This window comes from Roseibium sp. HPY-6, from assembly GCF_040530035.1.
GTDB lineage: Bacteria > Pseudomonadota > Alphaproteobacteria > Rhizobiales > Stappiaceae > Roseibium.
In genome coordinates this window covers 346029-403518 of record NZ_JBEWCD010000002.1, presented here as the reverse complement: position 1 = coordinate 403518, position 57490 = coordinate 346029, and the positions used below count along the sequence as shown (strand labels likewise).

Sequence of the window (57490 nt, the reverse complement as noted above, 5' to 3'; positions counted from 1 at the left end):
TTTTTCGGCGAACTCGAAGATCGTTCCACCGCGCGGGTCGATTTCCCCGGTCGAGTAGAGGTCGACAACAGTCTTGATGCGCGGGCTGCGCAGGAGTTTCGTCAAAGCCGTGGGAGCAAGCGCTATCCGAAGACCTTCGGCGTCCATATCCGCGGGCACGCGGGATCCGTCCCAAAGTTCGAAACCGAACTGCAGGTCAAGCACCTGATGAAGATGTGTCAAAACCGAACGTGCTGCAGAGATCGTCCGCTCACCGGAATGGCTCGTCATACTATTTCCCAAGATCTGCGGTGCGTGACCCGTGTTTCGATAGTTTCAAGCGACCGTAGATCGCACGTTCTCAGGTACATGAAAGGTCCGTTGCCGGACAGTCAATCCGTTTCGCCAAATCCGCTTTCAACAAGATCCGAGATTGCATCAAGCGCCGCCTCGGCATCCTCACCGCTGACGCAGACCCTGATGCAACATCCCGGGCTGGCGGCGAGCATCATCAATCCCATGATCGAGGTTCCGCCGACCGTCTGCCCGTCCTTCGAAACGTTCACGTCGGCTTCGAAAGTCTCGACGAGCTTTACCAGTTTTGCGGAGGCGCGCGCGTGAAGACCGCGGCGGTTTACAATTGTAAGGTCTTTTTCGAACAAATTCTGTGCTGTCATATTGGTTGTTAGTTTTGTCCCGACAGCACCTGGCTCGCAACCGAAATGTATTTCTGACCGGCTTGACGGGCTTCGTCGACCGCGTCGGCCAGTACCCTGTCCGCACGAACGCTGGCGAGCTTGATAAGCATCGGCAGGTTAACGCCTGCCACAACTTCAACAGACTTGCCGTCCATGACGGATATCGCGAGATTTGACGGCGTTCCGCCAAACATGTCGGTCAGCAGCACAACCCCATTTCCGGAATTCGCTGCTTCCACCGCGGACAGGATGTCCTGCCGTCTCTGCTCCATGTCATCATCTGGACCGATAGAGATTGTCTCGATCTGTTCCTGGGGACCGACAACATGCTCCAGCGCCGCCTTGAATTCCTCGGCGAGACGCCCATGGGTAACGAGTACTAGTCCGATCATTCGGTCTTCAGCCTGACTTTCATGTGCAAGTGGCTCTTTGCGGGAGCCGGGCTTTAGCAGTCTGATGCACTCTCTTCAACCGCTTAAGCAGTTGCAAGCAAAAAACGCCGTTTGTGTACTAAATGTAATCCGGCACTTTCGGGAACAGCGACCGCAGTCCCCAACGGATGAGCCTCACGGCAACGCCCGGGTTGTTGGCGGGGCAGACCAGCAACGGCACCTCAATGCTCTTCAGAACCTGCGATCCAAGTGCGTCTTGCGGCAAACGCTCCATTGTATCGAGTGGTTGTAGGTCGACAATCAGGTCTACTTTTGCGGCTGACAAGGCGGTCTGACGCACAATGCCGGAACCCCGGATTTCCATCAGGCCTTCGATTTGTTCCGGCGCGCGTGCGATGAGGAAACCTTGGTTCGCAGACAGAAAAACCCGATCGTCTGCAACCAGCACACCGAGGTTTCCCTTTGCCCTGGCAGCTTCTATCAGCGTGTCGGTCAGTTCAGACTTTCCACTTCCGGAAACGCCCCGGATGAGAATGCCGCGTGTTCCGACGAGGACGCAATTGCCGTGAAGCGTCTGCTCCGTCACTTCCCGCTCCCTGCGGGAAGATAGATCGTGAAGCGCGCGCCGCCAATCCGCGTGACGCCATCTTCACCTTGTTCCTGCCGGTTCGTGGCAGAGATCGTGCCGCCATGGGCCTCAATGATCTGTCTGGATATGGAAAGGCCCAGCCCGGAATTGTTGCCAAAACCCTCGCCGTCAGGGCGGTCCGTATAGAACCGCTCAAAAATGCGTTCCGTGTTCTCTGCCCGGATACCCTGTCCGTCGTCATCGACGATTATTCTTATGCTCCGGCCCTCTCGGGCGAGATCGATCCGCACGTTGCCTCCCGGGGGTGAAAAGGAGCGTGCATTATCGAGCAAATTGCTGATCACCTGACCAAGGCGGATATCGTGGCCCTGAACCCGATAGGGTTTTGGCCCCTGCGCATCCGCGACCGTCAGCTTCACTTTGGCTTCGTCGGCGCCCGTTCTCTGGTTCACCGCATCCGCCATGTTGCGGAGCAGTTCGGCAATATCAATCGTTTCGGACTGAATGCGCGCCAATTCAGCGTCCAGACGCGAGGCGTCGGATATGTCGCTGATCAGGCGATCCAGCCGGCGCACGTCGTGCTGGATCACTTCCATGAGCCGGTCCTGAGACGCTTTTGTCTTTGCAAGCGGCAAGGTTTCGACAGCACTTCTGAGCGATGTCAGCGGGTTCTTGAGCTCGTGTGCGACGTCCGCGGCGAATTTCTCGATGGCATCAATCTTGTTGTAGAGCGCGTTGGTCATTTCGCGGAACGCACGGGCGAGGTGGCCGATTTCGTCCTGGCGGTCCGAAAAGTCCGGAATTTCCTCGCGCGAATTCGATCCGCGTCGCACGCGATCGGCTGCCGCTGCCAGACGCCGGACAGGCCCGGCAATGGTTCCCGCCAAGAGAATGGACAGTAAGATCGTGACGGTCGCCGCGAACAGAAAGACGCGAATGATCGCAATCCTTTCAGCGCGCACAATCGCATCAATATCGCCGCCCTGTGTCGACAGCAGCAATGAGCCCAAAACGGCGCGGAACCGTTGGATCGGCACAGCGACCGAAACAATGAGCTCGCCGCGCTGCGAAATCCGGGTCACGCTGGCAGGCGATCCGGCAAGCGCTGCCTCGACTTCGGGATAGGCACGTCCATCGCCGCCGCCAACCTCCTGGTACAGCGGCAAATCCCCCTGCTGCAACCAACGTTTCGTCCATTGCCAGGCCGAATCCCAAAATCCGGTTTCCTGAGCTGTCGGTGGCGGCAGGTCGAAACGCAGGATCTGCGCGCTGGAATAAAGGTGTCGGGAATCGAGGATGAGGATCCCCTCGGGATCGTAAATCCGTGCCCTGGTTTTGGTTGGCGAAATCAGGCGCCTTAAAACAGGTCCGACGCGCTCCGGGTTGATTGGAAAGTCGAGGCTGTCCAGATCCTCGACCGTCGGCGTGATGCTCTCTCCGGCCTGGAGTTGCAGCAGTCTTTCAGGATCGACCGTAATGGTACCGGTGTCGACGGTTGCTGACGCGGCGATGGCGCCAGCGATAATCTCGCCCTGGGTCAGAAGGCTCTGCACACGCGCATCAATCAGACCGGCACGGAACTGATTGAGGTAGAGAATGCCGATCACAAGCGCGAGCAGGCCGACTAGGTTGATCGCAATAATCCGGCGCGTCAGGGAGGAAAGGACGTAGGTCCCGAAGATGCGCCCGAGCTGATTGACCAGACGGCGGCGAATTCGCTTGTTGCCGAGCCGGCGCAAACGGGAGCGGTCCGACCCGTTTACCGGATCAGCTTCGGCAATTCCCCCAGCACTTTCGGTTTCAACCGCCATCTAAACTTTGTCTCAATGGCTACGTCAGACTTCCCGGAAACGGTATCCTACTCCATACAGTGTTTCGATCATGTCGAAGTCGTCGTCAACAACCTTGAACTTTTTCCGAAGACGTTTGATGTGACTGTCGATCGTCCGGTCGTCGACATAGACCTGATCGTCATAGGCTGCATCCATAAGCGCGTTCCGGCTTTTGACCACCCCGGGACGTTGCGCCAGTGCCGAGAGGATCAGAAACTCGGTCACAGTCAACGTAACCGGTTTGTTGTTCCAGGTGCAGGTATGCCGTTCCTGATCCATGACGAGCTGGCCACGCTCAAGCAGCTTGTCCGCATCTTCGCGCGGTGCGCTTGCGTCCTTGGGCTGCGCACGACGCAAAACCGCGCGAACCCGTTCAACCAGCAGCCGCTGCGAAAACGGTTTGCGGATGAAATCGTCGGCGCCCATCTTCAGACCGAAGAGCTCGTCGATCTCGTCATCCTTTGACGTGAGGAAAATGACGGGAAGGTCGGAATTCTGGCGCAGCCTGCGCAACAGCTCCATCCCGTCCATACGCGGCATTTTGATATCGAAGATTGCCAGCTGGGGCGGGTCGCTCTGCAACCCGTCAAGGGCGGATGTCCCGTCCGTGTAAGTCTGGACGCGATATCCTTCCGTTTCCAATGCAATAGACACCGACGTCAAAATGTTGCGGTCATCATCAACCAGAGCAATTGTTGGCATACTTCAATTTTCCAATTCGGTCAGTACGAACGGTGCGCGTCAGTAATACTGTAGCACACAGCGTTTGGCCTTCTAAATGCGCATAAATTAAGGCAAACCACATAATCCAGCGCCTTGAAGACTTAAAGATGGCTTGGCAACAAGCGGAACGAAGTCGGATTGAACCCCGTGATCTGTTGTGATTTCGACTCCCTTGCGCAAACCATGCCGGGCCCACAATCGCACCGGAACGCGCACTTGAAACGCGAATTCTTTCGCTTTGATCTTCAAATCGAACATTTCGAAGGTTTCGTTTTTTTCTTTGCTTATCGAATTAATCATCAGAAAATTTGAGCGGTATTTTAATCGATTAAACAAAGACATAGCCCCTTTAGTAGTCTTGCTGCCCCTTGGTCATTCAACTACGTTCGCAGCCCTCATAACCGGATCTGGTCTTCCTGGACTTTCTCCGGCGGCTAAAAATGCACCTCACGAGGATCGCGGAAAATGCAAGAAACAGGCGTCAGGAACCTTTCCAATGGCAGCGAAACTTTCGGCTTCAAGAATCTGAAAGCGCTCTATTGGAACCAGAACGAGCCGGCCCTTTACGAGCATTCCCTCACGCGCAATGAAACTTGTCTTGCCGCCGGCGGTGCCTTGGTCGCCGAAACCGGCAGCCACACGGGACGGTCGCCGAAAGACAAGTTTGTTGTTCTGGATGACGAGACCCGCGATACCGTCTGGTGGGACAACAACGCCAAGATGACCAAAGGCCAGTTCGACCTTCTGCTGGGGGATTTCCTGGCACACGCGGAAGGTCGTGAACTCTTCGCGCAGGACCTTTTCGGCGGCGCTGATCCGGTCCACCGCCTTCCTGTTCGCGTCTACACTGAATATGCTTGGCACTCATTGTTCATTCGCAATCTGCTGCTTCGGCCGGAAGTGGCCGACCTTGCTGGTTTCGTTCCGGAAATGACCATTGTTGACCTGCCGAGTTTCCGTGCAGACCCGGCCCGGCACGGATGTCGCAGCGAAACCGTCATTGCCTGTGACCTGACACGAAAGATCGTGCTTATCGGCGGAACCTCCTATGCCGGTGAAATGAAGAAGTCCGTCTTCACGATGCTTAATCATCTGCTGCCAGCCAAGGGCATCATGTCGATGCATTGTTCGGCCAATGTTGGAGACAAGGGTGATACTGCTGTCTTCTTCGGCCTTTCGGGAACCGGCAAGACGACACTTTCCGCAGATCCCGAGCGCACCCTGATCGGCGACGACGAGCACGGGTGGAGCGAAACGGGCGTCTTCAACTTCGAAGGCGGCTGTTACGCGAAAACGATCAAACTGTCGGCCGAAGCGGAACCGGAAATCTATTCAACCACTCAGCGTTTCGGCACGGTTCTGGAAAACGTCGTTTTGGACCAAAACAGGGTTCCTGACTTTGACGACGGCTCGAAGACGGAAAACACGAGAGCCGCCTATCCGATCCACTTCATTTCCAATGCGAGCGCATCGGGATGTGCTCCCATACCTAAAACCATCATCATGCTGACCGCCGACGCATTCGGCGTGATGCCACCGCTGGCCCGCCTGACACCGGCTCAGGCGATGTATCACTTTCTTTCCGGATACACGGCAAAGGTCGCCGGCACGGAAAAGGGTGTCACGGAACCGCAGGCGACATTCTCCACCTGTTTCGGCGCCCCGTTCCTGCCGCGCCATCCGTCCGAATATGGCAACCTTCTGAAAAAGCTCATCGCCGAGCACAATGTCGATTGCTGGCTGGTCAATACCGGCTGGACAGGTGGCGCTTATGGCACAGGTGAGCGCATGCCCATCAAGGCCACGCGAACACTTCTTCAAGCCGCCTTGTCCGGCGCTTTGGAAGGGTCGGAATTCCGCACGGATCCCAATTTCGGATTTGAGGTTCCGGTGAACGTGCCAGGTGTCGACCCGGTCATTCTCACCCCGCGCGAAACATGGGACGACAAAACTGCCTACGACCTTCAGGCTTCCAAACTCGTCCAGATGTTCGTCGACAATTTCGAAGATTTCGAAAGGCATGTCGACACGACCGTCTTGAGCGCCGCCCCTTCGTTACGAACCGCGGCCGAGTAACATATTCCCGCATGTCTCGGCATTACGGACGGCACCTGAGCAATCAGGTGCCGTTTGTACTTTTGAAGAGCTTTCATCTCATTGAGAAAATTCTATATTTGAGATGAGCCACACGCGTTGTTTGCAGGGGCAGTGAAACAATGACAACCGAAGACACTCAGATCGCAGACGTTCTCAAGACCGCGGAAAACTGGAGCAAATCCGGCCGCCAGGTGGCACTCGCCACCGTGATTGAAACCTGGGGTTCCGCTCCGCGTCCGGTCGGGTCGCACCTGGTAATCGACGCAGAGGGCAACTTCGAGGGATCCGTTTCAGGCGGCTGTGTCGAAGGCGCCGTTGTCGCAGAAGCCGTTGACGTGATCGACACGCGGAAACCGACAACCCTTGAGTTTGGCGTTGCCGACGAAACCGCGTGGCGCGTCGGGCTCTCCTGTGGGGGCCGTATCCGTGTCTATGTCGAACCCGTCAACTGATTGAGATCCAGCCTTGCCTTCCGTCGAAACGCTACTCGCATTCTTTGCCGCAACTGCGCTGTTCGCCTACATGCCAGGTCCAGCCGTGCTTTATACGGCTGCTCAAACAATTTCACGAGGTCGAAAGGCGGGCTTCATGGCAGCTGCCGGCATTCATCTGGGATGCTATGCACACGTGTTTGCTGCGGCCTTCGGATTGTCTGCGATTTTCACGGTCGTCCCATCACTCTATTTCGCCCTGAAACTGGCGGGCGGTGCCTATCTGGTGTTTCTCGGCATTCAGATGATCCGTACCCGCGCCGGCGACGGTACGATCCCGAGTTTGCCGGAAAAATCCGCGCGCAGGGCTTTTGCCGACAGCATTCTTGTCGAGGTTCTCAACCCCAAGGCAGCGATCTTCTTCATTGCCTTTCTGCCACAATTCGTTAGCCCGGAGGCTGGTCTTCCAATCTGGCTGCAGTTCCTGATACTTGGAACCATCGTCAATTTCGCTTTTGCTTCCGCCGATATCGCGACAGTGTTCTTCGCATCGGAAGTCAAGAAACGGCTTGTGTCGACGTCGAGGTTCCAGGATTTCACAAGGTGGATCGGCGGCACTTTGCTGGTCGGGCTTGGCCTCAAACTGGCAACAGACCGGACATAACGCCATGGATCGATCGCTGCTCGAAGCCCTGAATGCAGAACGGGACGCCCGCCGGGCTGCGATCCTCGTCACCCTACTCGCAGACGGCTCGCAAAAGCTGGTGCGCAGGGAAGACGATTATTCTTCTGATCCTTTGGAACAGGAGTTCCGGAAACGGTTTCTGTCCGGCAAATCCGGGACGGTCGAAACGGAAGCAGGTGACGCGTTCCTGACCGTATCTGTCCCTGCTCCAAGGCTGGTTATCATCGGCGCCGTTCATATCAGCCAGGCACTTGTACCCATGGCGGAAATTGCGGGCCTTGACGTGACGGTGATCGATCCGCGTACCGCGTTTGCGACCGAAGAGCGGTTTCCCGGCGCTGCCCTGAAGGCGGAATGGCCGGAGGACGTCCTGAAGGAAACGCCTCTGGACGCCTATACGGCTGTTGCCGCAGTTACCCATGACCCGAAGATCGACGATTTTCCGCTGATGGAAGCGCTGCGGACCCAGTGCTTTTATGTTGGCGCCCTCGGCAGCCGCAAGACGCATGGCAAGCGCCTTGAAAGGTTTGCCGCATCCGGCCTGGATCCCGCGCTTTTTGAACGCATCGATGCACCGATCGGTTTGGATATCGGAGCTGCCTCTCCTGAGGAAATCGCCGTCGCCGTTCTCGGTTCCATCATCCTGGCCCTTCGAAAGGCCCCGGAGCCTGCTGCATGAAGTTCGGCCCTGTTTCCCTGGAAGACGCTGCCGGCTCTATTCTTGCGCACAAAACGAACCTGCCCGGCAAGGTCCTGAAAAAGGGGCATGTGTTGAGCGTCGAGGATTGCAGAGATCTTGCATCACTTGGTATGGCAAGCGTGGTTGCCGCACGTTTGGAAGAAGGCGACGTCGGCGAAAATGAAGCTGCAACCCGGCTGGGACTGGCCGCCAAAGGAAGCGGTGTCAGTGAAGACACAGCCTTTACCGGCCGCATGAACCTTTATGCTGACGGACCGGGCGTTCTGATGGTTGACACCGAAGCGGTCACTGCAGCGAACCGTATCGATCCCGCCATCACATTCGCGACACTTCCGGACCGCAGCAAGGTTTCGCGGGACCGGATGATTGCGACAGCCAAGATCATTTCCTTTGCGGTCTCCGGAGCTGCGCTTGAAAAGGCTGCAACGGTCGTCAGAGGTGCTGTTCGGATTGCGGAATTCCAGACCAGAAAGGTCGGTTTGGTCGCGACCAAGCTGCCGCACCTGAAGCAGGTGACCATGGACAAGACGCGGCGTGTTCTGGAAGACAGGCTGCGGCCGAGCGGCAGCGCAATCCTTGCCGAAGCGCGGGTTTCCCACACAAGTGAAGACGTTGCCGCCGCCATGAAGTCACTCGTCGACAAGGGGGCTGACTTCCTCGTTCTTTTTGGCGCTTCTGCTGTCGTGGACCGACACGACGTCTTGCCGGCAGCGGTTGATCTTGCCGGTGGCAGGGTCGCGCATTTGGGCATGCCGGTCGATCCTGGCAACCTGCTCATGCTGGCTGAACTTGACGACATTCCCGTTCTGGGCGCACCGGGTTGTGCGAGAAGTCCGAAGGAAAACGGCTTTGACTGGGTTCTGGACCGGCTGCTTGCCGGCATTGAGACGGGGCCGGAAGATGTTACGGCGATGGGTGTTGGAGGCCTCCTGATGGAAATCGGTACGAGACCGCAGCCACGCGAAGCCAAGCGGCAGACGACCGCGCCAAAAATTTCGGCGATTATCCTGGGAGCCGGTAAATCCACCCGCATGGGCGGACCCAACAAGTTGCTGGCAACACTTGACGGCAAGGCGCTTGTGCGCCACGCCGGAGAAGCGGCGATCGGTGCCGGTCTCTCTCAGACAATCCTCGTCACCGGTCATCTGGCGGACGAGGTGCGCAAGCAGGTCGAGGATCTCGACATCGAGACTGTCTTCAATCCTGACTATGCCGATGGCATGGCGACTTCAATCCGAGCGGGAATGAAGGCTCTTGCGGCAGACACTGAAGCCGTCATCGTTTTGCTTGGCGATATGCCACGTGTCAGTGAAGCGGCACTGAAGAAACTGATTGCCGCCTACAAGGAAAACGAAACCAGTCTTATTGTCGCGGCGACAGCCAACGGGAAACGGGGCAATCCGGTGCTTTGGGACAAACGTTTTTTCGACGACCTGAATGCTTTGACCGGCGATATCGGTGCCAGACATCTGATAGCGAGAAACCCCGGTTTCGTTGCCGAAGTTGAGATCGGCTCGGCTGCGCGGCTCGATCTTGACACGCCGCAGGCGCTGCAAGAGGCCGGTGGCGCCCTTCCCGGGAAAGAGGGTTAAACCTTTGCATCGCCGCAGTCATTCAACAGCATACGGTACGCAACTAACGTCCTGTTAACCTGCTATGCGCTCAACGCAGGCCGGAATTGCGGGGTCTTCTATTGCAATTTTGTGACGTGCCGCTTATTTAACCCTTGCGCTTGCTGAAGGGCACTCCTTGTGGGTTGGACAACGTATGACGTCCCGGGCGCCGATTATATCCGATTTCTATCGAAAGCTGTTCGGATCCTCTCTTCCCGAGGATGCTCGAGCGCTTTTGTTGCTTGTAAGAGAAGGAAGAACAAAATGGCTGACATGTCCCTCCCGCGTCCGGGCTGCTGCAAGTGGGCAGAAGGCGATGCAGGAAGTTATGTATTCCCGTGCAACACGCGCATCGAACCGGGTGAATCCTATTGCGCCGAACACCGCGCTATCGTCTACATCCCGCCAGAAGAACGCCGTCGCAACCGCTCAGGTGGTGGCATGAGCCTTTCTTTCCGGCGTGCTGCATAATAAGCAAAACTGCCTTTGAATTAAGCAGATGATACGTGGTGCATGCCACGTTTCCTTGAACCCGGCCATTCGGCCGGGTTTTTTGTTTTGCGCCTCTTACAATCCGATTGAACGAAAAATACTTTAGTGACAACAATTTATGTATAGATTTCGTATTACAAATGCTCGCGACATCCCGTTTTTTGACATTCTTGAAATTCTCAAGTGTTCTTTTTGCAGAAACAATAGTAGGGTTCATTTCTTAGCAGATTTCTGCGACTACTTGTAATTATTACCTATATCTAATTCAATTCTGAGTTTATTGCGGAACACTTGAAATTAAATCGATACTGTTTACTAGGCTGGTATGCGGCGCTCTAACAACGGAGTTGGTGTCGACCATGACGCTCGCGCAGGTTCAAGTTGAAGAAGAAAGGCTGGAAGCTCTTCACAGACTTTCCATTCTTCACACAGAACGACTGCCCGAATTCGATGCCGTTGTCGCAAACGCTTCCAAGCTGTTCGGCTGCCCCGTCTCGGTCATTTCCGTCGTCGATCAGGATGAAATCTGGTTTAAAGCCGCTGTAGGCCTCAACGTAAATGAAGTCCCGCGCGAAAATTCGTTTTGCGGTCAGACAATTTTGTCCGACGACGTCGTGATTGTTCCAGATGCAACAAAGGACGAGAAATTCCGGGACATTCCGCTCGTAACAGGGGACTTCGGCGCACGGTTTTATCTGGGATGCCCGGTCAAGTTGGACGGCAAGCACCGGGTCGCAACCATCTGTGTCATGGACACGAAACCACATTCGGTCACCCAAGCCGATGTCGAGCACATCAAGAACGCCGCTCAGGTGGTCGAGGGTCTCTTCAAAGCCCACAAAGCCGGCAACGAAACACAAGCGGCGCTGCATCAGGCAGCCAGCGAGCGCGACAAAGCGCGACAAAACCAGGCACTGCTCGACAAGATTACACAGGTTTCCGGTGTCGGCGGCTGGGAATATGAAATTGCTTCCGATCGCCTTGTGTGGACGTCCCGGACACATGACATTCACGCAGCGCGCGAAGACTTTGACCCTGACCTTCGTGCAATGCTGTCCTTTTACGCCGAGGAAAGCCGCAAGGCTTTTGAGAAGGCCATGAATTCGGCCGTTCGCGCCGGCCGCGAGTTTGACCTTGAAATGCGTCTGCTGACGGCTGACCATGCAGACACCTGGGTCCATATGACCGGTCGTCCGGTTTTCGAGAACGGTATCGTGAACCGGGTTGTCGGTGCGGTTCAGCCTATTGCCGACGATAAGCCCAAACAAAGGGAAATCGTCGCATCCGAATATTTGCGACGGACGACTTTCGAAGCCTTGCGGGAAGGTGTTCTACTGCTGAGCAAGGCAGGTAAAATACTGTCGGTGAACCCGGCTGCCTGCGAGCTTCTGGGGTGCGAGCAATCCGCGTTGGATGGCGCAAACGTCAATGACCTTGATATTGGCCTGCAAGATTTTTTCAGTTCCAGCGGCGATCGAACCAGTCCGCTCCAGCTTGCGACATTGGAACCTGACAGGGTTCTCGACCTCGAAGTTCAGCTGACGAAACCGCATTCCGGGACCATGAAGTGGCTGCGCATAAGCGCGAAACCACTTGAAGAGGCAAATGAAAAGGGTCTCAACAACGTGGTGGTGTCGCTCACTGACATCACAAACGTCAAACAACAGGCCGCCACACTTCAGATCTTCTTCGACAACTTTCCAGGAGGCCTGGTCCATTACGACAGCCAGCTGCGGCTGACATTCTGGAACGAAGAGTTTTCACGTTTGCTGGACATTCCCCAGAGCTTCCTCGAAACGGGACCCGACCTGCCCGAAGTCATCCAGTACTTCGCCAATCGTGGAGACTACGGTCCCGGCGACCCGGCGCAGATTGCATCAGACCGTCTGGTGAAATTCGGTACCGGTGGTCTCAACGCGTATGAGCGCAAAACGCGCAATGGCAAAATTCTGGAAGTTCGGGGAACGTCGCTCCCCGACGGGGGCAATGTCTCGAGTTTTCTGGATATCACGGCGCGCAAGAATATGGAGGTTCAGCTCGTCGAGAAGGAGAAACTCGCCAGCGACCGGCTGCACAAACTGGAGGCGGTTATCGCCAACATGCGCCAGGGTGTGAGCGTATTCGATAACCACGGGTGCATCACGCTCTGGAACAGTCATTTTCTGGAACTCTTCGGCAAATCCGAAACAGAGATCAAGAAAGGCATGAGCCTGATTGACGTTTTGGAACGTGAAAAAGAACGCGGTGAATTCAAGGGCGACCCTTCCACCTTCTATGCGGAACTCAAGGCCAAGCTCGATGCTGGCGATGTTGTGAAGACCACGTTCAAGCACCCGAACGGCACCATCATCAGCATTGTCCGCACCCCCCTGCCCGACGGTGGCTGGGTTGGAACCCACGAAGACATCACGTCGCGCGAAAAGGCGACCGAAAAGATTACATATGCCGCCCACCACGACACTCTCACAGGCCTGGCAAACCGGACGCTGTTCAACGCAAGACTTGACGAAGCGATCGACAGGGCCGAACGGTATGACGAAGCGAGCGATCTGTTGATGATCGATCTGGACCGGTTCAAACCGGTCAACGATACCTACGGCCATGATGTCGGCGACAAGCTGCTCATCCAGGCAGCGAAACGACTAAAGGAATGCGTTCGGTCAAATGACACTGTCGCCCGGCTCGGCGGAGACGAATTTGCGATCATTGTTCAACACCCTGACGGTGAACGAAGCCTTGCCACCAAGATTGCCCGGCGCGTCGTGGAAAAACTGAAGGCCCCTTACACCATCGACGGACACATTATCGAGATAAGCGGCAGTGTCGGTATTGCATCCATCGCCGAGAACGAGCGCGGGGCCAATACAGCGCTCAAAAGAGCCGATCTTGCGCTTTACGAGGTGAAAAACGAAGGCCGTGACGGGTTCAAGTACTTCGTCGAGCGATGATATCCGTCAGGGCGATGGCAGAACCAGGTTTCGGGAAATCAGAAACCTGGAATGCAACTAATGGCTTTCTCTCATTCATCTTCCATCTAAAGTTTTGGTTCGCAACTTATCTTCAAATTTATTTTGACCTTCAAAAAAATGTGGGTAGAAAACAAATAATAGTGAAAAGCAAAAACGGCTTTCGTCGCTGACTTTCATGCCGGCTTGCTTGGCCGAAAAGTAGGCAAACTTAATCATTTGTTGCGCTTCTCCTCTCATAATGAGGCCGTGGAAATGACCGACGGGCGTCGAAAGATGCCCTTAGGAGGCGAATCGCAGAATGAAAATCCTTCGGCCGGACAACGAAGAGGAGCGTTTGAAAGCCCTGCACGGACTTCAGATTATCGGATCTGAAAGCCTGCCGGAATTCGACGCCGTTGTCGAAACACTCGCTGCGATATTCGACTGTCCGATTGCACTGGTTTCGCTCGTTTCCGAAGATGAACAATGGTTCAAGGCCAAGTGTGGATTGACCGTTGACGGCACGGCCCGCGACGTCTCTTTCTGCCAGCATGCGATCTTGTCTGGCAATCTGTTTGTCGTCCCCGATACCCTCGAGGATGCGCGCTTCAAGGACAACCCACTGGTCACGGGTGAACCGCATATCCGGTTTTATGCCGGTTGCCCCGTTTCAATCGACGGGACACATCGTCTTGGTACGTTGTGTGTCATCGACCGCATTCCGCATGCGCCTTCGAAACAGCAACTCGATCAACTGCGCAGGCTGGGAACAGTGGTGGAAGGCCTTTTGAAGGCACACAAATTACGTCTCGACAAAGAAGCCGCGCTCAGTGAAGCTGCTCAAAAACACGAACTTGCTGCGCTTGAAGGCGAGCTTCTGGAAGAGGTCACAAACGTCTCCGGCGTTGGCGGATGGGAACTGTGCATCCGTACCAATACGCTCACGTGGACCGAGAAAACCAAAGAAATTCACGAGGTTCCGGCGGACTTCAAACCAACGGTGGACTTTGCGCTGTCATTTTATCCGCCAGACAGCCGGGACACGATCTCCAAAGCCGTTCAGGGTGCAATCGAACACGGCATTGGCTGGGATATAGAGTTGCCCTTCGTTACTGCAAAAGGGCGCGACATCTGGGTTCGAGCGGTAGGCAGGCCGGTTTTCAAAGACGGTGAGGTCATTCGGCTCGTTGGTGCTTTTCAGGACGTTACCGACCGCAAGAGAACCGAACAATCCGTCAGATATTCCGAAGCCCTGCAAAGAGCCGTTGTGCATACACTGTCAGAAGGAGTTCTGTTCCTCACCAGATCCGGACGTATTCAATCAATTAACGTTGCCGGTGCCGACCTTCTGGGATACGCGCAAGACGAAATAGCCGGATCGAAATTTCAGGATCTTGATCTTGCTTTTCAGTCCGAAGACGGACAAAGCCTTGATCCAAAGGACCTGCTGCGACAAGCTGTTACGACGCCGGACGAAGTCAGCGGCACCGTCGTTCAGGTTCAACGGAATGCCGACGCCAAGAGAATCTGGCTTCGGATCAATGCTGCACCGATCGACAACGCAAATGAATTCGGCCTCGATGGTGTCGTCTTTTCACTGACTGATATCACTGAGACCAAACGCAACGGCGATACGTTACGGGCAATTTTCGACAATTTCCCTGGCGGAATGGTTTACTTCGACGAAGCCATGCGGCTTGAAAGCTGCAATGACGCATTCAAGAAGTCCTTCAAATTGCCCAGTGCCTTGCTTGCTGAAAAACCCAATCTGAAAGACGTGATGACGCATGTCGCGCGCAGGGAAAATCATGAGCCCGGTGACGTCGACACTGTTGTTGAACACAGGTATGCGCCGTTCATGAGCGGAAAACCCGTCCAGATGGAACGTGTGACAGGAGACGGAACCGTTTTGGACATCCGGTCAACTCCTCTGCCAAACGGGGGTCTTGTCTTCAGCTTGTTCGATATCTCGGATCGCAAGCGAAAGGAGCTGGCAGCCCGGCAAGCGGAAGCAATTCAACGAACAACGCTCGATGCGCTGAGTGAGGGTATCCTCCTCCTGTCCCGATCGGGAAAAATCGAGTCAGCCAACCCGATGGCGGAAAAGCTCCTGGGGAGCATGAGCCGTTCGCTGACAGGCGCCAGCATCAACGACCTCGATCTCTCGCTCACATGCGCATCGCTGGACGGTCTGGAAATCAGCGATCCCTTTGAACTCGCAATTCGAGATCCCGAAGCCGTCACCGACCTTGTCGCCAGCCTGCAGTCACCCGCTCGCGGCGGTCTGACATGGGTCCGCCTCAATGCGCGCCCGATAGATCCCCTGGGCGAGAACGGACTGGACGGGATTGTTGTCTCGGTTGCAGATATCACAGAGACGAAAGAGCAGGCTGACACGCTGCAGGCCATTTTCGACAATTTTCCTGGCGGGTTTGCATATTACGATCAGAACTTTCAGCTCGGATCCGCAAACACGGAGTTCGCGCGCCTCCTCGACTACCCGCAGGATTTCGTGGATCAGAAACTTCACTTGCTGGACTACCTGAAGTTCAATGCCGAACGCGGAGACTATGGCGAAGGGGATCCGGAGCACCTTGCGCTTAAGAAATTCCATTCCTATGACCGGAACAAACCACACAGTTATGTGCGAAGCGCTGCGAACGGAGCGTTTTTGGAGATCCGCGGAACGCCGTTGCCGTCCGGTGGGTTCGTCTACAATTTCTTTGATGTAACCGACCGAAAACAGCTTGAAGAGCAGCTGGCGGAAAACGAACGCACTGCACGATTGCGTTCTGAAGAACTCGAGGCAATCCTTGCCAATATGCGCCAAGGCGTCAGCGTTTTCGACAAGGATGGACGCTTGAAGCTTTGGAACAAGCAATACATCGATATCTTTGAGAAACCGGAAGCAGACGTCAGGGTCGGTGCCACCCTTGTTGAGCTGATTGACGCCGAAAAGGAGCGCGGCGAATTCGAGGGCGATGTACGCGAGCATGTCCGGGACCTGCTCATTCGCCTGTCTTCCGGCGAAGTCGTTCGCTCCAAGTTCAGACATCCCGGCGGCAAATTTATCAGTGCCGTTCACGCGCCCCTTCCCGGCGGTGGCTGGATCGGAACGCATGAAGACGTGACGCAGTCCGAGCTCGCCGTCCAGAAAATCGAGTACGCCGCGCATCATGACACGCTCACCGGGCTCGCCAACCGAACCCTGTTCAATGGCAGGTTGGAAGATGTTCTCCAAAGGCTGGATACGGATACTGAAAGCGCGCTGATGCTGCTTGATCTGGACAAGTTCAAACCGGTCAACGACACCTATGGTCACGATGCAGGTGATGACCTTCTCATGCAGGTCAGTGAAAGGCTGAAGGCTTGTGTTCGGTCCTCCGATCTTGTCGCGCGGCTTGGCGGCGACGAGTTCGGCATCATTCTGGACCGCTCGACCCGAACGGTCGCCGAAGTCATTGCAAGCCGTATCGTGCGCAAGATACAGATGCCTTTTTCCATCCAGGACAAGTCGATTTCAATTGGGGTGAGCATTGGCATTTCGCCGATATGCACCGCTGTCACCGACGCGAGCGCGATCATCAAAAATGCCGACATCGCGCTCTATGACGTTAAAAATAAAGGCAGAAACGACTTCAGGTTTAGGGATTTCGACGACGAGCGCCCCGCTTTGAAGGCTTGAATGCGCTCTGCTGCTTTGGCGTCAAGCCAAACAAAAACGCGGCCCGGAAGCCGGACCGCGTTTTGAAACTCTGATTTGGTTTGGCGTCAGACCTGCTTCAAAGCCTCGGCGACGTCCTTCAAGCGGCGAAGCGTGCGATCCGCTTTTTGTTTGGCTGAGTCGTCCTTTGCGTCGGCAGCATCTTCTTCAGCGTTTTTGATTGCCTGATCAAGCTGCTCGCGGCTGATTTCGGCAACCGGAACAGCCTGCTCTGCCAGAACGGTCAAGCCTCCAGACGCGACATCGGCAAACCCGCCGCGCACGAAATACTCGTCCCAGGCGTCGCCGTCCTTGCGCACCTTCAGGATACCCGGCGCAATGCTGGACATGAACGGGCTGTGGTCTTTCAGAACGCCGAATTCGCCTTCAGCACCGGGAACAACAACCTCGGCCACCTGTTCTGAGATGAGCTGGCGCTCCGGGGAGACCAACTCGAACTGGAAAAGTTCAGCCATTTGGCGTCTTCCTTGTCAGTCTTCGTTTCGATGGCGCGGCCATCATACATAGAAAATACCGGACGCCCCTTCAGGCGTCCGGTCAATCCTGAGATCAGGCAGCCTCGGCAGCCAGTTTCTGAGCTTTCTCGACAGCTTCCTCGATGGAACCAACCATATAGAAGGCAGCTTCCGGAAGGTGGTCGTATTCACCGTCGACAAGACCCTTAAAGCCCTTGATCGTGTCTTCCAGGGAAACCAGCTTGCCCGGAGAACCTGTGAAGACTTCAGCAACGAAGAACGGCTGAGACAGGAAGCGCTCGATCTTACGGGCGCGTGCCACGGTCAGCTTGTCTTCTTCCGAGAGCTCGTCCATGCCGAGGATGGCGATGATGTCCTGCAGGGCCTTGTAGCGCTGCAGCGTACCCTGAACGGCACGTGCCGTATTGTAGTGCTCTTCGCCGATGATGCGGGCATCCAGCATGCGGGAGGTGGAATCCAACGGATCCACTGCCGGGTAGATGCCTTTTTCCGCAATCGCGCGGTTCAGAACCGTCGTAGCGTCCAAGTGGGCGAAGGTCGATGCCGGCGCCGGGTCAGTCAAGTCATCGGCCGGAACGTAAACGGCCTGAACGGACGTGATCGAGCCCTTGTTCGTTGTCGTGATGCGTTCCTGCATCGAGCCCATGTCGGTCGCGAGCGTCGGCTGATATCCCACAGCAGACGGGATACGGCCAAGAAGCGCGGACACTTCGGAGCCGGCCTGGGTGAAGCGGAAAATGTTGTCGACGAAGAACAGAACGTCCTGGCCTGCGTCACGGAAATGCTCGGCAACCGTCAGACCGGTCAGCGCAACACGTGCACGCGCTCCGGGAGGTTCGTTCATCTGACCGTAAACGAGGGCCGCTTTGGAGCCCTCTCCGCCGCCTTCCTTGTTCACGCCGGATTCGATCATTTCCCAGTAGAGGTCGTTGCCTTCACGGGTCCGCTCGCCGACGCCAGCGAACACGGAGTAACCGCCGTGCGCCTTAGCGACGTTGTTGATCAGTTCCATGATGAGAACGGTCTTGCCGACGCCTGCGCCGCCGAACAGGCCGATCTTACCACCCTTCGCGTAAGGCGCGAGAAGGTCGACGACCTTGATGCCGGTCACCAGAATTTCGGCTTCCGTGGACTGTTCGATGAACGTCGGAGCTTCCTGGTGAATGCCGCGCTTGTCGGAGTGCGGAATGTCACCGGCTTCGTCAACCGGCTCGCCGATCACGTTCATGATGCGGCCCAGAGTGCCGTCGCCTACCGGCACGGCAATCGGTGCACCAGTGTCGACAACGTCCTGTCCGCGCACCAGGCCCTCGGTGGAGTCCATCGCGATGGTACGAACCGTGTTCTCGCCAAGGTGCTGTGCAACTTCGAGCACCAGTCTTACACCCTGGTTGTCAGCTTCTAGAGCGTTCAGGATCAACGGCAGATGGTCATCGAACTTGACGTCGACAACGGCGCCGATGACCTGGGTGACTCGTCCGACCTGTTTGTCAGCCATATCCCTAATCCTCGTCTCGATCCCGTTAGATCAACTTGCTTCCCATGCCTTTGCATTTGTCCGGAAGAGTCGATCGACAATGTTGTTAGTCCGGCACGTGCGCCCTGATCGGGCGCAAATGCGCTAGAGCGCCTCGGCGCCCGAAATAATTTCAATCAGTTCCGTCGTGATCTGCGCCTGACGCTGACGGTTGTAGTTGATCGTCAGCTTGTCGATCATCTCACCGGCGTTGCGGGTCGCGTTGTCCATAGCAGACATGCGTGCGCCCTGCTCGGATGCAGCGTTTTCCAGAAGCGCCCGGAAAATCTGAACGGAGATGTTGCGCGGCAGAAGATCCTCAAGGATCTCCGTCTCGTCCGGTTCATACTCATAAACCGCCTGCGCACCGCTCCGATCCTCAGCTTCGTCTTTTTCGAAGCTGGCCGGGATCAGCTGCTGTGCCGTCGGCTCCTGCGCGATAACCGACTTGAAGGTCGAATAGAACAATGTACAGACGTCAAACTCACCGTCCGCGAACATGGCCAGTACCTTCTTGCCGATAGCATCGGCGTCGGCATAGCCCACGTTCTTGACGCTGCGTAGATCCACCGTCTCGATCACGTGCTGGCCGAGTTCACGCTTCAGGGCATCAAAACCCTTCTTGCCGACACACACGATCTTGACCGTTTTTCCGTCCGCGAGCAGGCTGCGTGCCTTTTCGCGGGCCAGCTTGGCGATATTGGTGTTGAAGCCACCGCAAAGCCCGCGTTCGGCTGTGGCGACGAGCAGGAGATGAACCTGATCGTTGCCCGTACCGGACATCAGCTTCGGAGCGTCGTCGCGACCCTCGAATGCTTCCGCGAGGTTGGCCAGAACGGCACCCATGCGTTCCGCATAGGGGCGCGCGGCCTCCGCAGCTTCCTGTGCACGACGCAGTTTCGCCGCGGCCACCATTTGCATGGCCTTGGTGATTTTCTGCGTCGCCTTCACGGAAGCGATGCGGTTTCGTAAGTCCTTCAGGCTCGGCATGGCCGCCCCTGCTCCTTATCCCGGCGTGTCGTCTTAAGCGAAGTTCTTGGCGAACGCGTCGATGGCAGCCTTCAGCTTGCCGGTCAGCTCGTCGTCAAGGGCTTTCTTTTCCCAGATGGCATCCAGCAGATCCGCATGCTCACCACGGAGGAAAAGAAGAAGACCTTCTTCGAAGTCCTTCACGCGATCGACACCATAGCTGTCGAGATAACCGTTCACGCCGGCATAGATTACCGCGACCTGTTCCTGCGTCTTCAACGGCGAGAACTGAGGTTGCTTCAGGAGCTCGGTCAGGCGCGCACCACGGTTCAGGAGGCGCTGCGTCGTCGCGTCGAGGTCGGACCCGAACTGCGCGAAGGCAGCCATTTCACGGTACTGCGCAAGTTCACCCTTAATCGGGCCGGCAACCTGCTTCATGGCCTTGATCTGAGCGGAGGAGCCCACACGGGAGACCGACAGACCGACATTCACCGCCGGACGGATACCCTGGTAAAACAGGTCCGTTTCAAGGAAGATCTGACCGTCGGTGATCGAAATCACGTTGGTCGGAATAAACGCGGACACGTCGTTGCCCTGGGTTTCAATGACCGGCAGTGCGGTCAGGGAGCCCTTGCCATGATCTTCGTTCAGCTTCGCTGCACGTTCCAGCAGACGGGAGTGCAGGTAGAAGACGTCACCCGGGAACGCTTCACGTCCCGGCGGGCGGCGCAGAAGCAGGGACATCTGACGATAGGCAACAGCCTGTTTGGTCAGATCGTCGTAGCCGATCACGGCGTGCATGGAGTTGTCGCGGAAGTACTCACCCATCGCGCAGCCGGCAAACGGTGCCAGGAACTGCAGCGGAGCTGCATCGGACGCGGTTGCGGCAATGACGATGGAGTATTCCAGGGCGCCGTTGTCTTCCAGCACTTTAACGAACTGGGCAACGGTGGAGCGCTTCTGGCCGACAGCGACGTAGATGCAGTAAAGCTTCGCGTCTTCATCGTCGCCGGCATGGAGCGGCTTCTGGTTCAGGAAGGTGTCGAGGATGATCGCTGTCTTGCCGGTCTGGCGGTCGCCGATCACGAGCTCGCGCTGACCGCGGCCAACCGGGATCAGGGCGTCGATGGCCTTCAGGCCAGTGGACATCGGCTCATGCACGGACTTGCGCGGCAGGATGCCCGGCGCCTTAACGTCCACACGCCGCTTTTCAGCTGCCTCGATCGGGCCTTTGCCGTCGATCGGGTTGCCAAGCGGGTCAACGACGCGGCCAAGAAGGCCCTTGCCGACCGGGACTTCCACGATGGCGCCGGTCCGCTTGACGGTGTCGCCTTCTTTAATGTCACGGTCGGAGCCGAAGATAACGACACCGACGTTGTCTGATTCCAGGTTCAGGGCCATGCCCTTGATGCCGCCCGGAAACTCGACCATTTCACCGGCCTGAACCTTGTCCAGACCATAAACACGGGCGATACCGTCACCGACGGAGAGCACTTGACCAACTTCAGAAACTTCGGCTTCCTGGCCGAAGCTCTTGATCTGGTCCTTGAGGATTGCGGAAATTTCCGCGGCCCGAATATCCATCAGCCGACCTCTTTCATCGCGAACTTGAGTGAATTGAGTTTGGTCCGCAGGGACGTATCGATCATGCGGGATCCGACCTTGACGACAAGGCCTCCGATCAGAGCAGGATCAACTTTCGCTGCGAGATTTACGGTTTTGCCCGTGGAAGCAGACAAGGCTTCTTTCAGGGCAGCGACATGCTCGTCTGACAGAGGTGCGGCAGAAGTGACTTCAGCCGTTTCCTCGCCACGCTTTTCGGCAAGGAGCGCGCGAAAGGCCTTGATCATGTCGGGAAGAACGAAGAGGCGCCTGTTGCGGGCCGCCAGCTTCACGAAATTTGCGGCGAGGCCCGAGATGCCTGCCTTTTCAACAAGTGCAGTGAGCGCGGCAAGCTGCTCTTCTGCACTGAACGCCGGGCTCTTTACAAGACGGTCGAGATCCTCGCTTTCGGCAAGCATGCCTTCGAAAGCGGTCAGATCCCGTTCCACGTCGGCCGTAGTGCCGTCACCCTCTGCCAGGTCGAGAAGGGCGGACGCATAACGCTGTGCCACGCCGGATACGAGAGATACGTTGTCAGTCACCAGGTCCGTGCTCTCTGACGTTTTTCAAGCCCGCAAAACGGCAAGCGCTCGCAAGGCATTGAAAATAATGAATGATTTCTAGGTCAGAAGGTATGACGGTTAAACCGTTCCCCCAAAGCCGCGCCTCAATTAGCACAGGGTTTCTCAGTGTGCAACTTCGCCAAAAGACTGTTCTGAAGGAATCTTAGGTGTTTTTTGCTGCAGGACGAAAAAAAGACCTTCCGGACAAAGGTTTCGCAGCCATGGCGACAAAGCCAAGGGTGTCCATTTCCAGTCCAGGAAATTGCGCAGGCTCACGAGCCTTGTGGGGGCAGAAACTGGCTTACAGTCGGCCATTCTTCCGTCGTTTCCGCCTGCACAGGACGTTCGAGAAATGTCGACAGAACCACATAGCTTTTCGTGCCTGTGACACCGGGCAAATCATAGATCTGCGCCAAGAGCTGTTCGAGGGCGTGGGAATCACGCGTTCTCACCTTGATGATGAGCCCCGTGTCCCCCGCGACGGAATGCATCTCTTCGACTTCGGGGAAATCCGCAAGCTTGAGCATCTTCTGCTCCTTGCCCCATCCCGCGACATCGACATGGACAAAGGCCAAAAAGGGCCTGTCAACGGACGGTCCATGAAGAAGTGCACACACCGCACGTATCGCACCGGATTTCTTCAAACGCTTGACCCGTTCGAAAACCGCAGGTGCGGAGAGACCGACAATGCGTCCGAGTTCGGCGAAACTCGTTTCGGCGTTGGTCACCAGGACACTTAATATCTTTCGGTCAAACCCGTCCGGGGACCGCTCGGAGACGACAGACCGCTTAAAATTTTTCGTTTCTCTGCTCATGCCGAATTTTATTCTTGCTCTTTGCGGTTTTTCAATCTCTTTGTTCGGCAAAAGGAGCTAGAAAATGAACTTTGTTCCAATTAATCCAACGAGCGACATTTATCAGGCAACGCCAGACTATATTCATGCCATCGCTATCGACGCACCGCACAGGCTTTTGTTCGTGAGTGGTACAATGGGTCTGGATACTGACCGCAGGCCTGCTGATACTATCGACGGTCAGCTACGGCTGATCTGGCGCAATATCTCGACAATCCTGCAAGAGGCCGGAGGTGACATTGACAGCGTGGTCCGCGTGACCAGTTATCTCCGCGACCGTGACTATATGCAGGCCAATCAGGACGCGCGTGTCCGTGCGCTTGGAGGGCGTGTCGTGCCCTGTACGACAATCGTTGCCGAGACGCTGAGCGAAGACTGGCTGGTCGAAGTCGAGATCATTGCCGCGCTCTGAGCCTTCTAGTCATGAACCTGGCATTGGCGGCTTTGCGCCCGTTAGTCGGGAACGTCCTGAAAGATTGGTTCAAAGCCGCCGAAAATCATCCGTTTCATGTTGAAGACTTCGTTCGCATTCGGCATAGCCTCTTCCCAGCGCGGGTCCCCCTGCATTTTTAAAAAGGCCGCGTCATACGTCTCCTTGTCAGGCCAGACGATCCAAGAGAATACTACCGTCTCGTCGGCCTCCTTTTTAACGGCCATCGGAAAGGAAGTAACTTCACCATCTGGAACCGAGTCGCCCCAGGCCTCACACGTACTTAACGCGCCGTATTCCTTAAAGAGCGCCCACGAACGTTGGGCTATTTCCACATAGTCAGCCTTCTTCGACGTCTTTACCGGTGCCAAAAATCCCTGAACATAGGTCATCGATCTTCCTCCGATTATGCAATGCGCGACACCTACTCTACAGGAAATGCAGCGGATCGATATCGACCTGCACACGCAGACCCTTGGTGGGTTTCGGTCCCTTGCCGAGCCACTGGCGCAAATAGGATTGGAGATCGTACTGGCGCGGTGCCATCGTCAGTAGGCGGTAGCGATGCCGCCCGCGCACCATGGCAAGCGCTGCTTCCGCGGGCCCCAGCAACGTGACGGCCTCATCAGACGGAGCGGCGCGGGCAAGCGCACGGGCGTAGCCTTCTGCAAAGACCTTGTCCGGACCGGAGACGACGACAGCGGCCAGCCTGCCGAACGGCGGCAGACCCGCAACCCGCCGCGACTCGATCTCCGCCTTGTAGAACGCATCCTTGTCGCCGCGATAAAGCGCTTTGATCACAGGATGGTCCGCATTGTAGGTCTGAAGAAATCCCTGGCCGCCGCCGGTTACGCGACCGGCACGACCGGTCACCTGCGCAAGAAGCTGAAAGGTTTTTTCCGCAGCGCGCGGGTCGCCATGCGCAAGGCCGAGATCGGCGTCGACGACGCCAACCAGCTTCATCTTTGGGAAGTTGTGCCCTTTTGCGACCAGCTGGGTTCCGATGACGATATCAGCGCCACCCTCCTCGACGATCTTCATTTCCCGTTTCAACCGCTCCGGTCCACCCGGCAGGTCGGATGACAGGATCAAGGTGCGTGCCTGCGGAAACAGGTCGGACACCTCTTCAGCAACACGTTCAACGCCCGGGCCGCAGGCCACCAGGCTGTTGGTGCTCTGACAGGAGGGGCAGGTTTCAGGGATAGGCTCGGTATGGCCGCAGTGATGGCAGACGAGTTTTTTCTGAAACCGGTGTTCGACAAGCCAGGCGCTGCAATGCGCGCATTGAAACCGGTGACCGCACGTGCGGCAGAGCGTCAAAGGCGCATATCCGCGCCGGTTCAGAAACAGAAGAGACTGATCGCCGGCCGCGAAGGTGTCCTTGATCGCATGCACCAGCTGAGGTGCAAGCCACTTGCCCCGTTCCGGTCCATCGCTGCGCATGTCGATGGCTTTAAGGTCCGGCAAGGCAGCGCCCGACGCGCGTTCGGGCAGCTGATAAAGCGTATAGCGTCCAACGTCTGCATTCACATGGCTCTCGACAGACGGCGTCGCGGAGGCGAGAACGACAGGAAAGCCTGAGATGTGGCCCCGCACGACCGCCATGTCCCGCGCACTGTAGGGGACCCGGTCATCCTGCTTGAAGGCCGCATCGTGTTCCTCGTCGACGATGATCAGGCCCAATTCCTTGAACGGAAGAAAGAGGGACGACCTTGCGCCGATGACGACACGCACGTCGCCAGACGCCACACCGCGCCAGACCCTTGCGCGGTTTTTCGGCGTGATCTCCGAGTGCCACTCCGCCGGATAAACGCCGAAGCGCTGTTCAAAGCGACGCAGAAACTGCTCGGTGAGCGCGATCTCCGGCAACAGCACCAGTGCCTGCTGCTCGCGCCTCAACGCTTCCGCAATGGCCTCAAAATAGACCTCCGTCTTGCCTGACCCGGTGACACCGTCAATCAGCGAGACACCGGCGCCCCTGTCGAAACTATCAACCAGACCCTCGGCCGCAGCGGACTGTGCCGGCGTTAGATCCTTTTGCGCAAAGTCCAGCTGAGGTCGCGGAGGAGGAGGCGCCGCCGGCATGGAAACAACTTCCAGCACGCTTTGCTGGATCAGACCGTCAATCACGGACGGCGATACACCGGCGGCATGGGCAAGACCGCTTTTGGTCCAGGCAAACCCGTCTTCCATCGTTGCAAGAACCCGGCTTCTTGCCGCGGTTTGCCGGTCGGGCTGAGCGCCCTCGATCCGTCGCACTCCCGGCACGGGAGGTTCAGGTTCCAGGGCTTCTTCCGAACGCAAGACCATGCGCAACACCATTCCGGGCGCGCCGAGCGTCCAGTTCGCGACCCAGTCGACAAAGCGGCGCAAGTCCTTGTCGAGCGGCTTTGTTGTCTCGTACACCCTCGAAATGGTTTTCAGTTTTTTCGGATTGATCGCCGCGTCCGGTTCGATATCCCAGACTGCACCGATAACTTCCCGCGGTCCCAAAGGCACTTTGACGATCGTCCCGGGAACAACGCTCTGCCCCGCCGGAACCTTGTATGTATAGGCGCCAGGCACAGCGACCGGCACCAGCACGCTGGCAATGGTTTCCTCAGTTTCGGGATCGTCAAACAGCACGAGGGTTCACATTCCTGGCGTCTTGTGGTGATTGCTCGCTGGAACGCCAGCACAGGTCAAAGCAGCGCAAACGTTGCCTGCTCCAGGTCCCGGATCAAGAGTTACTCGTTTTGAGGTACGTACCACAAAAATTTTCTCCACCGGAGAATCAGGGGTTCTTCTTGTCATCATCCTAGGGTAAAGAGAGCGCGAGTGACCACGCAATCGTTCTTCGCCACAGGCAAACGCCTGCATCTGGCGACCAAACGGCGCTTCACAGGGAGCAAACACATATGAAATTTTTTGTCGACACAGCCGACACCGCTGTCATCAAGGAACTGGAATCCACCGGGCTCCTGGACGGCGTAACCACAAATCCCTCGCTCATTGCCAAATCCGGTCGCGACTTCAAGGAAGTGATTGCCGAGATCTGCGAAATCACCGGCGGCGACGTTTCCGCCGAGGTAGCCGCCACCGAGTTCGATCAGATGATCAAGGAAGCGCATGTGCTTCGTGCGATTGCCGACAATGTCGTCATCAAGCTGCCGTTGACCTTTGACGGCCTGAAAGCCTGCAAGCAGCTGACCGAAGAAGGCACCAAGACCAACGTTACGCTTTGCTTCTCCGCAAACCAGGCGTTGCTCGCCGCCAAGGCCGGCGCGACCTACATCTCGCCGTTCATAGGCCGTCTCGACGACATGAACATCGACGGTTTGGAGCTGATCCGCGAAATTCGCGTGATCTACGACAACTACGGCTTTGATACAGAAATCCTGGCCGCGTCCATCCGCACGGCCAACCACGTCAAGGAATGCGCGCTCATCGGCGCGGATGTTGCCACGGTTCCGCCGGCAACCCTTCAGGGTCTGGTGAAACACCCGCTGACGGACAAGGGTCTGGACGCCTTTCTTGCCGATTGGGCCAAGACTGGTCAGAGCATTCTCTGAAGCCTGGTTCCAACCAGATTTTGAGAGCGGCCCGGTTTTCCGGGCCGTTTTTATTTGATGTTTAGGTCTGCTTTCCAAAACAAACCGCCCGGCACGAAGACCGGGCGGCTGCGGCTGGCAGACGAGGCAGTCCTGCCAGCTCAGGGCCGGATCAGATCCGGCCCCTGCGGGACATAAATCAGGTGACCGGAGCGCGGTAATCGTCGGACGCGCTTGTGCCGGCAACTTCGTGGGTCCACTCGCACTTGCGGTAGGTGAAGGAGAACTGGTCGATGTCGCCGCGCGAGGCGTTGGCTTCGTCGTTGACGTCCGGAAGGATCGTCTTGCCTTCCACCAGAACCGCGTCGATGAACTTGATCGTGTAGTAGTGCTCCTGAACACCGGCCGTGGACGTGCGCCAGAACTCAACTTCGATCTCGAGCGCTTCACCGGTTGCCAGTGCCTGCCAGAAGAGCGGGGTTGCCTTGTCGACAGGCTTGACGAAGGTCGTCGGCAAGTGGCGGCGCGTAGCGATGATGGAACCGGACTGCGGATCACGCGGCACGACTGCGTTCTGTTCCAGGGCATAAACGAGGGACTGGCCTTCGTGGCCTTCCTGCCACAGGTTGCCGATGCTGTCGCCTGTGGTTGCGTCTGCAGTCATGTCGCCTTGGGTTGCGCCTGTGGCTTTGAGGTAAGCGATATTGGACATTTTGATCTCCTGGCTCTGTGCTGCTTGGCAGCTTTGATTTGAATTCCGGGGCGCTGAATTTGTGTTTGGCGCCGATGCCAGGAGAATTGCAACGGGTGTGCCAGTTTGCGAAATTTTCGACAAAGCATTGAAAAATATGCGATTATTTTATTTTCGCGGCGCATTAACGACTGTGTCACTGTGCAGAAATCTGCACAGCTCCGGTTAAGCTGCGAGGAAACACGCGCAAGTCCGATGTGACGAACATCACAAAATGCGTTCAAAGGGCCTGCCGGGAGACAAGTTGGACCGCTGAACGTGCGAAAGTCCCACGCCGCGTACAACAGCTTTCAACCGTTCAGGCCGAAATTCTCACATATCAGGCCGGATCTGCCGGTTTTTCTGGTTCGGGAAGGTCTTGCGTCGCGCTCTTTGAACGAAATGCAGTGCGAAGCCCGGCTCTTGCCTGACGGCCCCACTCGGCAAATGGATAGAGAATAAGTTTTACAACGTCATTCTGGGGCACGTCGTGGACACCGAACGGTTCTTTGCAAGGGCCCGGCACGTAGTAGGTTCCAAACATGAGATCAAACACCGGAAAGACGTTTGCCAGGTTCTTGCCATAGGCTTCCGGCAGGTCGGCGTGATGCCACTGGTGCATGCGCGGCGAGGCAAGGACGTATTTGAACGGACCGTGCCCCCAGTCCACGTTGATGTGCACATACATGTTGTGCAGGGTCAGAAGGATCGCGCCGTATCCCATGACATCGGTCGGGAATCCCAGCCAGCTGAGAAGAAGGATATAGGACGTCGTCATGACCAGTGATTCCAGAAAGTGTATCCGGTAGCTCGTCAGAACGTTTAGATCGGGATCGGAATGATGGATCGCGTGGATCGGCCAAAGCCATCTGTGATGCAGGATCCGGTGGTTCCAATAGTCCGCAAAGTCATAGCAAACGGCGGCAAAGGGAACGAGAAGCCACCAGGGGATGCCGGACCATACGGTCTCATCAATGCTTGGAATGCCTAAAGTGTCATAGGCCTGCTTCACATAGCCGGCTGTCAGAAACACGATCGGGGCAAACAGCAGGTTTACCCACCAGAACCCGACATTGGCGCCGACGCTTCGGATCAACCGGCGGGGCCAGTCGAACCTGTAGCCGCGCCTGTGCAGATCGAAAATGAGCACGGCAAAAGCAAATGCCAATGTCGCCGCAAACGAGACGCTGTAGACCCGTGTTGTAACGAGCAGCTCGAAAAATTCGTATATCCTGCCGACGAAGTCCAACGCACTACCTATCCGGACGCTACTTACTCAAGTCCCCTTTCTAACCGCGCGCGGCTTAATTGAGCGTAAATCCGGCGTCGTGTGTTAACCAATCAGAACCTGCAATCAGGCTAGGTTTCGGTCATGAAAACTCAGGACAACGAGACATCCTATCTTCTGATAACGGCACAATCGGATCTCAAAAACCGGGTCGATGCCTGGCTTGATCACCTGTCGGACGAGCGCCGCCTTTCCGACAAGACGTTGCTCGCCTACGAAAGGGATCTGCGTCAGTTTCTGCGTTTTCTCACAAACCACCTGGGTGGTGCTCCCGCGATCAAGGATGTTGCTGCGCTCCGGCCTGCCGACTTCAGGGCTTTCCTCGCTTCGCGCCGCAGGCAAGGTGTACAGAGCCGGTCGCTTGCCAGGGGTCTTGCCGGCATTCGGTCCTTCTTGAAATATCTGGAACGGCGCGGGGAAGTGAATGCAGCGGCTTCCGATGCCGTGCGGCCACCGCGCCAGGCGCGGTCGCTGCCCAAGCCCGTCTCGGCGCGCGATGCGATGGACGTGACCAGCGGCGACCTTGCCCTGGAAAGCGCAGCGTGGATCGAAGCGCGTAACGCCGCCGTGCTGATACTGCTTTACGGATGCGGCCTTCGGATCTCCGAAGCGCTATCACTGACCGGGAGCATGGCACCAGCGCCCGGCACAAGAACAATGCGCATTCTCGGCAAGGGCAGAAAGGAGCGCATTGTGCCGATCCTGCCAGCTGTCTGCGAGGCGGTCAGCGCTTACATGAAGCTTTGCCCCTATGCGATCGACCCCACCGGTCCCCTTTTTCTGGGTGCCCGGGGTGGACCTTTGAACCCGCGGATGATCCAGCTCGCAATGGAAAAGCTGCGCGGCGCGCTCGGTCTGCCGGACAGCGCGACGCCGCACGCCTTGCGGCATTCATTCGCAACACATCTGCTTGCCGGAGGCGGCGACCTCAGGACGATACAAGAACTCCTCGGCCACGCCAGTCTGGCGTCGACGCAGATTTATACAGAGGTCGACAGTGCGCATCTGCTTGCCGCTTATGACAAGGCTCATCCCCGTAAGTAGATGAGCAGATCTCAATCCGGGCACGGCAGTTCGTAGACCGAACGCACGAGACCGTCCGGAAAGACTTCTCTTGCAATTTCCACTCCGTTCAGCTTGCGAACCAAACCTCTTGCAGCGTGATTGTCGTCGTTCATGTGTGTCTCGACCCGCGTCCATCGGTAATCCTCATGGGCATGGCGAATGGCAGATCTTGAGGCTTCGGCGGCAAGTCCCCTGCCCCGCGCTTCTGGGAGGAGCCACCAGGTAAGTTCGCGCCTCGGCCAGCCTTCCGGCCAGACAAATCCGCAGCCGCCGATGGCCTGGCCCGTGGATTTCATCTCGATCATCCAGATGCCGTAGCTGCGCAGGTGCCAATGGCCGATGTGAGCCGCCAATACCCGCCAGGCCTGATCAACCCGAAGCGGTCCGCCGTAAAAATGCGATGCCTCCGCGTCCATGAAGAATGATTTGTAGATTTCAAAATCACCGGCCATCGGAGGACGCAGCACAAGCTGCTCTGTCATGATTGAATGCATGTCGGCACCTTGTTGGATCGTCAGCGAATCGACGATTGTGTTCAGCATACCGCCAACGATTTCTGGTCGCATGCATGGTGATCGCGTAGGATGGGAATCGGTTTGAAGATGCGCCGTCTAGCGTTGTTTCGGCTTTCGCATCGCAGGAGAACACGAATGCGCTTCTTGTTTCTGGCTGCCGGACTGCTGTTAATGTCCTCAATGACCGCTCATGCGCAGCGGATCTATTGCCCGCTTCCAGAAGACGGCATCTGGATCAATCCCGACGCTGAACCAAAGGAAATCAGCCGAATTGAAGTCGAAAGCAAATGCGAAAACGAGCAGGTGCTCGTGCGCGTCAGGGCCTTCACTTCCTGCATTCCGCGTGATTGCAAATGGGGCTGGACCAAGGCGGAGCTGCGCTCTGATGGCGCAATTCAGGTCGTACTGATCGGTTTCCTGAGCAGCAAAAAGATCACCCTGCGTGCGTTTGGAAGCCTGCTCGACGCGCATGTCGTCAACGTTGTCAATGACTTGTCGGAGCCTGAGACGAAAAGAACTTACAACCTAAACAGAAAGTAAACGCTCCGATCTTAACCTTGGTATCAATTTCCACCCGCTTTTTCCTTGTCGGATTTCATTTTTGCTTTACCCTACGTGTTACTGCGCCAGTCCCGCGCAGCAACAGACGGAGGCTCATCATGCGTCTGATTAGCACAGCTATTGCAGGTCTTGCCCTGACCGCGTTCGCCATTGTACCGGCAAGCGCCTGTTCCTGGAACAAGACTGCCAAAGCCGACGAGAAAATGTCTGTCGCGGACACAACAATCGTTCCGGAAGTTGATACAAATATCGCGATCGCGACCAACGACCTCAGTGATGAGGTTGTGCAGGAAGAAGTCATCCTGCCGGTTCCTGTCGAGGAACCAACCGAGTAATCCAAGTTTCTTTTGCTCCAATCAATCTACCGCTGCTTCGGCAGCGGTTTTTTTTTGGCTCGCGCACGAACTCCTGAAAAAATGCTGAAACCTGCCCATCTTAAGCCACTGGAAATGCTGATCGTGCCATAGGTACAAACATGTTCAGCAGCGAAGATTTGAGTTTCAATGTTTTCCAGACGCCTTTTCCTGCAAGGACTTGGAGCGGCCGCACTGGGGTCGCTCTCAACAGCGGCCTACGCTGTCGGCATCGAACCATTCCGCTTACGCATTCAGCCCCATCATCTGACGCCGCCACGATGGCCCCGGGACCTGAAGCTCACAGCAGCCCTCATCGCCGACCCGCATATCTGCGATCCGTGGATGGGTCTTGAACGGGTCAAGTACATCGTGGATCGCACGAACGCCTTGAAGCCCGACATCATACTCATGCTGGGTGACTATGTGGCCGATCACAGGATGCAGTATGACCCCATCCCGCCTCAGGCCTGGGCCGACTGCTTTGCAAAGTTCTCGGCGCCCCTTGGGACACACGCCATCCTTGGGAACCACGACTGGTGGGATGACGAGGAGGCACAGCAATCGGGAAGCGGACCGACAAAATACGGCCAGGCGCTGCTGAATGCGGGCATTCCGCTCTACCAGAATCGTGCCGTCCGGCTTGAAAAGGACGGAAAAGGTTTCTGGCTTGCGGGATTGGACGATCAGATTGCACTCGTTCCGAACTGGAAACTGAAGCGTGGCAACTGGCTCGGCGTGGACGACCTTTCGAGCACGCTCGCGCAGGTCACCGACGATGCACCAATACTGCTAATGGCCCACGAACCGGACATTTTCGACGAAGTGCCGGAGCGTGTCAGCCTCACAGTGAGCGGCCACACGCACGGAGGCCAGATCAATTTCTTCGGATACCGGCCAGGTTATCCTGCAAAACACGGCAACAAGTACGCTTACGGGCACTTTGTCGGGACGCAAGGAACGAGCATTGGCAAGCATCTGGGCCTGACCGCCGAACCCAGGCACCTTGTCGTATCAGGCGGTCTCGGCTGTTCCCTGCTGCCGATCCGGTTCGGTGTTCCGCCCGAAATTACGCTTGTTCATCTCGGCTCGGAAAAAAGTGGTGGCACGGTCTGACAAGGCGTCTCATCCTGCGGAGGCGGTCTGCAAACTGTTTTGCCGGAACTCCCGAATGCCCTGGTTCAAGATCTGAACCGACGAACTCACGAAGAGCGTTGCCATCAGACCTGCGACAATCAGGTCCGGCCAGGCCGTTGCCGATCCCCAGACACCGAGAGCGGCAATCATCACCGCGACATTGCCGATTGCGTCGTTGCGCGAACATAGCCAGACGGAGCGAACGTTGGCATCGCCGTCCTTGTAGCGGACCAGCAGCAGAACGCTTGCGAGATTGACAACAAGCGCAAGAAAACCAATCGAGCCCATCACGCCAGCCTGGGGCACTCCTAGCACAAAAACCTGATACAGCGTTGAGACCGCCACCCAAATTCCCATGAGCAGCAGGCTGCCCCCTTTTGCCAATGCGGCAAGGGCGCGTGTTCTCAAGGATGCGCCGATCACGGCCAGCGAAATTCCGTATGTCACGGCATCCCCGAAAAAGTCGAGTGCATCGGCTTGCAACGCCTTTGACCCGGCTGCCTGTCCGGCCGCCATTTCCACAATGAACATGGCCGCATTCATTGCGATCACCAGCCAGAGACGGCGGCGGTAGTCGCGCGACATGCCATCAAATGGTTGCTGTGACTTTGCGCAACACGCGCCCATGATTTCACTCCGCGGAACCGCTTGATTTCTTCCTGTCAGGCCTTTCTAATTCCTATAGTGACTAGAGCTTCAAGAGGTTTTTGATGGATTTTTCAATCGGTGAGCTGTCGAGACAAACCGGCGTGAAGGTCCCGACAATCCGCTACTACGAAAAGGAAGGCCTGATCGAGCCGCCAATGCGCACTGAGGGCAATCAACGGCGGTACCGGGAAACGGATCGCGAGCGTCTGCGTTTCATCAGGCATTGCCGGGACCTCGGCCTTCCGATGCCGGCTGTACGCGACCTGATCGAGCTCAGCCAGCATCCGGACAGGCCTTGCGATGCAGCCGACCGGATTGCAGTCGAACAGCTCAGGTCGGTGCGCGAACGCATTCTTCATCTGAAAAAGCTTGAGGCGGAACTTGAACGGATCGCGGTGAGTTGTCAGGGCGACCAGACGGTGACGGAATGCAACGTGCTGAAGGCCTTTGGCGATCACGGCCAATGCCTGAACAATCACTGAAGCGGACAGTGTTCATATGCTGCAATTCAACGAACGCACGACCCGGCTCCTGGAAGAAGCCTATCTGGGAGCGGATTTTTCAAGACGCAGGCGCGCGTCTTTCGATGCACTTCAGCCGAAACCTGAGGACGTTATTGCGGATATCGGCTGCGGCAACGGCATGCTGACCCTGGAACTCTCGCGCGCCATCGGCGCCGAAGGCAAGGTCATAGGCATTGACCCAAGCGACGACATGCGGGGCGCAGCGCTAAAGCGTTGTGCGCAATGCACTAATGTCGAGATCGTCAAAGGCACTGCCACGCATTTGCCGCTCGATCCGGCCTCTGCCGACAAGGCGGTGTCCCTGCAGGTTTTCGAATATCTGGACGATCTTCCAGGCGCAGTTTCAGAAGCCAAACGCATTCTGAAACCTGGCGGCCGGTTTGTTGTCGGTGACATGCACTGGGATACCACCACCTGGTTCAGCGACAAGCCGCGGCGCATGAGGAAAATGCTGGATACCTGGGACGAACACCTCGTGGAACGCTGCGTTCCCGCCGTGCTGCCACCGATTTTGAGGAAGGCGGGTTTTCGCGTCGACAGCGTGACCGCTGTTCCGTTCGCCAGCACCGACCTTCATCCGGATGGGCTGGCGAACATGATGATCCTCCTCATGAAGCCATTCGTCGTACGAAAGGGTGTGTTGTCGAAGGAGGAGGCAACCGAGTGGGCCGAAGAGCAGGTCCAACTTGCACAGTCCGGGCGCTTCTTTTTCTCAATAACCCACTTTGTCATCACAGCCACAATGCCGGGCTGACATTTCTTCAGTTTACCGGGACGAGGAACACACGCTCCGAAGCGTAGTCGGTCACCCTGACCTGATCACCATCCCGTTCGAGACGGAGCATTGTCCAGCCATCAGCAGGCAAGCGGCAGGAGTGGCGCCCCATCACACAAGGCAGTTGAGGCGTGCGCCGGTAAGTCACGTCAGCTTCCAGCGCTTTCGCAATTGCCGTATGTCCCTTCAGATAGGCAAAGAGCGTGTAAGGACTGAGGTACCAGACCTCACCCTCGCGCAGTTCATGCAGTTCTTCTGCGCGCGCAAGCGGGAACTTCCTGCCCCATGTCCACGAAATCGCATCCCGGGTCTGATGATCGAGATAATGATGTGCCATGGTCTCGTCGACAAAGACGCGCTTTTGCGAAGACGTATCCTGCTGATAATCCCTGACCGCGTTTTCAAGCCCCGTTGCATTTGACGACATCGCGTAAAAGATCAGGAAGTTCGCGGACACAACAAGAAAAACAAGCGTGTAAAGCACATAGGCGACTCGGACGAACCGGCTTGCCGTCACTGCGTCCAGTGCGACCAGAAAAACCATACTGGCCGCCAGGTTGCGCACAAGAACCTTGTCGTGAAGGAAACCGGCAAGGCCCTGACCGGCGGACAGCATCAGGCAGAGCAGCGCTGCCGGCCGCGACCACCTCGCAAGCACCAGCCCGACGATTGCGAAAACCGCCGCCCGCCCGAGCGATTCATCATTGATGCCGTGACCGGTCGAGCGCGCCGCATGGAAAATGATCTGGTCGACAAATTCGCGGTACTGAAAATCGATGCTTATGGAAAAGATCAGAAGCCCCAGGAGCAGGGCTACGGCGTTTTCAAGGATAAGCGAAACGATCCTCACCTCCCGAAAAGCGATCCGCCAGACGTCATGAATGACGATCGCTCCGAGGCTCCAGGCGAACAGTGCGGGGGAAGCCAGCGGAGCAAAGGCAAGCGCGAGTTTGGCCGCGGTCCTCAAGGATGACACGCGAATGCCTGCCCCCTCATGATCCTGCCGGCTGGCGGCCCAAAACAACAGAAACAGTCCGAGGACCCAGAAGATACATGCGGTAATTTCCAGCCGAAAACCCGTGACCACATACATCGCTGCGAACAGCAAGGGCGCAAAAAGCGCGGCCTTCGGAAGTCTGATCACGACGCACAAGGCCGAGAAGGCAAGCGTTGTCAGAAAGAAGCAAAGAAACTCATAGACGACCACGCTCAATCTGCTCGTTCCGAACCAATCAAAAAAGAGGCCGGCCAATATCAGGTGAAAGCGGGTGTAAAGGTGATAATTCTCAAGACCGGGAAACTGAACGGCAAGCATCGGATTGATATGATTTCCGGTCGCAGCATATTCGGCTGCCCAGGGAACAAAGAACAGGTCGTCGACATGCGCGATCGTGTGATTGGGCCAGAAAAAGACAAACGCGGACAAAACCGCCAGAATCAGCCAGACGACGGCATGCGATTGCTTAAAGCCGGTGTTGTCGACTTCGTGCACGATTATTCCCCAGCGCTTTGACACTCTCAATTGCAACGCCCTTCGCACAGGCGCCAACGCCTTGGGCTTTACAAACAAAAGACGCCGCAAGCAATGTTACCTGCAGCGTCTTTGTTCGGAATTGTAAAACTGAGCGGCTTGAAGATCAGGAGTGGATCGGCTTGGCGAACGTCGCCATTGCCGCTTCCTTGACTGCTTCGGACATGGTCGGGTGGGCATGACAGGTCCGGCCAAGATCTTCGGAGGAACCGCCAAACTCCATCAGAACCGCGGCTTCATGGATCATTTCGCCGGCGCCAAAGCCGATGATATGAACCCCCAGGACACGGTCCGTCTTGGCGTCTGCGAGCACCTTCACGAAACCGTCCGTCTGGGCCATCGCGCGGGCGCGGCCGTTGGCGGAGAAATTGAACTTGCCGGATTTGTATTCGATGCCGTCCGCTTTCAATTCCTCTTCCGTCTTGCCGACGGAAGCCACTTCCGGCTGCGTGTAAACGACACCCGGAATGACATCGTAGTTCACATGACCGGCCTGTCCTGCCAGGATTTCTGCAATGGCGACACCTTCATCCTCGGCCTTGTGCGCCAGCATCGGACCGGCAACGACATCACCGATCGCGTAGATTCCGTCGACGTTGGTCTTGTAGTGTGCGTCAATCTGCACGCGGCCGCGGTCGTCCAGCGCGACGCCGGCGGTGTCCAAGCCAAGGCCTTCGGTGTAAGGGCGGCGGCCGATGGCGACCAAAACGATGTCAGCCTCGATTTCCTCCGCATCTCCACCTTTTGCCGGCTCAACCGTCACCGAAAGACCCTTGCCTTTTTTCGCGACACCCGTGACCTTCGAGGACAGCTTGAAAGTCATTCCCTGCTTTTTCAGCATGCGCTGAAAGTTCTTGGAAACGTCGCTGTCCATCGGTCCGAGGATCTTGTCCATGAACTCGACCACGGTGACTTCCGATCCCAGCCGGTTCCAGACAGAGCCGAGCTCAAGACCAATGACGCCGCCGCCAACAACGATCATCTTGCCTGGAATCTTTTCAAGCTCGAGCGCGCCGGTGGACGAGACGATCTGCTTTTCGTCAATTTCGACACCCGGCAAAGGCATGACGTCGGAGCCGGTTGCAATGACGATGTTCTTGGTCTCGACGACGGTCGTGCTGCCGTCCTCGGCCGTCACTTCGACCTTGCCGGTTCCGAGGATCTTGCCCGTTCCCGTGTGAACATCGATCTTGTTCTTCTTCATCAGAAACGCGACGCCGTTGACATTGGCGTCCACGACATCGGACTTGTGCGTCATCATGGTCGGCAGATCGACCTTTGGTTTGGCGACCTTGATCCCGAGTTTTTCAAATCCGTGACCGGCTTCCTCGAACATTTCCGACGCATAGAGAAGCGCCTTGGACGGGATACAGCCGATGTTGAGACAGGTGCCGCCAAGCGTCGCGCGCTTTTCAATGACAGCGGTCTTCAGACCGAGCTGAGCCGCCTTGATTGCACAAACATACCCCCCCGGGCCCGTTCCGATGACGACAAGATCATATTGGGACATTTTTGGTCGCCTTTGCCTCTTTCAGTTTCAAGTCCTGGCCTGCAGGATTAAGGAAGTATCGCCCGTCCTCCGGACACGTCGAGAATGGCACCGGTCGTGTAGCTGGACTGATCTGACATCAGCCAGAGAATGGCGTCCGCAACCTCGTCGGCAGTACCGGCACGTTTCATGGGCAACTTGGATTGCAGTTGCGCAACGCGGTCGGGCAGGCCGCCGGATGCATGCAATTCGGTGTCGATGATGCCCGGGCGCACTGCATTCACGCGGATGCCTTCATCAGCGACCTCAAGCGAGAGCCCGACCGTCATCGTATCGATCGCCCCTTTGGAAGCTGCGTAATCGACATATTGCGCCGGGGATCCCAGCTTCGATCCGGCCGATGCCAGATTGACGATGCTGCCACCCTTACCGCCGTGCTTCGTCGACATGCGCTTGACCGCTTCGCGCGCGCACAGGAACGAGCCGACAACGTTGATGGTGAAGATCCGGTTGAGCCGCTCGACGCTCATTTCGTCGACGCGCTGGGACATGTCGACAACACCGGCATTGTTGACCAGCCCCGCAAGGCGGCCGAGCTTGTCCGCCTCTTCAAACAACGTCAGGATATCGCTTTCACTGCCAACATCGCCCTGAACGGCTACGGCCTTGCCGCCTTCGGCCTCGATTTCGGAGACGACCGCGTCGGCAGCAGTCTTGTTTGCCGTGTAGTTGACAACGATCGTATGCCCAAGACGCCCCAGTTTTCGGCTGACGCTCGCGCCGATGCCGCGGCTTCCGCCCGTTACGATGACAACAGTGTCAGACATTTACGCTCCAGAATTTGAGTGATCGGCACCAGTTGCCGAGTTGAACCCGTTACCGCTCCGCGATTGCCAGCCGGAGGCCAAAGCCTGCGAAGGTTGCCGCAATCGTTCGTCTCATCCAGACCATCACCCGGTCGCTTTTGAGGACCTTTTCGCCGATCAACGAGGCAAACAATCCGTAGCCGAGAAACACAACGAAGGTCATGAGCATGAAGACGCCACCGAGCAGCAACATGTCCAGTGTCGGGTTTGTGGCGGCCGGGCTGACGAATTGAGGCAGGAAGGCGAGAAAAAACACCGTCAGCTTGGGATTGAGAATATTGATCAGGAACCCTGTGCGCGCCGTTGCCACAAAACTCTTGCGCGCGCTCCTGTCGGCCTTGAGCTCCACCGGCCCACTGTCGTTGAGTGTCTTCCAGGCCAGATAGAGGAGATAGGCGACGCCAGCGTATTTCACGAGCTGAAAGATCAGGGCGCTGGTGTGCATCAGAGCTGCAAGACCAGCGACCGACGCCAGGATGGCAGGCACAATCCCGAGCGTGCAGCCAAAGGTGGCAGCGACCGCTGCCTGCCTTCCCTTGCCGAGCCCGATTGCCACCGTGTAGACGACCCCCGTACCGGGAACCAGCACCACGATCAACGCGGTGATCAGAAACTCAAGACTCATGCTGTTCTTCTCCCGGCCGTGTTGCCGTCCCGGTCCCGGTCAGAGGTCCAGGACCAGGCGCTGCGGATCTTCCAGGCTTTCCTTCACGCGCACCAGGAAGGTGACCGCCTCCTTGCCATCGACGATCCGGTGGTCGTAAGAGAGCGCCAGATACATCATCGGGCGGATCACCACCTGTCCGTTCACGGCCATCGGGCGTTCCTGGATCTTGTGCATGCCGAGGATGCCCGATTGAGGCGCGTTCAGGATCGGTGAAGACATCAACGAGCCGTAGACGCCACCATTTGAAATGGTGAAGGTGCCACCTGTCATGTCGGCCATGCCAAGCTTGCCGTCGCGCGCCTTGCGGCCAAGGTTGCCGATTTCCTTTTCGACTTCGGCAATCGACATCTGGTCAGCATCCCGCACGACCGGAACAACAAGACCCTTGTCCGTACCGACGGCCACACCGATGTGGCAGAAGTTCTTGTAGATGATATCCGTACCGTCGATCTCGGCGTTGACGGCAGGGATCTCTTTCAGCGCATGCGTGACCGCCTTGGTAAAGAAACCCATGAAGCCCAGTTTCACGCCGTGTTTCTTCTCAAAGAGATCCTTGTACTGCTTGCGCAGCTCCATTACCGGACCCATGTCCACTTCATTGTAAGTGGTTAGCATGGCAGCCGTGTTCTGTGCGTCTTTCAGGCGGCGCGCAATGGTCTGGCGCAGCTTGGTCATGCGCACGCGCTCTTCGCGCATCTCGTCCTGCGCAACGACCGGACCACGGGCAACAGGAGCTGCAGCTGGCGCTGACGATGCTGACGTTGCGCCTGAGGCAATCGCGCCGATCACGTCTTCCTTCAAAACCTGGCCGCGTTTGCCGGATCCTGCCACCTGGTCCGCGGAGAGATTGTTCTCAGCCATCATCTTTTGTGCGGAAGGTGCCGGTGGCATCGACGTTCCGGAAGATGCGGCAGGTGCAGGGGCCGGAACAGCAGCCGAAGGCGCGGCGGCAGCGGCCGCTCCCGAGGGATCGATCTGACAGAGCAAGACACCCGGCTCCACCGTGGCACCCGTTTCAGCGGCAATCTTTACCACGGTGCCGCCGACCGGTGCCGGAACTTCCTGTGCCGCCTTGTCGGTTTCCAGCTCGACAAGCGTGTCGTCGGCCTTAACGACGTCGCCGACCTTCACGCTCCATTCACCGACTTCAGCCTCCGTGACCGATTCACCGGCGCTCGGCGTGAGAACATCAACGACGTCGGCTTTGGCTGCCGGGGCTGCTTCTTCCTTGGCCGGTGCAGGAGCTGCTGCAGCGCCTGCGCCTTCAGCGATCTGTCCCAGAAGTGCACCGACTTCCACCGTGTCGCCTTCCTTGACCACGATGCTTTCAAGTGTCCCGGCAGACGGAGCGGGCACCTCAACCGTCACCTTGTCGGTTTCAAGTTCTACAAGCGGCTCGTCCTGACTGACGGCATCGCCCGGCTTCTTGAACCATTGTGCAATCGTTGCTTCAGAAACGGATTCACCCAGAGTGGGCACGCGGATTTCGGTTGCCATGGTCGCCTTCTCTTAAAATTACCCGGCCAAGTATTGAAAGAGGGCGGTGGCGCCCTCTCAAGATCAGTTTCCTAGCGCTTCTTCAAGGAATTCCTGCATTTGCGCGAGATGCACGGACATCAGACCTGTCGCGGTCGAAGCCATCGCCGAGCGCCCGGCATAACGCGGACGCCGGTGTTTGGCATCGATCTGCTCAAGGACCCACTCGATGTATGGCTCGACGAAGAACCAGCTGCCCATGTTCTTCGGCTCTTCCTGGCACCAAACCATCTCGGCCTGCGGGAAACGTGCAAGCTCCAGCATCAGGGCCTTTTTCGGGAACGGATACAGCTGCTCGACGCGCATCAGGTAGACATCGTCGACACCGCGTTTCTCACGCTCCTCGAAGAGATCGTAGTAGACCTTGCCGGAACACATCACGACCCGTCGGATCTTGTCGTCGGAGACGAGCTTGCCATCAGAGCTGAGGTTCGGACCCCAATCGTCCCACAGCAAACGGTGGAACGTCGTGTCCGGGCCGAGTTCATCGATCCTGGAGACCGCTTTCTTGTGGCGCAGAAGCGATTTCGGCGTCATCAGGATCAGCGGTTTGCGGATGTCGCGGCGCAATTGCCGGCGCAGGATATGAAAGTAGTTCGACGGGGTCGAACAGTTCGCGACCTGCATGTTGTCTTCCGCGCAAAGCTGCAGATAACGCTCCAGACGCGCGGATGAGTGCTCCGGTCCCTGCCCCTCGTAACCATGCGGCAGCAGGCAGACCAGGCCGGACATGCGCAACCATTTGCGTTCACCGGATGAGATGAACTGATCAAACAGGACCTGCGCGCCGTTGGCGAAGTCGCCGAACTGGGCTTCCCACATGGTCAGGGCACGGGGTTCCGCCAGCGAATAGCCGTATTCGAACCCGAGAACCGCCTCTTCGGACAGCATCGAGTTGATGACTTCATACCGCTGCTGATCCGGCGAGACATGGTTGAGCGGGATATAGCGGCTTTCGTTCTCCTGATCATAGAGGACCGAGTGGCGCTGCGAGAAGGTGCCGCGTTCGCAGTCCTGACCCGACAGGCGCACGGGATGGCCTTCCTTGAGCAGCGAGCCGAACGCCAGCGCTTCGGCTGTCGCCCAGTCGATCCCCTCACCGGTCTCGATCATGCGCTCACGGTGATTCATGAAGCGCGCAATCGTGCGGTGGATGTTGAAGCCTTCCGGCACGTGGGTCAGGGCCCGGCCGATATCCTTGATCTCGGCCATCGGTAACCCGGTTTCGCCACGGCGCGGGTCTTCCTCGTCGTCGGCGCGCTTCATGCCGGCCCACTTGCCGTCCAGCCAGTCGGCCTTGTTCGGCTTGAATGCCTGGCCTGCGTCGAACTCACCGTCCAGATGCGTGCGCCAGTCGGCCTTCATCTTGTCGACGTCTTCCTGACTGAGAACACCTTCCTTGATCAGGCGTTCTGAGTAGCGCTGCAGCGTCGTCGCATGCTTGCGGATCTTCCGGTACATGATCGGCTGTGTGAACGCCGGCTCGTCGCCTTCGTTGTGGCCAAAGCGGCGGTAGCAGATCATGTCGATAACGACCGGACGCTGGAATGTCTGGCGGTATTCGATCGCGATCTTTGCGGCAAAAACAACCGCTTCGGGATCGTCCGCATTGACGTGGAAGATCGGCGATTCAATCACTTTTGCCATATCCGAGGGATACGGCGACGACCGCGAGAACCGCGGGTTGGTGGTGAAGCCGATCTGGTTGTTGATGATGACATGAACCGAGCCGCCGGTCCGGTGACCGCGCAGGGCGGACAGGCCGAAACACTCGGCAACGACGCCCTGTCCGGCAAAGGCCGCATCACCGTGCAGCAGCAACGGCAACACCGTGCTGCGCTCGACTTCCGTTGTCTCGACGAAGTTGCCGTTCTTGTCGGCGGCGAGCTGGTCCTGCTTGGCGCGCGCCTTTCCGAGCACCACCGGATTGACGATTTCCAGGTGGGACGGGTTGGCGGTCAGCGACAGGTGCACGTTGTTGCCGTCGAAGGTCCGGTCGGACGACGCGCCGAGGTGGTATTTCACATCGCCTGATCCTTCGACTTCGTCCGGTGCGTATGAGCCGCCCTTGAACTCGTGAAAGATCGCACGATGCGGCTTGCGCATCACCTGGGACAGAACGTTTAGCCGGCCCCGGTGAGCCATGCCGAACACAATGTCCTTCAGGCCCATCTGACCGCCGCGCTTGATAATCTGCTCAAGCGCCGGGATCAGGGCCTCGCCACCGTCCAGGCCGAAGCGCTTGGTGCCGGTGTATTTGACGTCGAGAAACTTTTCGAAGCCTTCCGCCTCGACAAGTTTGTTGAGAATTGCCTTTTTGCCTTCGGACGTGAAGGCAACCTGCTTGTCCGGGCCTTCGATGCGCTCCTGGATCCAGGCTTTTGCAGCCGGATCGGAGATGTGCATGAACTCGACGCCGAGCGTCGAGCAATAGGTCCGTTTCAGAATATCCATCATCTCGCGGATGGTGGCGTATTCCAGACCCAGAACATGGTCGATGAAGATCTTGCGGTCCCAATCAGCCTCGACAAAGCCGTAGGAAGAGGGATGCAATTCCTCGTGGTCGCCCTTCCCGGCCAGACCCAGGGGATCAAGATCGGCATGCAGGTGTCCGCGCATGCGGTAAGCGCGGATCATCATCAGCGCGCGAACGGAATCTCGCGTTGCCTGATGCACCTCGGTATCGGAAACCGGTTCGCCTTTGACTTCGGCTTTTTTCTTGATCTTCTCGCCGAGCTTCTGCTCGATCGGACCCCAGTTGCCGTCGAACGCGTTGACGAGATCGCCATTGGCTTCGATCGGCCAGTCCTTGCGTTTCCAAGGCGCTCCGCGCGCCTCCTTCAAGACGGCTTCCTTTTCGTCCTGGAAGGCCGCAAAGAAGTCCCGCCATTCGGCATCGACCGAATTCGGATCCGTCTTGTATTGTGCGTAGAGGTCTTCGATATAGGCTGCGTTGGCGCCGTAAAGCAACGACGTCAGTGCGAATACGTTGTTCGCTTCCTGCCGTGCCATGTCCTTTAGCGGAGGGCTGCTCCGCCCTTTTTGTTATGGCGGGCCGAAAATGGACCCGCTGCCGGTTCCCTACAAGACCGGCTGAACACCGGTCCCTCGAAAAGTATTACGACACGTTGTCGCGTCGTAACCTATCCTTTCACCATGCAGCAGGAAACGTAAACAGTTTCCGTCACCTGCTGCAAAGATTTCTTGTATTTTTAGCCCTTCAACACTTCTAGAAGCGTTTCGCCGAGCTTCGCTGGTGAAGGCGACACCTTGATACCAGCTGATTCCATTGCCGCAATCTTGTCTTCCGCGCCGCCCTTGCCGCCGGAAATCACCGCACCCGCATGGCCCATGGTACGGCCCGGAGGCGCTGTCCGGCCGGCAATGAAACCAGCGGTCGGCTTCTTGCGGCCCTTCTTTGCCTCGTCGATCAGGAACTGCGCAGCGTCTTCTTCGGCCGAGCCGCCAATCTCACCGATCATGATGATCGATTGGGTCTCGTCGTCCGCCAGGAACATTTCCAGGACGTCGATGAATTCCGTGCCCTTGACCGGATCGCCGCCGATGCCGACCGCCGTCGTCTGGCCGAGACCGGCATTGGTGGTCTGGAAAACGGCTTCGTATGTAAGTGTTCCCGAACGGGAAACAACACCAACGGAACCCTTCTTGAAGATGGAACCCGGCATGATGCCGATCTTGCATTCTTCCGGTGTCAGGATGCCGGGGCAGTTCGGACCAAGCAGGCGGGAGCTGGACTTGTCCAGCTTTGCCTTGACCTTGACCATATCTGCAACCGGGATGCCTTCGGTGATGCAGACAATGAAAGGAACTTCCGCATCGATCGCCTCGATGATCGCCGCCCCTGCGCCTGCGGGCGGGACGTAGATCACGGACGCATCGGCACCGGTTGCTTCCTTGGCTTCACCAACGCTCGCAAAGATCGGCAACTCGGCGGCGCCTTCAACGGACCCCCAGGTTTCGCCGCCCTTTTTCGGGTGAACACCGGCAACCATCTTGGTGCCGTAATATTCAAGTGCCTGTTCCGTATGGAACGTGCCGGTCTTGCCGGTCAGGCCCTGAACGATGATTTTCGTGTCTTGATTGACGAGGATGGACATTTACGCGCCCCCCTTAACGGCTTTCACGATTTTCTGGGCAGCGTCGTCGAGATCATCGGCGGCGATCACGTTGAGACCGCTTTCGTTGATGATCTTCTTGCCGAGCTCCACGTTGGTGCCTTCAAGGCGCACAACGAGCGGAACCTGCAGGCCGACTTCCTTGACGGCAGCCACCACACCTTCCGCGATCACGTCGCAGCGCATGATGCCGCCGAAAATGTTGACAAGGATGCCCTTCACGTTCGGGTCGGACGTGATGATCTTGAACGCAGCCGCGACCTTCTCCTTGGATGCGCCGCCACCGACATCGAGGAAGTTCGCCGGCTCAGCGCCATAGAGCTTGATGATGTCCATGGTCGCCATGGCAAGACCGGCACCGTTGACCATGCAGCCGATGTCGCCGTCGAGCGCGACATAGGCGAGATCGTATTTGGATGCCTCGATCTCTTTTTCGTCCTCTTCGGTGACGTCGCGCAGTTCCATGATGTCCGGATGGCGGAACGTCGCGTTGCCGTCGAAGGATACTTTCGCGTCGAGAACACGCAGATGACCGTCCTTCATGACGATCAGCGGGTTCACTTCCAAAAGGCTCATGTCTTTTTCGACGAAAGCCTTTTGAAGGATCGGGAACAGCTTCATGCCGTCATCGCGCGCCGTGCCGTCCAGTGCCAGAGCATCGCAAAGCTTTGCCGCATCAGCTTCTGTTACGCCGGTGTCCGGATCGATCGGCAACGTGATGATCTTTTCCGGGGTTTCTTCGGCAACAGCTTCAATGTCCATTCCGCCTTCGGTGGACACGACGAATGCCGGACGCCCGACGGTGCGATCCACCAGGATGGAGAGGTAAAGCTCACGCTCGATGTCGGCGCCGTCCTCAATATAGAGACGGTTGACCACCTTGCCTGCTTCACCGGTCTGTTTCGTGACCAGCGTGTTGCCCAGCATTTCTTTTGCATGCGCAGTCACTTCCTCCAGGGAGAAAGCCAGACGGACGCCGCCTTTTGCGTCGGCAGGCAGTTCCTTGAACTTGCCCTTGCCGCGACCGCCGGCGTGGATCTGCGTTTTGACGACCCAAAGCGGGCCGGGAAGTTGCTTGGCTGCCGCTTCCGCCTCGTCGGCTGAAAAGATGGCCACGCCGTCTGCTACAGGCGCGCCGAAGGACTTCAGCACCTGCTTGGCCTGGTATTCGTGAATGTTCATGTGTTTCCCCCGTTGTCGGAGGACCGCTCTTCCAGGAGATGAAAGAACGGCCGCTGCTTACCCGAGACAGACGGCGCTTACGCCAGCGCCGGCTGAATTTTCTTACAGGCTTCCACGAGACCGTCGACCGCGCCGACGGACTTTTCGAAGTTGGCCTTCTCCTCACCCTGAAGGTCGATTTCGATGATGCGTTCCACACCGTCTGCGCCGATCACGACCGGCACACCGACATAGGTGTCCTTCAGACCGTACTGGCCGTCGAGAGCAGCTGCGCAAGGCAAAACGCGCTTCTTGTCTTTCAGATAGCTTTCCGCCATCGCGATCGCGGAGGACGCAGGCGCATAGAAAGCAGAGCCGGTTTTCAGCAGGCCGACGATCTCGGCACCACCGTCGCGGGTGCGCTGGACGATTTCATCCAGTCGCTCTGCCGTGCACCAGCCCATCTTGACCAGATCCGGAAGCGGAATGCCCGCGATCGTGGAATAACGGGTCAGCGGGACCATCGTGTCACCATGACCGCCGAGAACAAATGCGGTGACGTCTTCGACTGAAACGTTGAATTCGTCTGCGAGGAAGTACCGGAAGCGCGCGCTGTCCAGGACACCGGCCATGCCGACGACCTTGTTCTTCGGCAGTCCGGAGAATTTCTGGAGCGCCCAGACCATCGCGTCGAGCGGATTGGTAATGCAGATGACAAAGGCATTCGGAGCGTGCTTGGCAATACCTGCGCCGACCTGCTCCATGACCTTCAGGTTGATTTCCAGAAGATCGTCACGGCTCATACCGGGCTTGCGCGGAACGCCGGCAGTCACGATGACCACATCAGAGCCCTCAATAGCGTCGTAGCCGTTGGCACCTGCCAGCTTGGCGTCAAAGCCGTCCACCGGGGACGATTCTGCGAGGTCCAGCGCCTTGCCCTGCGGAATGCCTTCCGCGATATCGAAGAGAACGATGTCTCCCAGTTCCTTCAAACCTGCCAGATGAGCGAGCGTGCCACCGATCTGACCTGAGCCGATCAAGGCAATTTTGTTCCGCGCCATATCGAAAGTTTCCCTTTACGTAAGATGGAACCATGTGCCATCCGCTGATGACTGAAGATGGCACTACCCCCTTTGCCGCCCCTGCGCAACCTCGCCAAAAGAATATTGCGCTCGAGCCGGCAAAATATTTCAATTCTTCCCGCCTGCATAATTCCCCTATACGGAATGCAGACCTAAGCGTGTACCTCCCGCCGATCACCCGCGAGATAGGCTTCCGAGCGCATTTCGATCAGGCGCGAACTTGTCCGATTGAATTCAAATGCTTCTGTTCCGTCTTCCGACACATAAAGATCCTGCGGCTCGGCTTCAGCAGACACAACAAGCCGGATGCCATTGTCGTATAGCGTGTCGATGAGATTGATAAAGCGCTTCGCCTCGTTCCGGCGGGCCTTGGACAATACCGGTATGTGGTCAATGAAGACGGTGCTGTAGGCATTGGCGATCCTGAGATAGTCGCTCGCTCCAAGCGGCTGCATGCACAAATCGTCGAAACTGAAACGGGCAGCACCGGAGGCTACGCGCGGGATCGGTATCTTTCTGCCCTTGTTCTCAAGCTCTTCAGAATGCGGCGCCATGCCGTGGGTGAGCTTGGTCCAGAGCGTCTCCATTTCGCTATCCGCCTGATCTCCAAGCGGCGTTACGTAAACCGGCGCGCCGGCCAGTTTTTCCAGACGGTAGTCAGTCGGCGAATCCAGATGCAGAACTTCAACCTGCGATTTCAGCATGGTTATGAAGGGCAGAAACAGCTGGCGGTTCAATCCGTCCTTGTAAAGGTTGGACGGTTTCACATTCGACGTTGCGACAACTATCACGCCCTTTTCGAAGAGCTTTGTGAACAACCGGCCCAGGATCATGGCATCTGCAATATCGGTCACGGAGAACTCGTCGAACAGAAGCAGCCTTGTCTCGACTGCGATCTGCGCCGCGACCGGCGGGATAGGGTCATCTCCCTTGACCTCGCCGCGCTTGTGCGCCTGCCGGTGCTCGTGGATCCGCTCATGGACGTCGGTCATGAATTCATGAAAGTGCACCCGCCGTTTGCGCTGAATCACCGTAACTTCGTAGAAGAGATCCATCAGCATGGTTTTGCCGCGCCCGACACCTCCCCACATGTAAAGGCCCTTCACCGCGGACCAGAGCTGATTCTTCTTTTTCGCAAACAGCCAGCCAAGTGAACTTTTCTTTGAGGCAAGCCGCGTTTCGGCAAGTCGGGTATTGAGGAGATCCAGATGCCTGACGGCTTCCCGCTGAACAGGGTCTTCAGTGATCTCGCCGGACGCGATCAAAGCATCGTAGCGGGCGCTCAATGCGCGGTTGACCGGCAGTTCCATCTTCAAAGGTGCTGCTCCCTCCATGAGGACTCATGGGGTCGGCGGCCAGGGGGTGACCTCGACTGTTGGTTCGGCGGAATAAGGTCAACAGGTCGCAGATGCAAGTCAAGTTATGGTTTGAAATTGTTACACTTCTTCACGTCAACAGCTTTCAACCGATTGAAACTTGTTCAGCAGGATTCGCGCCGGCTCCAACGCCGCTTGCAGGGACAGCTTGATCGCCCTGCGCGCGCACGTCACTGCGCAAGTACCGAGGCGAAATTGCGCCTCACTCTTCGTTTTTCTTTGCGATAAACGCCTTGATCTCGTTCAGCTCATCAATGAGTTTCTTTGCGCGCGTCTGGTCGACGCCGATCGCGCAACCCAGCCCGTGAGGAACGGCAAGCGCAGTCTTGTAGAGGTTCTTGCCCGCCTCGGTGAGATAGACCTCAACTCTCCGCTCATCCGCTTCGCTTCGCTGCCGCGTCACAAAACCGAGTTTCTCAAGCCGCTTGACCAATGGCGTGGCTGTCGCCTGATCGACTTCGAGACCTTTGGCAATATCCTGAACCAGGATCCCGTCACGCTGCCAGAGAACTATCAACGCAAGGTATTGCGGATACGTAACACCCATGGTTTCCAGCAGGACCGCGTATTCCTTGGTAATCGCCCTGGACGTGGAGTAGAGCGCGAAACAGAGCTGGTCCTCTATCTTCAGAAGCCCCTTCTCGTCCACTTTGCAACTATCCATTGGTGCATCCCATTATTTTGGCCCCTAATCATTAGGCAACAAGATACGCTTTTTCAATACGCAGTTTTTGTAACCACATGAATTGAAAGTGATTTTCCACGCTGCATTTTTCAAGCTTGACATTTACAAAATTTATTAGCTTATTATTAATTAGTGCACTATTTATTTGCTATCAAACTTCTCTCAACGCAGGATGACCTCATGTCCAAGCTTCGAAATCTCATTGCCATGGCCGCACTTGCTTCATCAGCGGCCCTTTCCGTGGGCGCAGCATATGCCGCGGACCTCACGGCAAAATCCGTCGTTCTTGTGCACGGCGCATTTGCAGACGGTTCCAGCTGGAACAAGGTGACACCCCTGCTCGAAGCTGCGGGCCTAAACGTGATCGCTGTTCAGAACCCGCTGGACTCACTTGCAGGAGACGTTGCCTTTACAAACCGCGCGATCGAACGCGCTGAAGGACCAGTGGTTCTTGTCGGTCATTCCTGGGGTGGAATGGTCATCACAGAAGCCGGTGGACATGACAAGGTCTCGTCACTTGTCTACGTCGCCGCCTATGCCCCTGACGCGGGCCAGTCGCTCGGCGAAGCTGCCGAACTGGAGAAATTTCCTGCACCGGGCATCGGGGCGCTTCAGCAGGATGCCCAGGGATATTTCTTCCTGCCGAAGGACGCGACCGCTCAGTACTTCGCACAAGACCTGCCAAAAGAAGAAACGGACCTGATCTCGGCCAGCCAGGGACTGCTCAACAGCAAGGCGCTCGGCGAACCCGTTTCAAACGTTGCCTGGCAGGACAAACCGACTTTCTACGCCATTGCCGGCGATGACCACATGACGCCGACCGGCCTGCAGCGTCAATTCGCCAAGAAAATCGGAGCCGTTTCCCGGGAAATCGACGCAAGCCATTCCGTAATGGTGTCTCAACCCGAATTTGTTGCGGACCTGATCATCGAAGCTGCCAAGTAATATTCATCAAACAGGAGGATCCAAGATGAAAAAGACACTTTGCGCACTTCTCGGCGCGCTCGTCCTCGTGCCAATGGCCGGCGGAAGTACCCTTGCCGGAGATGCACGCACACCGGTCTATGTTGAAGGAAACAAGCCCATTGCGCCCTATTCGCCGGGCATCAAACTGGCCAACGGGATGCTCTTTGTTTCTGGTCAGATCCCTTACGTGAACGGAGAAATCCCGGAGGAGGCACGCAATGATGTCTCCGCGCAGACCCGCATCGTGATGGAAAACCTTGAAAGCGTCCTGAAGGAGGCCGGTTACAGCTTCGATGATGTTGTCCGAGCCACGGTCTTCATGACCGACATGGGGAACTATGGCGCGTTCAACAAAGTCTACGGCACCTATTGGGGCGAGGACAGCGTGCCGCCCGCCCGGGCCGCCGTCGAGGTCGGCGCATTGCCAGGCTCAAAACCGGGAGCACCGGTTCTTGTCGAAGTGTCGATGATCGCGGCGAAGTAATAAAAGGCACTGGATCAAAAAAAGCCGCGCCTGAGCGAATCAGGTGCGGCTACAGTTTGCTAGGCAGCGCCTTGGGGGACGAGAATTCAGCGAAGCAGCAGTGTCGACTTACGCCCGCTTTGCAGCTCCTGGAGGTAGAGCAGCTGGGCGACGAGATAACATTCTGACTGGTCGTCAAGATTTGCCTTCCGGCCTCGGCCATCGGTCAAAAGCCATGCGTTTCCGGACTTAACCACATCACACTCGACCGGCGCCTCCGGATCAAAACCAGCCCGCTTGATAAGCTCAGGTCCGACGCGCGCATCATCTTCCGCATCATGTCCTTTGATCTCGAGCCGCAGCCCGCGGTAAATCTTCGAGACCGAGAGCGTGGCAACAAGTGCGGTGACAATGTTGTCGCCATCAAGCGCGGCAAACCGCACGACGCCACCTTGCTGGGGAATCGAGTTGCTCGAACACGGCGTGTTTTGAACGTCCCCAAGCGTGGTCCACTCGGATCTCAGAGTGACCGTTGCAGGCTGACGCAGAGCGGCCATTTCCTTGGTAAGCCGCTTTTCAGCAGACCGTTGGGGGTTTTTGACCAACCGGTCGCCGGATGAGGACTTGCCGACCGCGACAGTGCCACCGATACGCAACCGCCTGAAAACGATCACATCGCGCATCAGATCTGTACGTTCGACACGCCATCCTGCATCGAGCCAGGCGTTCTGATGAACCAGGCTCCCACCGGAATTCGCCCACCAGGTCCGATGCTCCCGAGCACTTTTGGGCAGGTTTGTTCCGAGGATGTTTTCAACTTCGTCAAGCTTTGCAGCCCAAACGACGTCTTCGCGTCGTGCCAGATGTTCGCGTAAAGGTTCGTATTTTGACATTACACAGCCTTTCCGATTGCCGTGTAAATATACACTTATTACGCGCAGTGTCCAGCAAAAATACTGAGGGTCTTTAACGGTACAACGAAATAGGCGAGCCTGTCGAGGTTTGACCGTTAAACTTCCCGGGTTCGCTGGAATAAAGTTGTGCCACGATCAGACCGGATCCGTCCTTTAAAACCACCTGATTGCCGTTCAGATCCCATGCCGAGATGCCGGACAGAGATGGGGTACTACAACCTCTGGTATTTGCACGGTAGCCGCCGGACCAAGTTGTCAGCGTCATGAATGCCATGCAGTTGTCGCCCGACGAGGCCAGCTTCCAGCCGCCAAGCAGGTCCGTTCGGCCAACCTGCTGCGCGTTTGTCGGCGCTGCAACCGGGTTTGTCGCAAGATCGGCCGGCGCGGCGGCAACATCCGTTGTCGTTCCAACAGGAGGCGCGGCATTGGGATCGAGCGGATCCAGCGTCCCGGTCCCAACCGGTGTCGTCGGGGTTGCAGGAAGCGGCGCAACGTTACTGCCCCCTGACAGCCTCTGGCACCCAGCCGCCAGAACGACCATTCCCAAAACCAAAACCAGTTTTCCCGCACGCTTCATGACGAATCAATCCCTCATCTTCGTCTCATTATGGAGGCAACTCTTAGACTACAATTTGTTTAAAATCCAAAATACCAGAAAAAAACACGCGCTTTCGCGTTTAGCTCACCTGCATCCAGGGTTCACGGCCGCACTCTTTGATGGCGCCAACAAGGGTGAATGCCGTCAAGTTTCAATCAAGAAGGTAAAGTCCGTCCGACTCGAAACAGATAAAAGCGCGGCAGCGCGCGGCACAGGCATTACGGCGTAAGACCAGACCCACTCGCAGTCTCAGCTCATGTGCCAAAGACAAACAAGCAGACGGGAAGACGCTGCAACGCAAACACCATGACCCAAGCCTGTCGGGCCATGTTGCGTTGAGTTTCCCCGGCCATTCTTATTGCGCCTTTTGGCCCGGACGCACTATGTGATTTGGCACTTCTACAACGAGGACCAGCACATGCCGATCGCCATATGGTGTATTCTCGCCGCCGCCATTCTGCCTATTCTTTCGGCCTTCCCGGCCAAGCTCAACAAAGAGTTTGACAACGCCCGGCCGCGTGATCCGGATTATTGGAAAGAGGGATTTCGTGCGCGTGCGCAGGCTGCCCAGGCAAACGGGTTCGAAGCATTTCCCTTCTTCGCCGTATCCATCTTCGTCGCCATGAGCCAGGGGGCCGCGCAATACTGGATCGATCAACTGGCCGTCCTGTTTGTGCTATTGCGCCTGATTTACATATTCTGCTACTGGACTGACCGGTCCAATCCGCGCTCTCTGGCATGGACTGCGTCCTTCATCACAATTGTGGCACTTTTCACGAGTTCACTGTGGAGCTGAGACATCCTTCGATCGCAAAATTATTTCAGGGAGTATTTGCACCACGCGGCTGATTTCGCTAACGATGCAAGTGTGTAGTACAGGTTACCGACGGGCAGAGGTGCATTGTGCGGACGACAGATCAGACGACAGATCACGCGGCAGACACATTGCCTGCGCGCCGACAGACCGCGCTGCAACGACAGCTCGCAGACCAGCATATTGTTGACGCTCTGATCGCAGAGCGGGGCAAGCTGGTGATGGCTAGCCCCTGGTGGCCTTTCATCAAACCTTTCGCCTACCGCATCCTGCGTTACCGGTCTGCGGTCGAGATGGCCAATACCATTTCACAGATGGAAGCCGTCGACGTATTCGCGCACTTGAGCGGCCTTCTCAAGCTTGACGTGACAACTCTGGGGCTGGATCGTGTGCCGCGGGAAGGTCCCGTTGTGCTGGTGTCCAACCACCCGACTGGCATTGCCGACGGCATCGTGCTCTACGATGCCATCAAGTCCCGCCGCACCGACCTTGCCATATTCGCGAACAGGGACGCGATCCGGATCAATCCGCGTCTTGCAGAGATGATCATCCCGGTCGAATGGCGCGCCGATTTCAAAAGCCGCGCGAAATCCAAAGAGACGATCAAGATTGCGTCTTCCGCCTTCGCAACGGAACGGGTCGTGGTCCTGTTTCCGTCGGGGCGTCTTGCCTATTGGCATCAGGGCAAGCTCACGGAACGTCCGTGGATGACTTCTGCGCTGGCGCTGGCGCGAAAAAACAAGGCACCGATCATTCCCATGCATATGGGCGGGCGGAACTCGGGTCTTTTCTACTTCCTGGCCCGCGTCTCAACCGAATTGCGCGACATGACGGTTTTCAACGAGCTGCTCAACAAGCAGAACGCTAAATTCAGCGTTCATTTCGGCAAGCCGATCAGGCCAGACCGCCTGCAGGGCGACCTGACCGAACTGACCGAACAAATGCGCATCCATTGCGCGGAAACCCTCGCCACCGATCCGGACGCGGAATTCTAGCGGTAGCTACCAACCCGTAACCCAACCAACGTCTTTCCAAGCAATCCCGCGAAATCGGGTTGCGTCTCAAGTCTCTTGGCTTTGTATCGCAATGTTCCGCGATGGATCTGAAATTTTGCCCTCGGTATCAAGTGTCATCACTCGCAAGCAGCCGTCCGCCTGGCATCGGCTTGTGCCGCGCTGTTAAATGTTGGGTTTAGGCCTTCGCATTACGCGGCGGGGCACTCCCGAGAAACTTTCGCTTCCTTTGAAGGTGCCGGCTCCAGGAGCGGAAGACAGACGACGAAGCTCAACATGCTGTCACGCATCTCGGCATGAACCGAGCCGTTGCCGGAGAGGCAGAGCTGCTTGACGATGGAGAGGCCAAGCCCGCTGGAATGCGTGTTACGTCCGCGGGTGCGGCTATGCGAGACGCGAAAAAAACGATCAAAGAGGAACGGAACGTCCTCGGCGGACAAGTTCTGCGCTCCATTCCTGAATACGATCTCTATTGCTTGCGGCCCATGTCTTGAAAAGACTATGCGGCATTCCGCTTCTGGATCGGCGTATCGCAGCATGTTTGACATCAGGTTATCGATGACATGCCGCAAGGACTTCTTCGACAGGGCGATCAATTTGTCGGCAAGCGCTTCATCGACCTCCACAATCAGCCGCAGGCTCTTTGCTTGAAATTGGATCTCCCAACGACGCTGCACGTCCTCCAGAATGTGCTGAACCCTTACGCCCCCGCACAAGGTGTTTTCGTCCTCAGGGGAGAGTTCCAGGGCCTCAATAGAATGGGTCAGCGCCGTCAAATGATTGAGCTCGTCAGACATGAGCGAAAAGAATTTCGCATCCGCCTGAAACACGCCATCCTCCAGGCCTTCAGTGTACCCGCGAAGACTGGTGATGGGCGTCCGTAATTCATGCCCGAGATCAGCCAGGTATCGTGCGCGGCGCTCTTCTTCTTGCTGAAGCGCGGCAGCGAGCGCGTTGACCGTGTCTGCCAGCCGCCCAACCTCTCCCGCCTGGGTTTTTGCGCGCACGTTGTAATCGCCCTGCCTCAGCCGCTCCGTGGTCCGGGCGAGCACGCCGAGCGGACGGACGATTAACAGCGTGACCCCGATGGACGCCCCGACAGCAAACACCAATCCGATCGAGATGCTTGCCCAGAGTTGGCGCTCGACCTGGTCCACAAACATGGCATGCACCTGGCCGGGCACGATGTTGAACGTTGTCATCAGGCGATCAGAGTATGTTGTGCTTTGGCCCAGAAAAAGCCAGTACCAGGCGACGCCGAGCACGAGAACAATCGCAGTGTTCGCCGCGATCATCTGCAGCGTCAGCCAGGGCAGCCGGTCCAGGCGATGTTTCACGGCAGCATGCGCTCCAGGTTCCCGGCAGCCGCGAACCGGTATCCAAAACCGCGCACCGTTTCGATCATTGAGCCGGTCCCGTCTCCAAGTTTGGTGCGCAGGTTGTGAACGTGCACATCGATCGCCTTCGGGCCGACGGCAACATCATTTCCATAAAGCAGCGCGATCAGTTGGCCTCGCGACAAAACCCTGCTGGGTTGCTCCAGGAGACGCCGCAGAATTTTGTGTTCGTAAGGTGTGAGCGCGATTGTCTGACCACTCAGGTTGCAGGTCGGCTGCTCAAGGTCCAGTTTCAGGGGGCCGACTTCGACCACATCGTGGCAACCTGCACTGGCCATCTGACTGCGGCGCAGGATCGCCCGGATGCGAACAATCAGCTCCCGTGGCGAGAATGGCTTGATGACATAATCATCCACCCCTGCGGCAAAACCCTGCAGCACATTGGTTTCCGAGCCAAGCGCCGTCAGAAACAGGACGGGTGTCAAAATGCCTTGCGAACGCATAGCCTCGACGATCTCGGTTCCGGATCTGTTTGGCAGCATGACATCGAAGATGCAGATGTCGAACGTGTCTGTCAGAGCAGCCTTGCAGCCAGTCAGGCCATCCTGGTGCTCCACGACTTCGTGGCCTGCGCTTTCAAGATAGGCGCTCAGAAGATTGAGAATGTTCTCATCGTCTTCGACCACAAGAATTTTTGCCTTGGCAGCTATGACACCCACCTTTCCGGACGCGTTCCTGAATGAGCGGCAGCGTGCAGTGCCTTGCAGTGCGCGTCCAATAAAGTTCCGGAGACAACAAGTTGATTGAAGGCGCGCCGACGTCATTCCGATGCCGGCGCGCGAAGCAAAACCCTATTGTTCCAGAAGGGCTTCGCGGGAGGTGGCGAATATCACTTTCCAGTTTGACTCGCCCTTTGAGATCACGGTTTCGGTGTCGGCGAGAAAGAGCTTGTTATGGGCAGCAGGGCTGCTGTTGAGGTAAAGCTGTCCGTCAACTATGGCCCAGAGATCTGGCTGGGTGGGGACCTTTTTGCCCTTGCTGGCCCCTGCGGAACACCATCCGCCATAGGCCGGTGCATATTTTGCCGGGTCGGCATCGAAAAGCGCCTTGTTCTCCGCGGATGAGAAATGCCAGGTCGCGCCCTGATACTCAGATGCAAATTCCGCAGACCCGGGGGTTGGCGCTCCAACGGTGTGATAAGCGACGACGTCTGTCCCTCCGACGACGGCACCACCGTCGACGTAATGCTCATCAACGGCGAGAGCCTGACTTGCCATAAAGCTCATGGCCATTGCCATGGAAACCGCCGCGATGTTTTTTCCGTAGGTCTTCATTGGTTGCGTCCTTGGATCTGTGTTTTGACAAACTCTGAACGAGAAGCGCATCCATGCGCCTTCCCAGGACACCGGGTATAATTCCCCAGGGTTTTACGCCGGTTTGTGCTGCGTTAGGTTTCGGTTAGGATCGGTCTGCCGTGGGCCAGCCCGCAAACTGTTCCGGCTTCACACGGCAACTGGCCGGCCTCGCGCGCCTGGCACGGACGCGTGCAAAGGCAACCGGATGCATCTGCGGCGATTGGCGATCAGAAGCTCCGCGCCGCAACGTATCCCGCTTCCCGGCGGACAGAAATTAGGTCTTTTTGGCGTCTCGGCCCGCAGCTAAACCGAATTGCGCGAAAAGCAGAACGCTGAATTCTAGCGCGTTATTTGAGATGTCTACAGACCTGCATGTCATCGTGGATACACGATGAGCATCATCTTATGTCGCCACTAGATAAAAGTGACGCAACTTGTGACGGAGACTCCAAATAACTGTCGACTTGCCCCCACTTACATGCAGCAACTCTCCGAACGTTGTCTACTTCTTCATCAGCCGGTAAAATTCTGAAAGAAGATTGAGCTGCGACTTTACTTGGCATTTCTCAAGTATGTTTTGTACGTGCCAGCGAACGGTTCCGTATGTCCGGCCACTTTTCTGCGAAATGGTGCGAAGTGAATGTCCTTCAATGAGCAGCGCAAGAATAGTGGTTTCTGCCGTCGTAAGACCGTGCATTTGACCAAATGCCGCCACTTCAGAGTTAGGGTCAGTCAGTGTTAGTTCCGATTCCCCAACAGTTGCCAGAAGATGGCGCATCATTAAAGCAAGACGCTGTTTTTCTAGGTTAGAAAAGTCCCCTTGGTTTTCGTCGCGCCATACATGAATGCAAACGAAGTGACCATCAGGCATCATAGCCGGCACATTCATGAAGTAAAACATTCCATTTTCAATTAGAAAGTCTGTCAACGGCCCCATTTTTCTGAATACGTCGTCGTCTGGCAATTCATCGGTCCTACGAATCGGCTCCAGCATAACCATTTCCGTTTCTGGGTAAGGATGCAATTTGTGCATTCCTTTCTGAACATACTTCTTCAGTAGAG

General features: G+C 57.0%; 56 protein-coding genes (2 of these 56 only partly in view). 20 read left to right on the top strand and 36 right to left on the bottom strand.

The features are described from left to right. From ABVF61_RS13290 to ABVF61_RS13265, 6 genes are all read right to left on the bottom strand, one after another. Positions 1-270, bottom strand: partial view of a class I SAM-dependent methyltransferase gene (locus ABVF61_RS13290; RefSeq protein ID WP_353994032.1) — the start only. 1041 nt of this gene lie to the left of the window's left edge; the window shows 270 of its 1311 coding nt (coding positions 1-270); its start codon is at positions 268-270; the stop codon falls past the left edge of the window. Between the two features lie 101 nt (positions 271-371). Further along, positions 372-656, bottom strand: a complete 285-nt coding sequence (locus tag ABVF61_RS13285; RefSeq protein WP_353994031.1) for an HPr family phosphocarrier protein — start codon at positions 654-656, stop codon at positions 372-374. A gap of 8 nt (positions 657-664) precedes the next feature. Next, positions 665-1069 (bottom strand): PTS sugar transporter subunit IIA, encoded by a 405-nt coding sequence (locus ABVF61_RS13280; RefSeq protein ID WP_353994030.1) that lies wholly within the window; start codon positions 1067-1069, stop codon positions 665-667. Between the two features lie 118 nt (positions 1070-1187). Continuing rightward, positions 1188-1655 (bottom strand): HPr kinase/phosphorylase, encoded by a 468-nt coding sequence (locus tag ABVF61_RS13275; RefSeq protein ID WP_353994029.1) that lies wholly within the window; start codon positions 1653-1655, stop codon positions 1188-1190. Continuing rightward, the gene (locus ABVF61_RS13270; protein ID WP_353994028.1) at positions 1652-3469 is read right to left on the bottom strand and encodes a sensor histidine kinase; all 1818 of its coding nucleotides are present in this window, start codon (positions 3467-3469) and stop codon (positions 1652-1654) included. Before ABVF61_RS13270 ends, ABVF61_RS13275 begins: the two co-directional genes overlap by 4 nt. A 24-nt stretch (positions 3470-3493) precedes the next feature. Continuing rightward, positions 3494-4192: a response regulator transcription factor gene (locus ABVF61_RS13265; RefSeq protein ID WP_029064229.1), complete on the bottom strand. Its 699-nt coding sequence runs from the start codon at positions 4190-4192 to the stop codon at positions 3494-3496. A gap of 486 nt (positions 4193-4678) precedes the next feature. Between ABVF61_RS13265 and ABVF61_RS13260 the strand changes: the two genes are divergently transcribed. From ABVF61_RS13260 to ABVF61_RS13230, 7 genes are all read left to right on the top strand, one after another. After that, on the top strand, positions 4679-6289 hold the full coding sequence (locus ABVF61_RS13260; protein ID WP_353994027.1) for a phosphoenolpyruvate carboxykinase: 1611 nt from the start codon (positions 4679-4681) through the stop codon (positions 6287-6289). Between the two features lie 140 nt (positions 6290-6429). Further along, positions 6430-6762 (top strand): XdhC family protein, encoded by a 333-nt coding sequence (locus ABVF61_RS13255; RefSeq protein WP_353994026.1) that lies wholly within the window; start codon positions 6430-6432, stop codon positions 6760-6762. A gap of 13 nt (positions 6763-6775) precedes the next feature. Beyond that, the gene (locus ABVF61_RS13250; RefSeq protein ID WP_353994025.1) at positions 6776-7405 is read left to right on the top strand and encodes a LysE family translocator; all 630 of its coding nucleotides are present in this window, start codon (positions 6776-6778) and stop codon (positions 7403-7405) included. Positions 7406-7409: 4 nt separating this feature from the next. Next, the gene (locus ABVF61_RS13245) at positions 7410-8105 is read left to right on the top strand and encodes an XdhC family protein (RefSeq protein WP_353994024.1); all 696 of its coding nucleotides are present in this window, start codon (positions 7410-7412) and stop codon (positions 8103-8105) included. After that, positions 8102-9718 carry an NTP transferase domain-containing protein gene (locus ABVF61_RS13240; RefSeq protein ID WP_353994023.1) on the top strand — a complete coding sequence of 539 codons (1617 nt, stop codon included), beginning with the start codon at positions 8102-8104 and terminating at the stop codon, positions 9716-9718. The genes ABVF61_RS13245 and ABVF61_RS13240 overlap by 4 nt, the downstream gene beginning before the upstream one ends. 285 nt (positions 9719-10003) lie before the next feature. Further along, positions 10004-10210, top strand: a complete 207-nt coding sequence (locus tag ABVF61_RS13235; protein ID WP_353994022.1) for a hypothetical protein — start codon at positions 10004-10006, stop codon at positions 10208-10210. Positions 10211-10590: 380 nt separating this feature from the next. After that, positions 10591-13179: a PAS-domain containing protein gene (locus ABVF61_RS13230; protein ID WP_353994021.1), complete on the top strand. Its 2589-nt coding sequence runs from the start codon at positions 10591-10593 to the stop codon at positions 13177-13179. 75 nt (positions 13180-13254) lie between these two features. On the opposite strand, the gene ABVF61_RS13225 is transcribed toward ABVF61_RS13230, so the two are convergent. Then, positions 13255-13416: a hypothetical protein gene (locus ABVF61_RS13225; RefSeq protein ID WP_353994020.1), complete on the bottom strand. Its 162-nt coding sequence runs from the start codon at positions 13414-13416 to the stop codon at positions 13255-13257. Between the two features lie 82 nt (positions 13417-13498). Between ABVF61_RS13225 and ABVF61_RS13220 the strand changes: the two genes are divergently transcribed. Next, positions 13499-16864: a PAS-domain containing protein gene (locus ABVF61_RS13220; protein WP_353994019.1), complete on the top strand. Its 3366-nt coding sequence runs from the start codon at positions 13499-13501 to the stop codon at positions 16862-16864. Between the two features lie 86 nt (positions 16865-16950). On the opposite strand, the gene ABVF61_RS13215 is transcribed toward ABVF61_RS13220, so the two are convergent. From ABVF61_RS13215 to ABVF61_RS13190, 6 genes are all read right to left on the bottom strand, one after another. After that, positions 16951-17358, bottom strand: coding sequence for a F0F1 ATP synthase subunit epsilon (locus ABVF61_RS13215; protein WP_353994018.1), 408 nt, complete (start codon positions 17356-17358; stop codon positions 16951-16953). 94 nt (positions 17359-17452) lie between these two features. After that, positions 17453-18877 (bottom strand): F0F1 ATP synthase subunit beta, encoded by a 1425-nt coding sequence (gene atpD / locus ABVF61_RS13210; RefSeq protein ID WP_502949963.1) that lies wholly within the window; start codon positions 18875-18877, stop codon positions 17453-17455. Between the two features lie 123 nt (positions 18878-19000). After that, entirely contained in the window at positions 19001-19885 is an 885-nt protein-coding gene (locus ABVF61_RS13205) for a F0F1 ATP synthase subunit gamma (RefSeq protein WP_353994017.1), read from the bottom strand. A 33-nt stretch (positions 19886-19918) separates the two neighbouring features. Then, entirely contained in the window at positions 19919-21448 is a 1530-nt protein-coding gene (atpA, locus tag ABVF61_RS13200; protein WP_353994016.1) for a F0F1 ATP synthase subunit alpha, read from the bottom strand. Beyond that, a complete protein-coding gene (locus ABVF61_RS13195; RefSeq protein ID WP_353994015.1) occupies positions 21448-22008 on the bottom strand; it encodes a F0F1 ATP synthase subunit delta in 561 nt (186 codons plus the stop codon). The genes atpA and ABVF61_RS13195 overlap by 1 nt, the downstream gene beginning before the upstream one ends. A 293-nt stretch (positions 22009-22301) precedes the next feature. Further along, positions 22302-22844 carry an Lrp/AsnC family transcriptional regulator gene (locus ABVF61_RS13190; protein WP_353994014.1) on the bottom strand — a complete coding sequence of 181 codons (543 nt, stop codon included), beginning with the start codon at positions 22842-22844 and terminating at the stop codon, positions 22302-22304. 64 nt (positions 22845-22908) lie between these two features. On the opposite strand from ABVF61_RS13190, the gene ABVF61_RS13185 reads away from it, so the two are divergent. After that, positions 22909-23295, top strand: coding sequence for a RidA family protein (locus ABVF61_RS13185; RefSeq protein WP_353994013.1), 387 nt, complete (start codon positions 22909-22911; stop codon positions 23293-23295). A gap of 41 nt (positions 23296-23336) precedes the next feature. Here the strand turns inward: ABVF61_RS13185 and ABVF61_RS13180 are convergent, their stop codons facing one another. Further along, entirely contained in the window at positions 23337-23705 is a 369-nt protein-coding gene (locus ABVF61_RS13180) for a DUF1428 domain-containing protein (RefSeq protein WP_353994012.1), read from the bottom strand. A gap of 37 nt (positions 23706-23742) precedes the next feature. Further along, on the bottom strand, positions 23743-25938 hold the full coding sequence (locus ABVF61_RS13175; protein WP_353994011.1) for a primosomal protein N': 2196 nt from the start codon (positions 25936-25938) through the stop codon (positions 23743-23745). 272 nt (positions 25939-26210) lie between these two features. Here ABVF61_RS13175 and fsa point away from each other — a divergent pair, with 272 nt between their 5' ends. Continuing rightward, positions 26211-26864 (top strand): fructose-6-phosphate aldolase, encoded by a 654-nt coding sequence (gene fsa / locus ABVF61_RS13170; protein WP_353994010.1) that lies wholly within the window; start codon positions 26211-26213, stop codon positions 26862-26864. A 178-nt stretch (positions 26865-27042) separates the two neighbouring features. Here fsa and ABVF61_RS13165 read toward each other — a convergent pair whose 3' ends face one another. Both ABVF61_RS13165 and ABVF61_RS13160 read right to left on the bottom strand, forming a co-directional pair. Then, the gene (locus tag ABVF61_RS13165) at positions 27043-27555 is read right to left on the bottom strand and encodes an Hcp family type VI secretion system effector (protein WP_299473606.1); all 513 of its coding nucleotides are present in this window, start codon (positions 27553-27555) and stop codon (positions 27043-27045) included. 358 nt (positions 27556-27913) lie between these two features. Beyond that, on the bottom strand, positions 27914-28822 hold the full coding sequence (locus tag ABVF61_RS13160; RefSeq protein WP_353994009.1) for a sterol desaturase family protein: 909 nt from the start codon (positions 28820-28822) through the stop codon (positions 27914-27916). Between the two features lie 123 nt (positions 28823-28945). Here ABVF61_RS13160 and ABVF61_RS13155 point away from each other — a divergent pair, with 123 nt between their 5' ends. Continuing rightward, on the top strand, positions 28946-29905 hold the full coding sequence (locus tag ABVF61_RS13155) for a tyrosine recombinase XerC (RefSeq protein ID WP_353994008.1): 960 nt from the start codon (positions 28946-28948) through the stop codon (positions 29903-29905). 11 nt (positions 29906-29916) lie between these two features. Here ABVF61_RS13155 and ABVF61_RS13150 read toward each other — a convergent pair whose 3' ends face one another. Beyond that, a complete protein-coding gene (locus ABVF61_RS13150; RefSeq protein ID WP_353994007.1) occupies positions 29917-30492 on the bottom strand; it encodes a GNAT family N-acetyltransferase in 576 nt (191 codons plus the stop codon). Between the two features lie 84 nt (positions 30493-30576). Between ABVF61_RS13150 and ABVF61_RS13145 the strand changes: the two genes are divergently transcribed. The 3 genes from ABVF61_RS13145 to ABVF61_RS13135 all read left to right on the top strand — a co-directional run bounded on the left by ABVF61_RS13145 (position 30577) and on the right by ABVF61_RS13135 (position 32471). Further along, positions 30577-30981 carry a serine/threonine protein kinase gene (locus tag ABVF61_RS13145; protein WP_353994006.1) on the top strand — a complete coding sequence of 135 codons (405 nt, stop codon included), beginning with the start codon at positions 30577-30579 and terminating at the stop codon, positions 30979-30981. Between the two features lie 119 nt (positions 30982-31100). Beyond that, positions 31101-31337 (top strand): hypothetical protein, encoded by a 237-nt coding sequence (locus ABVF61_RS13140; protein ID WP_353994005.1) that lies wholly within the window; start codon positions 31101-31103, stop codon positions 31335-31337. Between the two features lie 168 nt (positions 31338-31505). Beyond that, the gene (locus ABVF61_RS13135) at positions 31506-32471 is read left to right on the top strand and encodes a metallophosphoesterase (RefSeq protein ID WP_353994004.1); all 966 of its coding nucleotides are present in this window, start codon (positions 31506-31508) and stop codon (positions 32469-32471) included. Positions 32472-32480: 9 nt separating this feature from the next. On the opposite strand, the gene ABVF61_RS13130 is transcribed toward ABVF61_RS13135, so the two are convergent. Continuing rightward, complete coding sequence (locus ABVF61_RS13130) at positions 32481-33119, bottom strand: cation efflux transmembrane domain-containing protein (RefSeq protein ID WP_353994003.1); 639 nt, start codon at positions 33117-33119, stop codon at positions 32481-32483. 83 nt (positions 33120-33202) lie between these two features. Between ABVF61_RS13130 and ABVF61_RS13125 the strand changes: the two genes are divergently transcribed. Together ABVF61_RS13125 and ABVF61_RS13120 are read left to right on the top strand one after the other, a co-directional pair. After that, a complete protein-coding gene (locus ABVF61_RS13125) occupies positions 33203-33622 on the top strand; it encodes a MerR family transcriptional regulator (protein ID WP_353994002.1) in 420 nt (139 codons plus the stop codon). Between the two features lie 16 nt (positions 33623-33638). After that, positions 33639-34418 carry a methyltransferase domain-containing protein gene (locus ABVF61_RS13120; protein WP_353994001.1) on the top strand — a complete coding sequence of 260 codons (780 nt, stop codon included), beginning with the start codon at positions 33639-33641 and terminating at the stop codon, positions 34416-34418. 7 nt (positions 34419-34425) lie between these two features. Here the strand turns inward: ABVF61_RS13120 and ABVF61_RS13115 are convergent, their stop codons facing one another. The 11 genes from ABVF61_RS13115 to ABVF61_RS13065 form a co-directional block, all read right to left on the bottom strand. Then, the gene (locus ABVF61_RS13115) at positions 34426-35931 is read right to left on the bottom strand and encodes an ArnT family glycosyltransferase (protein ID WP_353994000.1); all 1506 of its coding nucleotides are present in this window, start codon (positions 35929-35931) and stop codon (positions 34426-34428) included. 145 nt (positions 35932-36076) lie between these two features. Next, positions 36077-37480 (bottom strand): dihydrolipoyl dehydrogenase, encoded by a 1404-nt coding sequence (gene lpdA / locus ABVF61_RS13110; protein ID WP_353993999.1) that lies wholly within the window; start codon positions 37478-37480, stop codon positions 36077-36079. A gap of 47 nt (positions 37481-37527) precedes the next feature. Beyond that, positions 37528-38286, bottom strand: coding sequence for an SDR family oxidoreductase (locus tag ABVF61_RS13105; RefSeq protein ID WP_353993998.1), 759 nt, complete (start codon positions 38284-38286; stop codon positions 37528-37530). A gap of 49 nt (positions 38287-38335) precedes the next feature. Then, positions 38336-38950, bottom strand: coding sequence for a LysE family translocator (locus ABVF61_RS13100; protein WP_353993997.1), 615 nt, complete (start codon positions 38948-38950; stop codon positions 38336-38338). A 39-nt stretch (positions 38951-38989) separates the two neighbouring features. Further along, a complete protein-coding gene (odhB, locus tag ABVF61_RS13095) occupies positions 38990-40489 on the bottom strand; it encodes a 2-oxoglutarate dehydrogenase complex dihydrolipoyllysine-residue succinyltransferase (RefSeq protein WP_353993996.1) in 1500 nt (499 codons plus the stop codon). A gap of 63 nt (positions 40490-40552) precedes the next feature. Then, a complete protein-coding gene (locus ABVF61_RS13090; RefSeq protein WP_353993995.1) occupies positions 40553-43540 on the bottom strand; it encodes a 2-oxoglutarate dehydrogenase E1 component in 2988 nt (995 codons plus the stop codon). A 200-nt stretch (positions 43541-43740) separates the two neighbouring features. Further along, positions 43741-44646, bottom strand: coding sequence for a succinate--CoA ligase subunit alpha (sucD, locus tag ABVF61_RS13085; protein WP_353993994.1), 906 nt, complete (start codon positions 44644-44646; stop codon positions 43741-43743). Further along, complete coding sequence (gene sucC / locus ABVF61_RS13080) at positions 44647-45846, bottom strand: ADP-forming succinate--CoA ligase subunit beta (RefSeq protein WP_353993993.1); 1200 nt, start codon at positions 45844-45846, stop codon at positions 44647-44649. Positions 45847-45923: 77 nt separating this feature from the next. Next, a complete protein-coding gene (gene mdh, locus ABVF61_RS13075) occupies positions 45924-46886 on the bottom strand; it encodes a malate dehydrogenase (RefSeq protein ID WP_353993992.1) in 963 nt (320 codons plus the stop codon). A gap of 173 nt (positions 46887-47059) precedes the next feature. Then, complete coding sequence (gene zapE, locus ABVF61_RS13070) at positions 47060-48217, bottom strand: cell division protein ZapE (protein ID WP_353996421.1); 1158 nt, start codon at positions 48215-48217, stop codon at positions 47060-47062. A 268-nt stretch (positions 48218-48485) separates the two neighbouring features. Beyond that, positions 48486-48947, bottom strand: a complete 462-nt coding sequence (locus ABVF61_RS13065) for a MarR family winged helix-turn-helix transcriptional regulator (RefSeq protein ID WP_353993991.1) — start codon at positions 48945-48947, stop codon at positions 48486-48488. 201 nt (positions 48948-49148) lie between these two features. On the opposite strand from ABVF61_RS13065, the gene ABVF61_RS13060 reads away from it, so the two are divergent. Together ABVF61_RS13060 and ABVF61_RS13055 are read left to right on the top strand one after the other, a co-directional pair. Then, on the top strand, positions 49149-49913 hold the full coding sequence (locus ABVF61_RS13060; RefSeq protein WP_353993990.1) for an alpha/beta fold hydrolase: 765 nt from the start codon (positions 49149-49151) through the stop codon (positions 49911-49913). 25 nt (positions 49914-49938) lie between these two features. Then, positions 49939-50418: a RidA family protein gene (locus ABVF61_RS13055; RefSeq protein ID WP_353993989.1), complete on the top strand. Its 480-nt coding sequence runs from the start codon at positions 49939-49941 to the stop codon at positions 50416-50418. Between the two features lie 86 nt (positions 50419-50504). On the opposite strand, the gene ABVF61_RS13050 is transcribed toward ABVF61_RS13055, so the two are convergent. Together ABVF61_RS13050 and ABVF61_RS13045 are read right to left on the bottom strand one after the other, a co-directional pair. After that, a complete protein-coding gene (locus ABVF61_RS13050) occupies positions 50505-51290 on the bottom strand; it encodes a DUF7662 domain-containing protein (protein WP_353993988.1) in 786 nt (261 codons plus the stop codon). A 73-nt stretch (positions 51291-51363) separates the two neighbouring features. Continuing rightward, a complete protein-coding gene (locus ABVF61_RS13045; protein ID WP_353993987.1) occupies positions 51364-51888 on the bottom strand; it encodes a protease inhibitor Inh/omp19 family protein in 525 nt (174 codons plus the stop codon). Between the two features lie 439 nt (positions 51889-52327). On the opposite strand from ABVF61_RS13045, the gene ABVF61_RS13040 reads away from it, so the two are divergent. Together ABVF61_RS13040 and ABVF61_RS13035 are read left to right on the top strand one after the other, a co-directional pair. Beyond that, complete coding sequence (locus ABVF61_RS13040; protein ID WP_353993986.1) at positions 52328-52705, top strand: MAPEG family protein; 378 nt, start codon at positions 52328-52330, stop codon at positions 52703-52705. A 149-nt stretch (positions 52706-52854) separates the two neighbouring features. Further along, on the top strand, positions 52855-53718 hold the full coding sequence (locus ABVF61_RS13035; RefSeq protein WP_502949999.1) for a GNAT family N-acetyltransferase: 864 nt from the start codon (positions 52855-52857) through the stop codon (positions 53716-53718). A 209-nt stretch (positions 53719-53927) separates the two neighbouring features. Here the strand turns inward: ABVF61_RS13035 and ABVF61_RS13030 are convergent, their stop codons facing one another. The 4 genes from ABVF61_RS13030 to ABVF61_RS13015 all read right to left on the bottom strand — a co-directional run. After that, complete coding sequence (locus ABVF61_RS13030) at positions 53928-55073, bottom strand: sensor histidine kinase (RefSeq protein WP_353993984.1); 1146 nt, start codon at positions 55071-55073, stop codon at positions 53928-53930. Beyond that, the gene (locus tag ABVF61_RS13025) at positions 55070-55792 is read right to left on the bottom strand and encodes a response regulator transcription factor (RefSeq protein ID WP_353993983.1); all 723 of its coding nucleotides are present in this window, start codon (positions 55790-55792) and stop codon (positions 55070-55072) included. The genes ABVF61_RS13030 and ABVF61_RS13025 overlap by 4 nt, the downstream gene beginning before the upstream one ends. A gap of 132 nt (positions 55793-55924) precedes the next feature. Beyond that, on the bottom strand, positions 55925-56407 hold the full coding sequence (locus ABVF61_RS13020; RefSeq protein ID WP_353993982.1) for a YHS domain-containing (seleno)protein: 483 nt from the start codon (positions 56405-56407) through the stop codon (positions 55925-55927). 523 nt (positions 56408-56930) lie between these two features. Beyond that, positions 56931-57490, bottom strand: the 3' portion of a protein-coding gene (locus ABVF61_RS13015; RefSeq protein WP_353993981.1) for a helix-turn-helix transcriptional regulator. The gene runs 190 nt beyond the window's last position; 560 of the gene's 750 nt are visible here — the last part of the coding sequence; its start codon lies beyond the right edge, outside the window; it ends in the stop codon at positions 56931-56933.

Coding starts and splice junctions, on each gene's coding strand:
- ABVF61_RS13285 (WP_353994031.1), bottom strand. CDS start 656: ATGACAGCACAGAATTTGTTCGAAAAAGACCTTACAATTGTAAACCGC.
- ABVF61_RS13280 (WP_353994030.1), bottom strand. CDS start 1,069: ATGATCGGACTAGTACTCGTTACCCATGGGCGTCTCGCCGAGGAATTC.
- ABVF61_RS13270 (WP_353994028.1), bottom strand. CDS start 3,469: ATGGCGGTTGAAACCGAAAGTGCTGGGGGAATTGCCGAAGCTGATCCG.
- ABVF61_RS13265 (WP_029064229.1), bottom strand. CDS start 4,192: ATGCCAACAATTGCTCTGGTTGATGATGACCGCAACATTTTGACGTCG.
- ABVF61_RS13260 (WP_353994027.1), top strand. CDS start 4,679: ATGCAAGAAACAGGCGTCAGGAACCTTTCCAATGGCAGCGAAACTTTC.
- ABVF61_RS13255 (WP_353994026.1), top strand. CDS start 6,430: ATGACAACCGAAGACACTCAGATCGCAGACGTTCTCAAGACCGCGGAA.
- ABVF61_RS13245 (WP_353994024.1), top strand. CDS start 7,410: ATGGATCGATCGCTGCTCGAAGCCCTGAATGCAGAACGGGACGCCCGC.
- ABVF61_RS13240 (WP_353994023.1), top strand. CDS start 8,102: ATGAAGTTCGGCCCTGTTTCCCTGGAAGACGCTGCCGGCTCTATTCTT.
- ABVF61_RS13235 (WP_353994022.1), top strand. CDS start 10,004: ATGGCTGACATGTCCCTCCCGCGTCCGGGCTGCTGCAAGTGGGCAGAA.
- ABVF61_RS13230 (WP_353994021.1), top strand. CDS start 10,591: ATGACGCTCGCGCAGGTTCAAGTTGAAGAAGAAAGGCTGGAAGCTCTT.
- ABVF61_RS13225 (WP_353994020.1), bottom strand. CDS start 13,416: ATGATTAAGTTTGCCTACTTTTCGGCCAAGCAAGCCGGCATGAAAGTC.
- ABVF61_RS13220 (WP_353994019.1), top strand. CDS start 13,499: ATGAAAATCCTTCGGCCGGACAACGAAGAGGAGCGTTTGAAAGCCCTG.
- ABVF61_RS13215 (WP_353994018.1), bottom strand. CDS start 17,358: ATGGCTGAACTTTTCCAGTTCGAGTTGGTCTCCCCGGAGCGCCAGCTC.
- atpD (WP_502949963.1), bottom strand. CDS start 18,877: ATGGCTGACAAACAGGTCGGACGAGTCACCCAGGTCATCGGCGCCGTT.
- ABVF61_RS13205 (WP_353994017.1), bottom strand. CDS start 19,885: ATGCCGAGCCTGAAGGACTTACGAAACCGCATCGCTTCCGTGAAGGCG.
- atpA (WP_353994016.1), bottom strand. CDS start 21,448: ATGGATATTCGGGCCGCGGAAATTTCCGCAATCCTCAAGGACCAGATC.
- ABVF61_RS13190 (WP_353994014.1), bottom strand. CDS start 22,844: ATGAGCAGAGAAACGAAAAATTTTAAGCGGTCTGTCGTCTCCGAGCGG.
- ABVF61_RS13185 (WP_353994013.1), top strand. CDS start 22,909: ATGAACTTTGTTCCAATTAATCCAACGAGCGACATTTATCAGGCAACG.
- ABVF61_RS13180 (WP_353994012.1), bottom strand. CDS start 23,705: ATGACCTATGTTCAGGGATTTTTGGCACCGGTAAAGACGTCGAAGAAG.
- fsa (WP_353994010.1), top strand. CDS start 26,211: ATGAAATTTTTTGTCGACACAGCCGACACCGCTGTCATCAAGGAACTG.
- ABVF61_RS13165 (WP_299473606.1), bottom strand. CDS start 27,555: ATGTCCAATATCGCTTACCTCAAAGCCACAGGCGCAACCCAAGGCGAC.
- ABVF61_RS13155 (WP_353994008.1), top strand. CDS start 28,946: ATGAAAACTCAGGACAACGAGACATCCTATCTTCTGATAACGGCACAA.
- ABVF61_RS13150 (WP_353994007.1), bottom strand. CDS start 30,492: ATGCGACCAGAAATCGTTGGCGGTATGCTGAACACAATCGTCGATTCG.
- ABVF61_RS13145 (WP_353994006.1), top strand. CDS start 30,577: ATGCGCTTCTTGTTTCTGGCTGCCGGACTGCTGTTAATGTCCTCAATG.
- ABVF61_RS13140 (WP_353994005.1), top strand. CDS start 31,101: ATGCGTCTGATTAGCACAGCTATTGCAGGTCTTGCCCTGACCGCGTTC.
- ABVF61_RS13135 (WP_353994004.1), top strand. CDS start 31,506: ATGTTTTCCAGACGCCTTTTCCTGCAAGGACTTGGAGCGGCCGCACTG.
- ABVF61_RS13130 (WP_353994003.1), bottom strand. CDS start 33,119: ATGGGCGCGTGTTGCGCAAAGTCACAGCAACCATTTGATGGCATGTCG.
- ABVF61_RS13125 (WP_353994002.1), top strand. CDS start 33,203: ATGGATTTTTCAATCGGTGAGCTGTCGAGACAAACCGGCGTGAAGGTC.
- ABVF61_RS13120 (WP_353994001.1), top strand. CDS start 33,639: ATGCTGCAATTCAACGAACGCACGACCCGGCTCCTGGAAGAAGCCTAT.
- lpdA (WP_353993999.1), bottom strand. CDS start 37,480: ATGTCCCAATATGATCTTGTCGTCATCGGAACGGGCCCGGGGGGGTAT.
- ABVF61_RS13105 (WP_353993998.1), bottom strand. CDS start 38,286: ATGTCTGACACTGTTGTCATCGTAACGGGCGGAAGCCGCGGCATCGGC.
- ABVF61_RS13100 (WP_353993997.1), bottom strand. CDS start 38,950: ATGAGTCTTGAGTTTCTGATCACCGCGTTGATCGTGGTGCTGGTTCCC.
- odhB (WP_353993996.1), bottom strand. CDS start 40,489: ATGGCAACCGAAATCCGCGTGCCCACTCTGGGTGAATCCGTTTCTGAA.
- ABVF61_RS13090 (WP_353993995.1), bottom strand. CDS start 43,540: ATGGCACGGCAGGAAGCGAACAACGTATTCGCACTGACGTCGTTGCTT.
- sucD (WP_353993994.1), bottom strand. CDS start 44,646: ATGTCCATCCTCGTCAATCAAGACACGAAAATCATCGTTCAGGGCCTG.
- sucC (WP_353993993.1), bottom strand. CDS start 45,846: ATGAACATTCACGAATACCAGGCCAAGCAGGTGCTGAAGTCCTTCGGC.
- mdh (WP_353993992.1), bottom strand. CDS start 46,886: ATGGCGCGGAACAAAATTGCCTTGATCGGCTCAGGTCAGATCGGTGGC.
- zapE (WP_353996421.1), bottom strand. CDS start 48,217: ATGGAACTGCCGGTCAACCGCGCATTGAGCGCCCGCTACGATGCTTTG.
- ABVF61_RS13065 (WP_353993991.1), bottom strand. CDS start 48,947: ATGGATAGTTGCAAAGTGGACGAGAAGGGGCTTCTGAAGATAGAGGAC.
- ABVF61_RS13060 (WP_353993990.1), top strand. CDS start 49,149: ATGTCCAAGCTTCGAAATCTCATTGCCATGGCCGCACTTGCTTCATCA.
- ABVF61_RS13055 (WP_353993989.1), top strand. CDS start 49,939: ATGAAAAAGACACTTTGCGCACTTCTCGGCGCGCTCGTCCTCGTGCCA.
- ABVF61_RS13050 (WP_353993988.1), bottom strand. CDS start 51,290: ATGTCAAAATACGAACCTTTACGCGAACATCTGGCACGACGCGAAGAC.
- ABVF61_RS13045 (WP_353993987.1), bottom strand. CDS start 51,888: ATGAAGCGTGCGGGAAAACTGGTTTTGGTTTTGGGAATGGTCGTTCTG.
- ABVF61_RS13040 (WP_353993986.1), top strand. CDS start 52,328: ATGCCGATCGCCATATGGTGTATTCTCGCCGCCGCCATTCTGCCTATT.
- ABVF61_RS13020 (WP_353993982.1), bottom strand. CDS start 56,407: ATGAAGACCTACGGAAAAAACATCGCGGCGGTTTCCATGGCAATGGCC.